The sequence below is a fragment of the Stenotrophomonas forensis genome (genome assembly GCF_028752115.1).
Taxonomy (GTDB): domain Bacteria; phylum Pseudomonadota; class Gammaproteobacteria; order Xanthomonadales; family Xanthomonadaceae; genus Stenotrophomonas; species Stenotrophomonas forensis.
This window is the reverse complement of record NZ_CP082270.1, coordinates 3,232,683-3,289,892: the sequence shown is the minus strand read 5'-3', so window position 1 is coordinate 3,289,892 and position 57,210 is coordinate 3,232,683. Positions and strand designations below refer to the sequence as shown.

General features: G+C 67.2%; 51 protein-coding genes and 2 tRNA genes (2 of these 53 running past the window's edge). 26 read left to right on the top strand and 27 right to left on the bottom strand.

The annotated features are described in order from the left end of the window. The 3 genes in view from K5L94_RS15255 to cysS are tightly spaced (at most 54 nt apart) and all read right to left on the bottom strand, a layout consistent with a single transcriptional unit that may run on beyond the window. Positions 1-953: the 5' portion of an MFS transporter gene (locus K5L94_RS15255; protein WP_006457191.1), read on the bottom strand. It extends 295 nt beyond the left edge of the window; the window shows 953 of its 1,248 coding nt (coding positions 1-953); the start codon lies at positions 951-953; the stop codon falls past the left edge of the window. Beyond that, the gene (locus tag K5L94_RS15250; protein ID WP_049458275.1) at positions 950-1,402 is read right to left on the bottom strand and encodes a SufE family protein; all 453 of its coding nucleotides are present in this window, start codon (positions 1,400-1,402) and stop codon (positions 950-952) included. Before K5L94_RS15250 ends, K5L94_RS15255 begins: the two co-directional genes overlap by 4 nt. 54 nt (positions 1,403-1,456) lie before the next feature. Then, the gene (gene cysS / locus K5L94_RS15245; protein ID WP_274510814.1) at positions 1,457-2,833 is read right to left on the bottom strand and encodes a cysteine--tRNA ligase; all 1,377 of its coding nucleotides are present in this window, start codon (positions 2,831-2,833) and stop codon (positions 1,457-1,459) included. A 186-nt stretch (positions 2,834-3,019) separates the two neighbouring features. Between cysS and K5L94_RS15240 the strand changes: the two genes are divergently transcribed. The 11 genes from K5L94_RS15240 (at position 3,020) to K5L94_RS15190 (ending at position 14,297) form a co-directional block, all read left to right on the top strand. Beyond that, entirely contained in the window at positions 3,020-3,583 is a 564-nt protein-coding gene (locus tag K5L94_RS15240; protein ID WP_164087235.1) for a glycine zipper 2TM domain-containing protein, read from the top strand. A gap of 319 nt (positions 3,584-3,902) precedes the next feature. Continuing rightward, complete coding sequence (locus K5L94_RS15235) at positions 3,903-4,913, top strand: N-acetylornithine carbamoyltransferase (protein ID WP_274510813.1); 1,011 nt, start codon at positions 3,903-3,905, stop codon at positions 4,911-4,913. 84 nt (positions 4,914-4,997) lie between these two features. Next, complete coding sequence (locus tag K5L94_RS15230) at positions 4,998-6,194, top strand: argininosuccinate synthase (protein ID WP_274510812.1); 1,197 nt, start codon at positions 4,998-5,000, stop codon at positions 6,192-6,194. 87 nt (positions 6,195-6,281) lie between these two features. Continuing rightward, the gene (locus tag K5L94_RS15225) at positions 6,282-7,370 is read left to right on the top strand and encodes an acetylornithine deacetylase (protein ID WP_053450317.1); all 1,089 of its coding nucleotides are present in this window, start codon (positions 6,282-6,284) and stop codon (positions 7,368-7,370) included. Between the two features lie 25 nt (positions 7,371-7,395). Further along, entirely contained in the window at positions 7,396-8,724 is a 1,329-nt protein-coding gene (locus tag K5L94_RS15220; RefSeq protein WP_006457088.1) for an acetylglutamate kinase, read from the top strand. A gap of 3 nt (positions 8,725-8,727) precedes the next feature. Beyond that, a complete protein-coding gene (locus K5L94_RS15215) occupies positions 8,728-9,330 on the top strand; it encodes a GNAT family N-acetyltransferase (RefSeq protein ID WP_053450316.1) in 603 nt (200 codons plus the stop codon). Further along, entirely contained in the window at positions 9,327-10,280 is a 954-nt protein-coding gene (argC, locus tag K5L94_RS15210) for an N-acetyl-gamma-glutamyl-phosphate reductase (protein WP_274510811.1), read from the top strand. Before K5L94_RS15215 ends, argC begins: the two co-directional genes overlap by 4 nt. A gap of 21 nt (positions 10,281-10,301) precedes the next feature. After that, the gene (argH, locus tag K5L94_RS15205) at positions 10,302-11,597 is read left to right on the top strand and encodes an argininosuccinate lyase (RefSeq protein WP_274510810.1); all 1,296 of its coding nucleotides are present in this window, start codon (positions 10,302-10,304) and stop codon (positions 11,595-11,597) included. Then, positions 11,597-11,860 carry a YciI family protein gene (locus tag K5L94_RS15200; RefSeq protein ID WP_164087240.1) on the top strand — a complete coding sequence of 88 codons (264 nt, stop codon included), beginning with the start codon at positions 11,597-11,599 and terminating at the stop codon, positions 11,858-11,860. Before argH ends, K5L94_RS15200 begins: the two co-directional genes overlap by 1 nt. A gap of 11 nt (positions 11,861-11,871) precedes the next feature. Beyond that, a complete protein-coding gene (gene proB / locus K5L94_RS15195) occupies positions 11,872-13,029 on the top strand; it encodes a glutamate 5-kinase (protein WP_274510809.1) in 1,158 nt (385 codons plus the stop codon). Then, on the top strand, positions 13,026-14,297 hold the full coding sequence (locus K5L94_RS15190) for a glutamate-5-semialdehyde dehydrogenase (protein ID WP_274510808.1): 1,272 nt from the start codon (positions 13,026-13,028) through the stop codon (positions 14,295-14,297). The genes proB and K5L94_RS15190 overlap by 4 nt, the downstream gene beginning before the upstream one ends. A 107-nt stretch (positions 14,298-14,404) precedes the next feature. Here the strand turns inward: K5L94_RS15190 and pgaD are convergent, their stop codons facing one another. From pgaD to K5L94_RS15140, 10 genes are all read right to left on the bottom strand, one after another. Beyond that, entirely contained in the window at positions 14,405-14,875 is a 471-nt protein-coding gene (pgaD, locus tag K5L94_RS15185; protein ID WP_274510807.1) for a poly-beta-1,6-N-acetyl-D-glucosamine biosynthesis protein PgaD, read from the bottom strand. Beyond that, entirely contained in the window at positions 14,872-16,128 is a 1,257-nt protein-coding gene (pgaC, locus tag K5L94_RS15180) for a poly-beta-1,6-N-acetyl-D-glucosamine synthase (protein WP_274510806.1), read from the bottom strand. The genes pgaD and pgaC overlap by 4 nt, the downstream gene beginning before the upstream one ends. A 1-nt stretch (position 16,129) precedes the next feature. Next, the gene (gene pgaB, locus K5L94_RS15175; RefSeq protein ID WP_274510805.1) at positions 16,130-18,016 is read right to left on the bottom strand and encodes a poly-beta-1,6-N-acetyl-D-glucosamine N-deacetylase PgaB; all 1,887 of its coding nucleotides are present in this window, start codon (positions 18,014-18,016) and stop codon (positions 16,130-16,132) included. 1 nt (position 18,017) lies between these two features. Then, positions 18,018-20,045, bottom strand: coding sequence for a poly-beta-1,6 N-acetyl-D-glucosamine export porin PgaA (gene pgaA / locus K5L94_RS15170; protein ID WP_274510804.1), 2,028 nt, complete (start codon positions 20,043-20,045; stop codon positions 18,018-18,020). A gap of 341 nt (positions 20,046-20,386) precedes the next feature. Then, positions 20,387-21,592, bottom strand: coding sequence for a CynX/NimT family MFS transporter (locus K5L94_RS15165; RefSeq protein WP_274510803.1), 1,206 nt, complete (start codon positions 21,590-21,592; stop codon positions 20,387-20,389). A 222-nt stretch (positions 21,593-21,814) separates the two neighbouring features. Beyond that, positions 21,815-21,891, bottom strand: a tRNA-Pro gene (locus tag K5L94_RS15160). A gap of 140 nt (positions 21,892-22,031) precedes the next feature. Then, positions 22,032-22,108 (bottom strand) — tRNA-Pro (locus K5L94_RS15155). Between the two features lie 55 nt (positions 22,109-22,163). Continuing rightward, the gene (gene cydX / locus K5L94_RS15150) at positions 22,164-22,280 is read right to left on the bottom strand and encodes a cytochrome bd-I oxidase subunit CydX (RefSeq protein WP_006457009.1); all 117 of its coding nucleotides are present in this window, start codon (positions 22,278-22,280) and stop codon (positions 22,164-22,166) included. 58 nt (positions 22,281-22,338) lie between these two features. Next, complete coding sequence (gene cydB, locus K5L94_RS15145; protein WP_006457007.1) at positions 22,339-23,490, bottom strand: cytochrome d ubiquinol oxidase subunit II; 1,152 nt, start codon at positions 23,488-23,490, stop codon at positions 22,339-22,341. A 15-nt stretch (positions 23,491-23,505) separates the two neighbouring features. Beyond that, on the bottom strand, positions 23,506-25,095 hold the full coding sequence (locus tag K5L94_RS15140) for a cytochrome ubiquinol oxidase subunit I (RefSeq protein WP_006457005.1): 1,590 nt from the start codon (positions 25,093-25,095) through the stop codon (positions 23,506-23,508). 228 nt (positions 25,096-25,323) lie between these two features. Here K5L94_RS15140 and cydD point away from each other — a divergent pair, with 228 nt between their 5' ends. Continuing rightward, positions 25,324-27,069, top strand: a complete 1,746-nt coding sequence (gene cydD / locus K5L94_RS15135) for a thiol reductant ABC exporter subunit CydD (RefSeq protein ID WP_053450299.1) — start codon at positions 25,324-25,326, stop codon at positions 27,067-27,069. Beyond that, positions 27,066-28,739, top strand: coding sequence for a thiol reductant ABC exporter subunit CydC (cydC, locus tag K5L94_RS15130; RefSeq protein ID WP_274510802.1), 1,674 nt, complete (start codon positions 27,066-27,068; stop codon positions 28,737-28,739). Before cydD ends, cydC begins: the two co-directional genes overlap by 4 nt. 98 nt (positions 28,740-28,837) lie before the next feature. On the opposite strand, the gene K5L94_RS15125 is transcribed toward cydC, so the two are convergent. The 11 genes from K5L94_RS15125 to ccmA all read right to left on the bottom strand — a co-directional run bounded on the left by K5L94_RS15125 (position 28,838) and on the right by ccmA (position 37,210). Continuing rightward, on the bottom strand, positions 28,838-29,182 hold the full coding sequence (locus K5L94_RS15125; RefSeq protein WP_274510801.1) for a DUF1294 domain-containing protein: 345 nt from the start codon (positions 29,180-29,182) through the stop codon (positions 28,838-28,840). Then, positions 29,183-30,295: a homoserine O-acetyltransferase MetX gene (gene metX / locus K5L94_RS15120; protein WP_274510800.1), complete on the bottom strand. Its 1,113-nt coding sequence runs from the start codon at positions 30,293-30,295 to the stop codon at positions 29,183-29,185. 153 nt (positions 30,296-30,448) lie between these two features. Then, positions 30,449-31,438, bottom strand: coding sequence for a c-type cytochrome biogenesis protein CcmI/CycH (locus tag K5L94_RS15115; protein ID WP_053510473.1), 990 nt, complete (start codon positions 31,436-31,438; stop codon positions 30,449-30,451). Further along, positions 31,432-31,881 carry a cytochrome c-type biogenesis protein gene (locus K5L94_RS15110; protein ID WP_053510474.1) on the bottom strand — a complete coding sequence of 150 codons (450 nt, stop codon included), beginning with the start codon at positions 31,879-31,881 and terminating at the stop codon, positions 31,432-31,434. Before K5L94_RS15110 ends, K5L94_RS15115 begins: the two co-directional genes overlap by 7 nt. Before the next feature lie 4 nt (positions 31,882-31,885). Next, complete coding sequence (locus K5L94_RS15105) at positions 31,886-32,503, bottom strand: DsbE family thiol:disulfide interchange protein (RefSeq protein WP_006456733.1); 618 nt, start codon at positions 32,501-32,503, stop codon at positions 31,886-31,888. An 8-nt stretch (positions 32,504-32,511) separates the two neighbouring features. Continuing rightward, positions 32,512-34,431 carry a heme lyase CcmF/NrfE family subunit gene (locus K5L94_RS15100; RefSeq protein WP_274510799.1) on the bottom strand — a complete coding sequence of 640 codons (1,920 nt, stop codon included), beginning with the start codon at positions 34,429-34,431 and terminating at the stop codon, positions 32,512-32,514. Next, entirely contained in the window at positions 34,432-34,893 is a 462-nt protein-coding gene (gene ccmE, locus K5L94_RS15095; protein WP_053450293.1) for a cytochrome c maturation protein CcmE, read from the bottom strand. It abuts the gene before it with no gap. Further along, the gene (locus K5L94_RS15090) at positions 34,890-35,078 is read right to left on the bottom strand and encodes a heme exporter protein CcmD (protein WP_053510478.1); all 189 of its coding nucleotides are present in this window, start codon (positions 35,076-35,078) and stop codon (positions 34,890-34,892) included. Before K5L94_RS15090 ends, ccmE begins: the two co-directional genes overlap by 4 nt. Further along, positions 35,075-35,845, bottom strand: coding sequence for a heme ABC transporter permease CcmC (ccmC, locus tag K5L94_RS15085; RefSeq protein WP_274510798.1), 771 nt, complete (start codon positions 35,843-35,845; stop codon positions 35,075-35,077). The genes K5L94_RS15090 and ccmC overlap by 4 nt, the downstream gene beginning before the upstream one ends. A gap of 43 nt (positions 35,846-35,888) precedes the next feature. Beyond that, positions 35,889-36,584, bottom strand: a complete 696-nt coding sequence (ccmB, locus tag K5L94_RS15080) for a heme exporter protein CcmB (RefSeq protein WP_006456616.1) — start codon at positions 36,582-36,584, stop codon at positions 35,889-35,891. Further along, positions 36,581-37,210 carry a heme ABC exporter ATP-binding protein CcmA gene (gene ccmA / locus K5L94_RS15075; protein ID WP_049456031.1) on the bottom strand — a complete coding sequence of 210 codons (630 nt, stop codon included), beginning with the start codon at positions 37,208-37,210 and terminating at the stop codon, positions 36,581-36,583. Before ccmA ends, ccmB begins: the two co-directional genes overlap by 4 nt. Before the next feature lie 185 nt (positions 37,211-37,395). Here ccmA and K5L94_RS15070 point away from each other — a divergent pair, with 185 nt between their 5' ends. The 3 genes from K5L94_RS15070 to K5L94_RS15060 are packed head-to-tail and all read left to right on the top strand — an operon-like array spanning position 37,396 to position 39,829. Further along, positions 37,396-38,544, top strand: coding sequence for a pyridoxal phosphate-dependent aminotransferase (locus K5L94_RS15070; RefSeq protein WP_180879746.1), 1,149 nt, complete (start codon positions 37,396-37,398; stop codon positions 38,542-38,544). Positions 38,545-38,558: 14 nt separating this feature from the next. Further along, positions 38,559-39,365 (top strand): amidohydrolase, encoded by an 807-nt coding sequence (locus K5L94_RS15065; RefSeq protein WP_274510797.1) that lies wholly within the window; start codon positions 38,559-38,561, stop codon positions 39,363-39,365. Between the two features lie 26 nt (positions 39,366-39,391). Continuing rightward, positions 39,392-39,829 (top strand): hypothetical protein, encoded by a 438-nt coding sequence (locus K5L94_RS15060; RefSeq protein WP_274510796.1) that lies wholly within the window; start codon positions 39,392-39,394, stop codon positions 39,827-39,829. A gap of 149 nt (positions 39,830-39,978) precedes the next feature. Here the strand turns inward: K5L94_RS15060 and K5L94_RS15055 are convergent, their stop codons facing one another. Genes K5L94_RS15055 through K5L94_RS15045 form a run of 3 tightly spaced genes read right to left on the bottom strand, consistent with a single transcriptional unit; the run spans position 39,979 to position 43,406 of the window. After that, positions 39,979-41,619, bottom strand: a complete 1,641-nt coding sequence (locus K5L94_RS15055; protein WP_008268505.1) for a pseudouridine synthase — start codon at positions 41,617-41,619, stop codon at positions 39,979-39,981. Then, positions 41,612-42,487 carry an SMC-Scp complex subunit ScpB gene (gene scpB / locus K5L94_RS15050; protein WP_180879742.1) on the bottom strand — a complete coding sequence of 292 codons (876 nt, stop codon included), beginning with the start codon at positions 42,485-42,487 and terminating at the stop codon, positions 41,612-41,614. The genes K5L94_RS15055 and scpB overlap by 8 nt, the downstream gene beginning before the upstream one ends. 13 nt (positions 42,488-42,500) lie before the next feature. After that, positions 42,501-43,406, bottom strand: coding sequence for a segregation and condensation protein A (locus K5L94_RS15045; protein WP_006456456.1), 906 nt, complete (start codon positions 43,404-43,406; stop codon positions 42,501-42,503). A gap of 376 nt (positions 43,407-43,782) precedes the next feature. On the opposite strand from K5L94_RS15045, the gene K5L94_RS15040 reads away from it, so the two are divergent. The 10 genes from K5L94_RS15040 to K5L94_RS14995 all read left to right on the top strand — a co-directional run. After that, a complete protein-coding gene (locus K5L94_RS15040; protein WP_049456038.1) occupies positions 43,783-44,082 on the top strand; it encodes a YciI family protein in 300 nt (99 codons plus the stop codon). A gap of 20 nt (positions 44,083-44,102) precedes the next feature. Continuing rightward, positions 44,103-44,354 carry a BolA family protein gene (locus K5L94_RS15035; RefSeq protein ID WP_053450286.1) on the top strand — a complete coding sequence of 84 codons (252 nt, stop codon included), beginning with the start codon at positions 44,103-44,105 and terminating at the stop codon, positions 44,352-44,354. 149 nt (positions 44,355-44,503) lie between these two features. Next, entirely contained in the window at positions 44,504-45,541 is a 1,038-nt protein-coding gene (locus K5L94_RS15030; protein WP_006456453.1) for a LacI family DNA-binding transcriptional regulator, read from the top strand. Positions 45,542-45,617: 76 nt separating this feature from the next. Beyond that, complete coding sequence (locus K5L94_RS15025; protein WP_274510795.1) at positions 45,618-48,674, top strand: TonB-dependent receptor; 3,057 nt, start codon at positions 45,618-45,620, stop codon at positions 48,672-48,674. A gap of 251 nt (positions 48,675-48,925) precedes the next feature. After that, on the top strand, positions 48,926-50,530 hold the full coding sequence (locus tag K5L94_RS15020) for a glucoamylase family protein (RefSeq protein ID WP_053450284.1): 1,605 nt from the start codon (positions 48,926-48,928) through the stop codon (positions 50,528-50,530). A 4-nt stretch (positions 50,531-50,534) separates the two neighbouring features. Continuing rightward, a complete protein-coding gene (locus K5L94_RS15015) occupies positions 50,535-51,875 on the top strand; it encodes a sugar ABC transporter substrate-binding protein (protein ID WP_274510794.1) in 1,341 nt (446 codons plus the stop codon). Then, positions 51,872-52,753: a carbohydrate ABC transporter permease gene (locus tag K5L94_RS15010; protein ID WP_005410323.1), complete on the top strand. Its 882-nt coding sequence runs from the start codon at positions 51,872-51,874 to the stop codon at positions 52,751-52,753. The genes K5L94_RS15015 and K5L94_RS15010 overlap by 4 nt, the downstream gene beginning before the upstream one ends. Next, positions 52,750-53,586, top strand: a complete 837-nt coding sequence (locus K5L94_RS15005) for a carbohydrate ABC transporter permease (RefSeq protein ID WP_006456347.1) — start codon at positions 52,750-52,752, stop codon at positions 53,584-53,586. Before K5L94_RS15010 ends, K5L94_RS15005 begins: the two co-directional genes overlap by 4 nt. Next, a complete protein-coding gene (locus K5L94_RS15000; RefSeq protein WP_274510790.1) occupies positions 53,583-56,750 on the top strand; it encodes a discoidin domain-containing protein in 3,168 nt (1,055 codons plus the stop codon). The genes K5L94_RS15005 and K5L94_RS15000 overlap by 4 nt, the downstream gene beginning before the upstream one ends. A 2-nt stretch (positions 56,751-56,752) precedes the next feature. Next, a protein-coding gene (locus K5L94_RS14995; protein ID WP_053450280.1) for an endonuclease/exonuclease/phosphatase family protein crosses the window boundary here: on the top strand, positions 56,753-57,210 show its 5' portion. Its footprint extends 430 nt past the window's final position; the window shows 458 of its 888 coding nt (coding positions 1-458); it begins with the start codon at positions 56,753-56,755; its stop codon lies off the right edge, out of view.

The window sequence follows — 57,210 nt, the reverse complement described above, 5'->3', positions numbered from 1 at the left end:
AGCCAGAAGTGCTGCGACAGCCCGAAGCCGATCACGCACAGGCCGAAACCGGCCACCGCGAACAGCAGCACGCGGCCGGCATTGCGGTGCAGTGGGTGACGGGCCAGCCACAGCCCCACGCACACCGAACCCAGCGCCGGCATCGCGCGCAGGATGCCCAGCCCTTCCGGGCCGTGGTGCAGGATCTCGTGCAGGAACGCCGGCAGCATCGCCACCACGCCACCCAGCAGCACCGAGAACATGTCCAGCGCCATCGCGCCGACCATGATCCGGTTGCCCACCACGAAGCGCGCGCCTTCGGCGATGCTCCTGAAGATCGGCGCGGCCGGGCCGGTGTGCACCGGTTCTTCCACCTTCAACGTGGCCAGGCACCCCATCGCCACCAGCGCGAAGACGGTGGCCACCGCATAGGACAGGCCCTTGCCCCCGAAGCCGACCAGCACGCCGCCCAGTGCCGGACCGGCCACCATGCCGGCCTGGAACACCACGGCACCGAGGCCGGCGCCACGCGCGAACTGGTCGCGGGCCAGCACGCGGGCGAACAAGGCGTTGTAGATCGGTGACAGGAAGGCGCGCACCATGCCGGTCAGTGCGATGGCCGCATAGATCGGCCACACGCCCTCAAAGGGCAGCCAGCCCTTGGCCACGCTGGTCAGCACCAGCGCGGTGGCGATCAGCCCGGAGCAGGCGACCATGCCCAGCCGGCGCCGCGGCAGATGGTCGACCAGGTAACCGGCGAACGGCGCCACACAGAAGAACGGCAGTACCTCGGCCAGGCCGACCAGGCCCAGCGAGAACGGATTGCGGGTGACTTCGTAGATGTGCCAGCCGACGGTGACCGCGACCACCTGGTAGGACAGCATCGCGAAGATGCGGTATGCCAGCAGCCTGGCGAAACCGGGCCGGGACAGCAGCCCCAGCGCGGTGTCTTCGGCGGTGGCAGGTTCGCTCACGACGGATCGCGCTGCAGCTGGGCCTGCGCGGTCTCACGGATGAAGGCCAGCATCGCCGCCACGCCGTTGCTGCGGGTGGGCGAGAGGTGGCGGGCCAGGCCGATGTCCTGGATGTAGCTCGGTTCGGTGTCCAGGATCTCCTGGGCCGAGCGCCCGGAATACACGCGCAGGGCCAGGAAGATCAGGCCGGAGACGATGGCCGAGTCACTGATGGCATGGAAGCGCAGCGACTGGGCGTTGCCTTCCGGCACGATCCAGACCATCGACTGGCAGCCGAGCAGGCGGTGCTCCTCGGTCTTCCATTCCTCCGGGAAGGCCGGCAGCTTGCGGCCGAGGTCGATCAGGTACTGGTAGCGCTCGGACCAGTCGCCGAAGAAGCCGAATTCCTCGGCGATGGCGGTCTGGGCCTCGGCGGCGGTGGGTTCAAGCGGGAACGGGGAGTCGGTCACAGCAGTCTCTACAGTGGGGGCGTGGCCGGCGGGCCGGCCACGGGGCAGGGCAGGTCAGCCGCGCTTGCGCGACCAGCGCACGCCCTGCGGGGTGTCTTCAAGCACGATGCCTTCAGCGGCCAGCTGGTCGCGGATGGCATCGGAGCGGGCGAAGTCGCGCGCCTGCTTGGCCGCGGCGCGCTCGTCGATCAGACCCTGGATGCGCGCATCGTCGCCGTCATCGCCGGCGGCAGTGCCGAACCACTGCGCCGGATCGGCCTGCAGCAGGCCCAGCGCCAGGCCCGCGCCGAGCAGTTCGCCCTTCAGGCGCGCCTGTTCGGCCGGATCGGTAGCTCGACGTGCATCGGCGGCGATGCGGGCCACTTCGGCCAGCGCCTGCGGGGTGTTCAGGTCGTCGTCCAGGGTCGCCTCTACGGAGGCCGGGATCACCGCGCTGGCCTCGATCGACGCCAGTTCGCGCAGGGTGCCGTACAGGCGGTCCAGGGTGCGCACCGATTGCTCGATCAGGCCATCGGACCAGTCCAGCGGCTGCCGGTAATGGGCCGACAGCAGGGCCAGGCGCAGCGCTTCCGGCGGATGCTGGCGCACCAGGTCGTGCACGCGTTCGATGTTGCCCAGCGATTTGCTCATCTTGGCGCCGCCGAAGTTGAGCATGCCGTTGTGCAGCCAGAAGCGCGCGAAGATCTTGCCGCCGTGGGCGCATTCGCTCTGCGCGATCTCGTTCTCGTGGTGCGGGAACTGCAGGTCGACGCCGCCGGCGTGGATGTCGATGGTCTCGCCCAGGTGCGCGGCGGCCATCGCCGAGCATTCGATGTGCCAGCCCGGGCGGCCACGGCCCCACGGCGATTCCCAGCCGGGCAGGTCGTCGCTGGACGGCTTCCAGAGCACGAAGTCGCCGGGGTCGCGCTTGTACGGCGCCACGTCGACGCGGGCGCCGGCCAGCATCTCTTCCGGGTCGCGGCGCGAGAGCTTGCCGTAGCCGTTGAAGCTGGCCACCGCGAATAGTACGTGGCCTTCGGCGGCGTAGGCATGGCCGCTGGCGATCAGCTGCTCGATCATGGTGACGATCTGCGGCATGTGCGCGGTCACTTCCGGCTCGATGTCCGGCGGCACCACGCCCAGCGCGGCCATGTCTTCACGGTAGGCGGCGGCGAAGCGGTCGGTGATGGTGCTGATCGACACCCCCTGTTCGCGCGCGGCGGTGTTGATCTTGTCGTCGACGTCGGTGATGTTGCGGGCGTAGCGCAGTGCGCCGAAGCGCCGCCGCAGCAGGTCGGCCAGCACCCCGAACACCACCGGGCCACGGGCGTTGCCGATGTGCACGTAGTTGTAGACCGTCGGGCCGCACACATACAGGGTCGGACAGGCCGGATCGAGCGGGGTGAACGGTTCGAGCTGGCGAGTCAGGTTGTTGTGCAGGCGCAGGGTCATGGGGCTGTGGCTGGGGGACAAGCCTGCGATTTTAGAACGTGTCGGCCCCTTTGGGGGCACTGGCTGCCACCGGTGGACGCGGGTTCTCCCAAGGTGGGGTGGGCAGGAGCGGCGTGGACGGGTAATGTTCAGCCCCTTGCGCTCGTCACTGCCTACACTATTGCCGTGTCCTTGCTCCCATCGCCAATGAAATCCACCGCGTTGCTGACCCTGGCCTGCCTGTCGGCGCTGCCCGCCGTGGTGCTGGCGCAGGAGGCCGAGCCCCGCAACCGGGTGGTGATCGTGGAGAACGTGAAGTTCGACTATGCCCAGGTGCTGAACGTCGAGCCGGTGTTCCAGACCCTGCGCGCGACCCGCACCGAGGAGCACTGCGAGCCGGTCTCGACCCGGACCCTGGCCCCGGTCAACGTGACCGGCGAGGAGCCGGTCGAGGACAAGGGCCGGATCAGCCGCTTCTGGGACTCGGTGCGCTCGATGTTCAAGCGCAGCGATGACGAGGCGTCCGAAGAGGTTGCCGCCGAGACGCCGGCCCCGGCGCCGGCCAACAATGGGCCGATGCTGACCCGCGACTGCCGCATCGTGCCGGTGGGGCGTGAATTCCGCCGGCCCATCGCCTACGACGTGGACTACGTCTACAAGGGCACCAAGTACCGCTCGCGGCTGCCGGAAGACCCCGGCAACCGGCTGAAGATCCGGGTGTCGATCACCCCGTGGGTCGGCCCCGAGCAGGGCACCGCCAGCAATCCCTGATTCTGCGACCCCGGCCTCTTGCGCCGGCCCCGGCCGCATGCAAAGATGGATGACCATGAAGCTCACCGACTTCCAGCACGACAGCAGCGCAGCCCGACAGGCGTCGGGCATGACCTCGCGTGCGCGTCGACCGGAACCCCACATCCTCGCTGGGTAACCGGAGCTTTTTGCTGTTCGTCCGAAAAAAACCCAGCCGCCCGGCTGGGTTTTTTCGTTTCTGCGTTCTGAAAGCTGCAACTGCAACCTTTTCGTTCCACCTTTGGTTCCTGCTTTTCCCTTCCACCGCGTCGAACCCGGCGCCGCCACGCAAGGAAAGATGATGTCCCCCAAGCACTTCCTGAACACCCAGGACTGGAGCCGCAGCGAGCTCGACGCGCTGCTGACCCAGGCCGCGCTGTTCAAGCGCAACAAGCTCGGCGACCAGCTCAAGGGCAAGTCGATCGCGCTGGTGTTCTTCAACCCGTCCATGCGCACCCGCACCAGCTTCGAACTGGGCGCGTTCCAGCTCGGCGCGCACGCAGTGGTGCTGCAGCCGGGCAAGGATGCGTGGCCGATCGAGTTCAACCTCGGTACGGTGATGGACGGCGATACGGAAGAGCACATCGCGGAAGTGGCCAAGGTGCTGGGCCGTTACTGCGACATCATCGCCGTGCGTGCGTTCCCGAAGTTCCAGGACTGGGCGTACGACCGCCAGGACATCGTCCTCAACAGCTTCGCCAGGTACTCGCCGGTGCCGGTCATCAACATGGAGACCATCACCCACCCGTGCCAGGAGCTGGCCCACATCATGGCCCTGCAGGAGCACTTCGGCACCCAGGACCTGCGTGGCAAGAAGTACGTGCTGACCTGGACCTACCACCCCAAGCCGCTGAACACCGCCGTGGCCAATTCGGCGCTGACCATCGCCACCCGCATGGGCATGGACGTGACCCTGCTGTGCCCGACCGCAGACTACATCCTCGACGAGCGCTACATGGGCTGGGCCGAGCAGAACGTGGCCGAGAGCGGTGGTTCGCTGAAGATCAGCCATGACGTCGACAGCGCCTACGCCGGTGCCGACGTGGTGTACGCCAAGAGCTGGGGCGCGCTGCCGTTCTTCGGCAACTGGGAACCGGAAAAGCCGATCCGCGATCAGTTCAAGCACTTCATCGTCGACGAGCGGAAGATGGCGCTGACCAACAACGGTGTGTTCAGCCACTGCCTGCCGCTGCGCCGCAACGTGAAGGCCACCGACGCGGTGATGGATTCGCCGCAGTGCATCGCCATCAACGAAGCCGAGAACCGCCTGCACGTGCAGAAGGCGATCATGGCCGCGGTTGCCGGGCGCTAAGAAGCATCAGTCGAGCATGGCTCGACTCTACATAGACGAAGTCGAGCATGGCTCGACGACACACACGAACAGGACATACCCCCCATGAACAACAAAGACGTCGTTCTCGCCTTCTCCGGCGGCCTCGATACCAGCTTCTGCGTGCCGTACCTGCAGGAGCGCGGCTACAACGTACACACCGTGTTCGCCGACACCGGCGGCGTCGATGATGAAGAGCGTGATTTCATCGAGAAGCGCGCCGCCGAACTGGGCGTGAGCAGCCATGTCACCGTCAACGGTGGCCCGGCCATCTGGGAAGGCTTCGTCAAGCCGTTCGTGTGGGCCGGCGAAGGCTACCAGGGCCAGTACCCGCTGCTGGTCTCGGACCGCTACCTGATCGTCGATGCCGCGCTGAAGCGTGCTGCCGAACTGGGCACCAACATCGTCGCCCACGGCTGCACCGGCATGGGCAATGACCAGGTCCGCTTCGACCTGGCGGTGAAGGCGCTGGGTGACTACCAGATCATCGCGCCGATCCGCGAGATCCAGAAGGAACACACCCAGACCCGCGCCTACGAGCAGAAGTACCTGGAAGAGCGTGGCTTCGGCGTGCGCGCCAAGCAGCAGGCCTACACCATCAACGAGAACCTGCTGGGCGTGACCATGTCCGGTGGCGAGATCGACCGTTGGGAAGCCCCGGGTGAAGGCGCGCGTGGCTGGTGCTCGCCGCGCAGCGAGTGGCCGGAACAGGCGCTGGTCGTGACCCTGAAGTTCGTCGAAGGCGAAGCCGTCGAACTGAACGGCAAGGCGCTGCCGGGCGACCAGATCCTGGCCCAGCTCAACAAGCTGTTCGCCCCGTACGGCGTCGGCCGTGGCGTGTATACCGGCGACACCGTGATCGGCCTGAAGGGCCGCATCGTGTTCGAGGCGCCGGGCCTGGTTTCGCTGCTGGCCGCACACCGCGCGCTGGAAGATGCCGTGCTGACCAAGCAGCAGAACCGCTTCAAGCCGGACGTGGCGCGCAAGTGGGTGGAGCTGGTGTACGAAGGCTTCTACCACGACCCGCTGAAGACCGACATCGAAGCCTTCCTGAAGTCGTCGCAGGCCAAGGTCAACGGTGAAGTGGTGCTGGAGACCCGTGGCGGCCGCGTCGACGCGGTGGCGGTGAAGTCGCCGCACCTGCTCAACACCAAGGGTGCCACCTACGCGCAGTCGGCCGACTGGGGCGTGGAAGAGGCTGAAGGCTTCATCAAGCTGTTCGGCATGAGTTCCACTGTCTATGCGCAGGTCAATCGCGGTTGACCTGTGACGGTAGTGCCGGCCGCTGGCCGGCATTCACCACCGACATCGTTGCCGGCCAGCGGCCGGCACTACCAGGATTGTTGATTCATGCTTGAACAGACGCTCGATCACCTGCAGGCCCTGGTGTCCTTCGACACCCGCAACCCGCCGCGTGCGATCACCACCGGTGGCATCTTCGATTACCTGCGCGCGAACCTGCCCGGCTTCAACGTCGAGGTGATCGACCACGGCGCGGGCGCGGTCAGCCTGTACGCCGTGCGCGGGACGCCGAAGTACCTGTTCAACGTGCATCTGGACACTGTGCCCGATTCGCCGCACTGGACTGCCGACCCGCACGTGATGCGGCGCCTGGACGACCGTGTGGTCGGCCTTGGCGTGTGTGACATCAAGGGCGCGGCTGCTGCGCTGGTGGCCGCGGCCAACGCCAGCGAGGGCGATGCGGCGTTCCTGTTCTCCAGCGACGAGGAAGCCAACGACCCGCGCTGCATCGCTGCGTTCCTGGCCCGTGGCCTGCCGTACGAAGCGGTGCTGGTGGCCGAGCCGACCATGAGCGAGGCGGTGCTGGCGCACCGCGGCATCAGCTCGGTGCTGATGCAGTTCGCCGGCCGTGCCGGCCATGCCTCGGGCAAGCAGGATGCGGCCGCAAGTGCATTGCACCAGGCCATGCGCTGGGGCAACCGCGCGTTGGACCATGTGGAATCGCTGGCATCGGCCCGCTTCGGTGGCCTCACCGGCCTGCGCTTCAACATCGGTCGCGTCGAGGGCGGGATCAAGGCCAACATGATCGCGCCGGCCGCCGAAGTGCGGTTCGGTTTCCGTCCGCTGCCGTCGATGGATATCGACGGCCTGCTGGCGACCTTTGCCGGCTTCGCCGAACCGCAAGCCGCACTGTTCACCGAAACCTTCCGTGGCCCCAGCCTGCCGGCCGGTGACATCGCCGAGGCCGAGAACCGCCGCCTGCTGGCACGCGACGTGGCCGATGCGCTGGAACTGCCGATCGGCAACGCGGTGGACTTCTGGACCGAGGCCTCGCTGTTCTCCGCCGCCGGTTACACCACCCTGGTGTTCGGCCCGGGTGACATCGCCCAGGCCCACACCGCCGATGAGTTCGTGACGCTGGACCAGCTGCAGCGCTACACCGACGCCGTGCACCGCATCATCGCCGCCGGCGCCTGATTCTTCCCTTTCCGACGAAACCGAAATGTCTCCTGCCCTCCAGCCTCACCGCCAGACCCGCCAGACCATCGTGCGCCTGCTTTCCAGCATGGCCAGCGCGAAGGAGATCAGCCAGTACCTCAAGCGCTTTTCGCAGCTGGATGCCAAGCGCTTCGCCGTGGTCAAGGTCGGCGGCGCGGTGCTGCGCGATGATCTCGACGCGCTGACCTCCTCGCTGTCGTTCCTGCAGGAAGTCGGGCTGACCCCGATCGTGCTGCACGGCGCTGGCCCGCAGCTGGATGCCGAGCTGTCTGCCGCCGGCATCGAGAAGCAGACCGTCAACGGTCTGCGCGTGACCTCGCCGGAAGCGCTGGCGATCGTGCGCCGGGTGTTCCAGCAGTCCAATCTGCGCCTGGTCGAAGCTCTTCAACAGAACGGCGCGCGCGCCACCTCGATCACCGGTGGCGTGTTCGAGGCCGAATACCTGGACGTGGACACCTACGGCCTGGTCGGCGAGGTGAAGAAGGTCAACCTGGCGCCGATCGAAGCCAGCCTGCGTGCCGGCTCGATTCCGGTCATCACCAGCCTGGGCGAGACCGCCGGTGGCCAGATCCTCAACGTCAATGCCGATTTCGCCGCCAACGAGCTGGTGCAGGAGCTGCAGCCGTACAAGATCATCTTCCTGACCGGTACCGGTGGCCTGCTGGACGAGGCCGGCAACGTGATCGATTCGATCAACCTGTCCACCGAGTACGACCACCTGATCGCGCAGCCGTGGATCCACGGTGGCATGAAGGTGAAGATCGAACAGATCAAGGATCTGCTCGACCGCCTGCCGCTGGAGTCGTCGGTGTCGATCACCCGTCCGGCCGACCTGGCCAAGGAACTGTTCACCCACAAGGGCTCGGGCACGCTGGTGCGCAAGGGCGAGAAGGTGCTGCGCGCCACCGCATGGGAGCAACTGGACCTGCCGCGCCTGAAGCAGCTGATCGAATCCAGCTTCGGCCGCACCCTGGTGCCGGACTATTTCGAGAAGACCCGGCTGCTGCGCGCCTACGTCAGCGAGAACTACCGTACTGCGGTGATCCTCACCGATGAAGCCGAAGGCGTGTACCTGGACAAGTTCGCCGTGCTCGACGATGCGCAGGGCGAAGGCCTGGGCCGCGCGGTCTGGAACGTGATGCTGGAAGAAACGCCGCAGCTGTTCTGGCGCTCGCGCCACGGCAATCCGATCAACCACTTCTACTACGCTGAGTCCGACGGCTGCTACAAGCAGGATCACTGGAAGGTGTTCTGGTTCGGCGCCGATGGCATCGATCGCATCAAGACCTATGTCGATCACTGTGCCCAGCGCACCCCGAGCCTGCAGGGCTGAGCGATGAACAACCCGGACGTCTGGAACACCGTCCCCACACTGCGCGGGCAGCACGTACTGCTGCAGCCGCTGCAGCTTGAGCATGTCCCCGGCCTGCGTGCCGCGCTGGAAGGCAGCGGCCTCGACCAGCTCTGGTACACCCAGGTGCCGTCGCCGGAGCAGGCCGAGGCCTATGTGCAGGCCGCACTGCAGGCGCAGGCCGAAGGCAAGGGGCTGCCGTTCGTGATCCGCGATGCCGCCGGTGACATCATCGGCAGCACCCGTTTCTACGACATGGACGCCAGCGTGCCCAGGCTCAGTCTCGGCTACACCTGGTACGCGCCGCGCGCGCAGCGCACCGGTGCCAATACCGAAGCCAAGCTGTTGCTGCTGCAGCACGCCTTCGAAGTGCTGGGCTGCATCAGCGTGGTGCTGGAAACCAGCTGGTTCAACGCCACCTCGCGCACCGCCATCGCCCGCCTCGGCGCCAAGCAGGATGGCGTGCTGCGCAACCACAAGCGGCATGCCGATGGCACGCCGCGCGATACCGTCATCTTCTCCATCATCGATGCGGAATGGCAGGGCGTGAAGCGCCACCTGCAGTACCGCCTGGACCGTCACGCATGAACGATTCGACTTTCACCCTGGGCATCGTCGGTGCCCGCGGCCATACCGGCGCCGAGCTGATCAAGCTGGTGGCCGCACACCCGCGCCTGGAACTGGCCTTCGTGTCCTCGCGCGAGCGCGCCGGGCAGCGCCTGTCGGACCATCACCCGGAGTTCCAGGGCGATCTGCAGTACGAGAGCCTGGATGCTGACGCGGTGGCCGCCAAGGGCGTGGACGCGGTGATCCTGGCCCTGCCCAATGGCCTGGCCGCACCGTTCGTGGCTGCGCTGGAAGCGGCCAGGCCGGAGACCGTCATCGTCGATCTCTCGGCCGATTACCGCTTCGACAACAGCTGGTACTACGGTCTGCCGGAGCTGACCCGCAACCGCTACAACGGCCAGAAACACATCAGCAACCCGGGTTGCTATGCCACCGCGATGCAGCTGGCGGTGCATCCGCTGCTGGACCTGCTGGCCGGCCCGCCGCAGTGCTTCGGTGTCTCCGGTTACTCCGGTGCTGGTACCACGCCATCGGACAAGAACAACGTCGAGCTGCTGGCCGACAACCTGATGCCGTATGCGCTGACCAATCACGTGCACGAGCGCGAGGTGTCGGTGCAGCTGGGCGTGGCCGTCGAGTTCATGCCGCACGTCGCGCCGCATTTCCGTGGCATCACGCTCACCGCCAACCTGTGGCTGAACCGCGTGCAGACCCGCGAGCAGATCGTCGAGCGCTTCCAGCAGGCCTATGCGGGCGAGCCGCTGATCGAGGTGGTGGATGAAGCGCCGTGGGTCAGCCGTATCGCCGGTCGTCATGGCGCCCAGGTCGGTGGCTTCACCCTGGCCCCGGGCGGCAAGCGGGTGGTCGTGGTTGCGACCCTGGACAACCTGCTGAAGGGCGCGGCCACCCAGGCCATGCAGAACCTCAACCTCGCGCTGGGCATCGACGAACTGACGTCGATCCCGCACTGAACACGCATTCCGGAGCCCCCCATGGCAGACCTTCTTTGGCAGAAGCCCGGCGTCGCCGTCGACGCCCAGATCCAGACCTTCCTCGCCGGCGACGACGTGATCCTCGACCGCGAGTTCTTCCTGCACGACATCGCCGCCAGCGCCGCGCACGCGCAGGGCCTGCAGCACATCGGCATCCTCAGCGCCGACGAGCTGGCCGGCCTGCTGCGCGAGCTGGAGGTGCTGGCGCAGGACTTCCGCGACGGCCGTTTCGTGCTGGACACGCAGTATGAAGACGGTCACTCGGCAATCGAAGCACGGCTGACCGAACGCCTTGGCGACGCCGGCCGCAAGATCCACACCGGCCGCAGCCGCAACGACCAGATCCTGGTCGCCACCCGCCTGTGGCTGAAGGAAAAGCTGCAGCGCGTGGCACGGATCAGCGCCGAAGTAGCCAAGGTCGCGCTGGACCGTGCGCAGGCCGAGAAGGATCTGCCGATCCCCGGCTACACCCACATCCAGCGTGCCGTGGTGTCGTCGGCCGGCATGTGGTGGGCCGGCTGGGCCGAGGCCTTCATCGACAACGCCATCCGCGCCCGCGACACGCATGCGCTGGTGGATGCCAATCCGCTTGGCACCGCTGCCGGCTACGGCGTGAACCTGCCGCTGGACCGTGAACACACCACCGCCGCGCTCGGTTTTGCGCGCATGCAGATCTCACCGATCTACGCGCAGCTGTCGCGCGGCAAGTTCGAACTGGCCGCGCTGGAAGCGCTGGGGGGCGCCACGCTGGACCTGCGCCGCATCGCCTGGGACCTGTCGCTGTTCACCAGCGCCGAGTTCGGCTTCGTCGCATTGCCGGCGCAGTACACCACCGGCAGTTCGATCATGCCCAACAAGCGCAATCCGGACGTGATCGAGCTGATGCGCGCGACCCACGCCAGCGTCGCCGCCGCGCGTACCGAGATCGAGCAGCTGCTGTCGCTGCCGTCGGGCTATCACCGCGACCTGCAGTCGTCCAAGGGCGCCATCTTCCATGGCTTCGGCCGCGGCCTGTCCGCGCTGGAACTGCTGCCGGCGCTGCTGGCCAACCTGGAATGGCGCGACGACAAGGTTCGTGCGGCGATCGACTCGGGCATGTACGCCACCGATGTGGCGGTGGAAGCGGCGGTGGCCGGCGTGCCGTTCCGCGAAGCCTACAAGGCCGCGGCGGCAGGCGCCGACAGTGCAGGGCAGGGCCGTACGCCGGAAGGCAGCCTGGCCGCACGCGTGTCACCGGGCTCGGCCGCTGACCTGCGCCTGGATGAGCTGCGCGCGCGCTGGCAGGCGCTGGCCTGATGGCGGGCACCGTCTACCTGGTGCTGGCCATGCGCCGGGCCGACTTCAACGCCGCCGCCGTGCAGCCGCACCGTGACTTCCTCGATGCGCTGCAGGCGCAGGGCAAGCTGCAGCTGACCGGCGGCTTTGCCGATGGCAGCGGTGGTGCCTATGTGCTGTGCAATGTCGAGAGCCTGGAGGAGGCCCAGGCCATCGTCGCCACCGATCCGCTGGTGACGATGCACGCTTCCGAGCTGACCGTGCACGAATGGACTACCCGCTGAGGCCCTGACCGATGACCCTGCACGCCGCCGCAGTTGCCTCGCCGTTCCCGGAACAGGCGTTGCCGCCCTGGCGGCGCGCGGTGCTGAAAGTCGGCAGCAGCCTGCTGGCCGCCGATGGCGGCGGCCTGTCGCCACGCCACGCGCTGGGCCTGGCCCAGTTCGTCTCGGCCAACGTGCTGGCCGGGCGCGAGGTGGTAATCGTGTCGTCCGGCGCTGTGGCCGCGGGGCGCGCGATCCTGCCGCGGGCCGATGAACCCGGTGCGGCGATGGCAGCCCGGCAGGCCCTGGCCGCGCTTGGCCAGGCCCAGCTGATCGGCCTCTGGCAGCGCTTCTTCGAACGCCCGGTGGCGCAGGTGCTGCTGACCCACGACGACCTGCGCAACCGCCGCCGCTACCTCAATGCACGCGCCACGCTCAGCGAACTGCTGCGGCTGGGTGCGCTGCCAGTGGTCAACGAGAACGACACCGTATCGGTGGACGAACTCAAGCTCGGGGACAACGACAACCTGGCTGCCACGGTCGCCGCGCTGGTCGATGCCGATGCACTGTTCATCGCCACCGACATCGATGGCCTGTACAGCGCCGACCCGCGCACGGCCGCCGACGCACGGCCGCTGCACGACGTGCCCGAACTGGATGAGGCGGTGCTGGCCATGGCCGGTGGCGCCGGTTCGCGTGCCGGCACCGGTGGCATGCGCACCAAGCTGGAGGCAGCGGCGAAAGCCGGCCGACTCGGCATCGAGACTTACCTGTTCAATGGCCGCAGCGGTGACGTGGTGCGTGCACTGGCGCAGGATCGCCTGCATGGCACCCGCATCCACGCCGCGCGCAGCCGCGAGGCGGCCCGCAAGCACTGGTTGAGGCATGCGCCGCTGGCCGAGGGCGCGATCATCATCGATGCCGGTGCGGCACAGGCGATGCGCGAGAAGGGCGCTTCGCTGCTGCCCGGTGGCATCACCGGTGCAGAGGGCGCGTTCCGTCGTGGCGACATGGTGCAGGTGTGCTGGAACGCCCCGCAGGGCCGCGTCTGCGTCGCCCGCGGCGTCAGCCAGTACGCGGCCGACGATGTGCGCAGGATCGCCGGCCGCCATTCTCGCGACATCCAGGCCCTGCTCGGCTACAACTACGGCGGCAGCGTTGTTCACCGCGACGACCTGGTGCTGCCATGACCGGATTGAAGGACACCCCGATGAGCGGAATCGAAACGCAGGCGCGCGCCTGCCGTGATGCAGCCCTGGTTGTTGCCGGCCTCGATAGTGCGGCGCGCCGTTCGCTGCTGCTGGCGATGGCCCAGGCACTGGAAGTGAATGCAGGGCCGATCCTGGCCGGCAACGCGCGCGACCTTGCCGCTGCGCGCGAGAAGGGCGTGGGCGCTGCCATGCTCGATCGCCTGGCATTGGATCCGCCGCGCCTGTTCGCGATGGCCGAAGCCGTGCGCGAAGTGGCCGGGTTGCCAGACCCGGTCGGCCAGGTGACCCGTAACGACGTGCGCCCGAACGGCATCCGCGTGCAGAAGGTGCGGGTGCCGCTGGGCGTGATCGCGATGATCTACGAGGCACGCCCGAACGTGACCGCCGAAGCCGCCGCCCTGTGCCTGAAGGCTGGCAATGGCGTGATCCTGCGCGGCGGTTCCGAGGCGATCCATTCCAACACCGCCATCGCCCACGCGCTGGCCGGTGCCTTGCAGGCCAACGGCGTACCGCCGGCGGCGGTGACCGTGCTGACCGATCTGCGCCGTGAAGCGATGCTGGAGCTGCTGCAGCTGCATGAGCTGATCGACCTGGCCATTCCGCGTGGCGGCGAAGGCCTGATCCGTTTCGTCGCCGAGCATGCGCGGGTGCCGGTGATCAAGCACTACAAGGGCGTCTGCCATCTGTTCGTGGACGCCAGTGCAGACCTGGACAAGGCCATCGATCTGCTGGTGGATGGCAAGTGCAGCCGCCCGGCCGCCTGCAATTCACTGGAGACGCTGCTGGTGCACGGCGACGTGGCCGATGCATTCCTGCCACGCGTGGCACGGGCGCTGGGCGAGCGCGGTGTGCAACTGCGTGCGGACGAGCGTGCCCAGCCGCAGTTGCCGGGCAGCCGCGCCGCCACCGACGAGGATTACGCCGCCGAGTTCCTCGACCTGGTGCTGGCGGTACGCGTGGTCGACGATCTGGATGCGGCGATCGCCCACATCCGCCGCTACACCTCCGACCATACCGAAGTGATTGCCACCGAGGACAGCGGCAACGCCGAGCGCTTCGTCAATGCGCTGCGCTCGGCGGTGGTGATGGTCAATGCCTCCTCGCGCTTTTCCGACGGCGGCCAGCTCGGCCTGGGCAGCGAAATCGGCATTTCCACCACGCGACTGCATGCCTATGGTCCGATGGGCCTGGAAGCGCTCACCGTCGAACGTTTCGTCGTGCGCGGCGAAGGGCAGACGCGCAAGTAGATCCACGCCATGCGTGGACGCTCCTCGTGGCGGACATCGGTGCCGACCAAGGTCGGCATCTACCAAGGCAGGTGCCGACCAGGGCCGGCACCTGATGGGCAGCGGGGCTACACCACCTCGCGGCGGATGCCGATCGGCCGTGCATGCTCATCCATGTGCAGCGTGGCGGCCTTGCATCCCATCAGGCGTTCGGCCAGGCCGGAGCTGGCGCCCAGATCGGCCGCGACCTCGTTGAGGCTGGCCAGCGGGCGTGGCAGGCGCCGGTCGTGGCCGCGGAAGCGTGCACGGTTGTACTCGGCCCAGCCGATCAGCAGCACGCTGGCGCACAGCAGCATCAGCGGCAACGCCACCAGCACGTACGGATCGAGCTGGTTCTGCCGCTCATACAGCTGCTGCCACGCCAGCTGGCCGCCAATCAGCCACGACAGCAGGGTTACCAGCGGCGCCCACAGGTAGAAGTAGAAGCCCCAGAATGCCAGGGTGACGAAGCCCCAGGCCGTGCGCTGGAAGCGCGGCTGGCGGTGCGGCTTGCGGATCGTCCGCGAGTCGAAGCGGTTGGATGGGCGTTGTGCGTTCATCGGATTCCCCGGTCAGGGCTGGTCCAGGTGGCGCGCTTGCGGCGACGGCGCAGCAGCGTCTTCGGCAGCGCCACCAGGGTGGTGGAAAGGCTGATCAGCCAGTACGCCATCGGGTACCAGATGACCCAGAAATAGTTGCGTCCAATCTGTGTTTCGTAGCGCCGGTCGATGATCAGGCTGCTGGCGAACTGCAACAGGCAGACCAGCGCCAGGATCACGCCATGCCATTCCGGCAACAGGCTGACGATGTGCAGCTGCGGGGGCAGCTCGATGAACTTTCCCAATGCCCACAGCAGCACGATGAACAGCATGGTGTAGGCCCACACCACGCTCAGCACATACTCCAGCAGCACCCCCCACATGCGCCGTTCCTTCCAGTGCAGCAGCGACCGCGCATGCCGCAGCATCACTTCCACGCCGCCCTGCGCCCAGCGCAGCCGCTGCCGCCACAGGCCCTTCAATGTTTCCGGCATCAGGATGAAGCACAGCGCGTTGGGCTCGTAGCGGATGTCCCAGTGCGCGCGTTGCAGGCGCCAGCTGATGTCGATGTCCTCGGTGACCATGTCATCCGACCACCAGCCCACCTGGTGCAGGGCGGTACGACGGAAGCCGGCGATCACCCCGGAGATGGTGAAGATGCGCCCGTACACGCGTTGCGCGCGCTTGATCATGCCGATGATCGATGAGAACTCGGCCACCTGCAGGCGACCGAGCAGGGTCGAACGGTTGCGGATGCGAGGATTGCCGGTCACTGCACCGACCCGGCTGCCACTGACAAGGTGCCAGACCATCCAGTGCAACGCGTGCTCTTCCAGCATCGCGTCGCCGTCGATGCACACCAGGTATTCCGAGCCCGCCGCCAGCGCCCCCATGCGCAGCGCGTTGGCCTTGCCCAGATTGCGGTCCAGGTGCAGCACGCGCAGCCGTGGATGCCGTGCGGCCAGAGCATCCAGCCGTGCGCCGGTGTCGTCGCTGCTGCCGTCGTCGATGGCGATCACCTCATAGTCGGCCGGATAACGCTGTGCAAGCGCCGCGCCGAGCGTGTCGTCCAGGTTCTCCGATTCGTTGTGGCAGGGGATCAGCAGGGTCGCGAACGGAGGGTCGACCATCAGGGGTGGATCGTTGCGCGGGCGTGAGTGGCGCTCGCGCCGGAAGTAGTAGTAGAGCCCGCCGGACATCCAGAAGAACGCCATCACCATCGGGTAGTAGAAGGCGAACTGGAACAGGATCAGCAGCATGGGATGCATGTCCATGTCACTTCTCCGGGTACGGGAAGTTGCCGGCGGACATCGCCGCACGGGCATCGTGGGTGGAGGGCTGGTCGGCGATGAAGTCGTCCGGGTACCAGGCGAAGTGGTGCACGCCCTGCGCCTGCAGCTGGCGGATCTGCGCGCGCAGGCGCTCGGCGGGAATCGGCTGGCCGCTGTTCCAGTCGACGGTCTGCAGCTCGAACAGGGTGTGCTGCAGCTGGGGGTCGTGGCTGCGTACGGCGGCCAGCAGCTGGTCCAGCCAGCGCTCCGGGTGCTTGCTGCCTTCCATCCACGGCATCGCCATCAGCGCAGTCTGGTCGTAGGCCTTGTTGAACAGGTCCAGGCGTTGCGCGAACCAGGCTTCGCTCTGCGGGCGCAGTACGGGCTCGGCATACAGGTTGCGTACCGTTGCCAGCTTAGGTCGCCAGCGCTGGGCGCTGTCACGCAGGGCCAGGGTGAAGTCGATCAGCGCCTGGGTGCGCGCGCTGCCGCCGTCGCCGGAGGACAGTGCGGGCAGTTCGGTGTCGCGCAGGTAGCCATCGTCGTGGAACAGCAGGCCTTCAAAGTACGAGTTGACCGCCAGGTCCTCGTAGATGTCGAGCATGATCTGGCGCGCTTTTGGATTGGTGAAATCCAACCGGTACATGCCGTCGGCATCGCCGTTGCGGATTGCCAGTGCCTTGCGCAGCACCGGATCGGGTAGCTCGAAGCCGAGCACCGGCAGCCACGCGTAGACCTTCACCCCGGCGCGCGATTTCAGCTGCCACGCGACGCGGCTGAACAGGTCCGCGCGCATCGGCATGTGGCGGTTGGGGAAGTACAGCGCATCGGCGGTGTTGTTGCCGTCCGGGTCGGCGAACGCCTGCAGGTAGACGTGGGTCGGCGCGATGCGCTTGACCCGCTCGATCAGTGCATCGAGATTGCGCGCCTGCTGTGCAGGATCGGGGTCATATACATCGTCCAGGTCGATCTGCAGCGCGCGGATGCCATCCAGCGCGACGTCACGGCGCAGTTCGTAGGCCAGGCCCTCCACGGTCGGATTGTCACTGACCAGGAAGCGTGCCAGCCCGTGCAGGTCGCTGGCCACCGGGGTGCTGCGGCCTTCCAGATCGAATGAAACCGGCATGCCCAGCTGCTCGGCGATGTTGTTGCTCAGCTGGTTGTAGGCGGCATACGGCCAGACAATGGCCCGTGGGCGTACGCCCAGGTGCTGCTCGATACGCTGCACGCTGCGCGAGAGGTCGGCACGCAGGCGTTGTTCATACTGGGCTTCGCTTTCGTAGCTGTGGGTGGCCGGGCTATAGACGCGGGTCACCACCGCTGGAGTGGAGTTGCCCTGCGGATTGGCGAGCACGCCGTGATGCAGGTCATCGGTGTGGCTGGCCACTTCGATCAGGCCACTGTCATGCATCTGTTTCAGCTGTGCCCAGGTGACGAAGTCGTCACGCCCGAACGGGCGGTAGCCATAGTCGATGGTGCGCCCCGGCGCCATGTCCACGTAGTCGGTGATCACCGCCACCAGCGCCGGATAGCGGTAGGCCTGGAGCAGGGGGAAGGCCTTGTCATAGACACTGCGCAGGCCGTCGTCGAAGGTCAGCAGCACCGGCTTGGGTGGCAGCGTGGCGCGGCCCTGCGAGGCCTCGATCACCTGCGACAGCGAGACCGGGTGGTAACCGTGCGCGCCCAGCCAGTCCAGGTGCGCGGCGAAGTTCTGCGTACTCACCACATAGGTATCGGCATCGCCCTTGGCGGCCACCTGGTCGCGGATGTCGTGGTAGCTGAGGATCAGCAGGCCGTTGTCGATCGCATCAAGATGCAGGGCCTGCTGGGCGAAGGCTGGCGATGCAATGGCCAGCAACAGCAGCACGATCAGTCGCAGGATGCGGGCCATGTCAGTCTCCCCAGCGCAGTGCAGCTTCGAAGCCGATATGACGCTCGCGATGGCCGTCGTAGACCGGCCGCGACCAGCGCACGCCGTACTCGAACACGCGTCCGGGCCCCAGCTGCCATTCGTGCATGTAGGACACCGACGGCACCAGCGCACTGCCGAAGCCATCCTGCCAATAGTCGCCCAGCGAGACCGTCAGGCGGTGCCGGAAGTGGCGTTCGTAGTGCCGCCACAGCTGCTGGTCGATACGCAGGCCGATCTCGACCATGCGGTCGCGCTTCGGGTTGAAATAAGGCGCGTCGTCGCGGCTGCCGCGACTGGCGTACGCGCTTGCCAGGCCATCGACCAGCCAGCGCGGACGCGTCAGCAGCCGTTGTTCGAGGCCGGTACTGACCAGTTCGCGATGGTTGCCATCGTCGTAGCGGAAGCGGCTGGCGCCGAACATCCAGTGGGTCAGCTCGCTTCGACGGTAGTCCACCTGTGCGCTCACGCTGTCGGCAGTGATACCGGCCACGCGGGCCTGCATCGAGGCTTCCGGATCATTGCGAGCGGCTACCAGCCCGGCGTGCCAGTAATCATTGAACTGCCAGCCGACGCCTACGCGCAGGCCGGTGTCGCCGATGTGGTCATTGGCGCGCAGCGCCGCGGCTTCCGCATCCAGCCGGCCGAAGCGGTAGCGCACGCCAGCCCCGAGCCAGAGCGGGTCGATGCGCTGGTCCTGGAAGTCGATCGAGCGGCGGTCGGCGAAGGCGAACAACCGCCAGCGGTCATCCAGCATCGGCGATTCGACTTCAACGCCGTAATGGCGATCGTTGTTGCCCAGTGGCGACGTGCCGCCGCCGCCCGAGCTGCGGCCGATGTCGGTCCATGCCTTCAGCTGCCAGCCGCGATGCGCGCGCCATGCCTGGTCCATGCGCTCGACCGCGGGTTGGGTGGGATAGCGCGCGATCAGATCGTCGTGCAGCGGCCGTGCCAGGTCATCACGCTGCAGGGCGACGTAGGCTTCTTCCATGCCCAGGCGGGCTTCGATGTCACGCGGGTCCAGCGCATGTGCCATCTGCTGCCGCTGCAGCGCCCGGCGTGGCCAGCCGCGCATCATATACACGCTGCCCAGCGCACTCTGCAGGCCGCCGTTGCCGGGTGCGATGTCGACCATCGTTTCCAGATCGTGCTGTGCGGTGCGCAGATCGCCACTGTAGGCGCGCACCATCGCCAGGTTGAGGTCGGCCTCGTAGCGTGACCAGTTCGGGTACGGTGATTTGCCATTGCTCCAGCGCCACGCCGGCTCCTTGTCGCGCCAGGCCTGCAGCAGGTCGATGGCCTTTTCCTGTTGTTCGCTTTCCAGGTAGGCATAGGCCAACTCCGAATGCGAGGCGTCGCGGGTCGGGTCGCCGGCCACTGCGGCCTGCAGCACCGGAATGGCTTCCTGCGGGTGCAGGGTACCCATCAGCGAATCACCCACGGCGGGCAGCACGTAGTCGGGCAGGGTGTGGCCTTCGGCCTGCAGCGCGCGTGCTTCCTCGCGCACCTGCGCATGTCGGCCCAGGCGGTTGAGCAGGATCAGCCGGTCCATGCGGATGCGCAGCGGTGCCTGCGCCGGCGGCGTGCCTTCGCCCCCGAGATAGCGCTGCATGCGGGCCAGGGTCGACTCGGCCTCTTCCAGGCGGCTGTCTTCGCTGCTGCTGTAAGCCAGGCTCCAGACCACCAGTTTGGCCAGGTAATCCCCTTCCAGGCGCTGCTTCTGGGCAGCGTCGAACAGCTGCGGGCGCTGCTGGTAGAGCGCCCAGGCCCGCCACGCGTTGCCGATGTCGCCCAGGGTCAGTACGCGCAGCTTGAACAGCAGATCGTCGTTGGGCTGCTGCTGGCTGGCGCGTTCGATCGCACCCAGCGCATCCAGCCAGCGGGCCTGGTCGCGGTAGCGGCCGATCTCGGCCAGCGCCGCTTCGCGGTCGGGCGGGGCAGCGCTGCTGGCCCAGGCCAGCGCGGTGCAGGCAAGGCCGACGCAGAGCGCCAGCCGGCGGTGGACAACCATTGGGGACCCCCTTGGCTTCCGAACCAGACAACCATGAAAACTGTGACGCACATCACATGCCAGCTTTTGGCGTGGCCGTGGCCCGCGTCACTCCCTTCGTGCATGCCGCCCAGCAAGGACGGGTACAACCCGGACAGCGACCTGCAATGTCTTGTCTGAAACGAAAGTCCCCCGCACACCGAGTGGTGTTCCGGGCGGCGGTGCCGCCCCCATGCCCGATGCCGGCATGCGGCAAGGATGGGCATTCGTGGGCACTATCCGCCGGGAATTGTCAGTCCGGCGTCAAAATGCGCGTGAAGGCCGAGCGCCCACGGCCGGGGCCGGCACGCGGCCCCGCAGCATCACCAGAGGTCTTCCAGTTTGCGCGGCTTGCAGGCCACCCAGGAAGCACACAGCATCAGGGTGGCGCAGCCGAACAGGAAGCTGAACGGGAGGGTCCATCCATCGCTGACGGTGTGCAGCCAGCCGACCAGGAAGGGCCCCAGGCAGCTGAAGCTGTAGCCCACGCCCTGCATGAAGCCGGAAAGCGCCGCCGAACCGGTCGGGGTGCGTGTGCGCAGATTGATCAGGGTCAGCGCCAGCGGGAAGGTGGATGGGCCAACGCCCAGCAGGCAGGCCCACAGCAGCGGTGCCTTCATCGGCGCCAGCAGCAGGCCGGTGAAGGCGATCACGAACGAGAAGAAGCCGATCAGCACCAGCGGGAACGGGTTCTGCAGGCGCACCGCCATCGAGGGAATCACCAGCGAGGGCAACAGGCCCAGGGCCGAGAACACGGCCACCATCACGCCACCGAAGGCAGGCGTGCCACCGGCCTCGACCACGATGCGCGGCAGCCAGGTGAACATCGAATAGGTCATCAGCGAGGTCATGCCGAACATCAGCGTCATGCTCCAGCCCAGCGAGGTACGCCAGACCCTGCCATGCGGCTGCGCGGTCGGATCGGTGGCATCGGCCTGCGGCTTCGGCGCGCGCGTGGCCAGCACCAGCCAGGGCAGCGCAGCGGCCAGCGCCAGAAGTGCCCACATGCCCAGCGACACCCGCCAGCCCGCGGCGTTGGCCACCGGCACCGCCAGCAGCGCCGGCAGCATCGTGCCCAGCTGCAGCACGCTGATGTAGAGCGTGCTCATGGTGCCGACCTTGTTGGCGAAGTAGCGCTTCACCAGCGGCGGCACCACCACGTTGCCGATGCCCATGCCGGCCAGTGCCAGCACCGAGCCGAACAACAGCGTGCCGACATTGCCGGCGCTGGAGCGCAGCAGCAGGCCGGCCATCGCCATCACCATCGCCAGCAGCGTGGTGCGCTCCAGGCCCAGGCGTCGCGCCAGGGCCGGCGTGGCTACGCCGAACAGCGCGAACGAGGCGGTCGGCAGCATGCCCAGCACGCCGGTCATGGTGGTGCCGAAGCCGAACTGCTGGCCGAGCACGTCCAGCAGCGGCGTGATCGAGGTGACGGCGGTGCGCAGGTTGATCGCGGCCAGCAGGATCGCGGCGAACGCGAGGACGCGACCGTGCAGCAGCGACGGCGAATCGGAAGGGGAGGAACTCATCGGTGGTCCTTGCAGGTGTCGCATGCCGGAGCAATGGCATGCAGCGCCGGCATCGGTCTACGCCGAAGCGGCAGGTGGGGGAGAGGGCTGCGGTCAGACCGGCAGCGCGGCCATTGTACGTGCGCGGCCCGGCAAGGTCCCGTCATGCGGGTGGCCTGGCGCTGGATACAAAAAAACCCGGAGGACAGTGATGTCTTCCAGGCTTCTTGGTGACCACCGAAGTGGTCGGGGAGACAGGATTCGAACCTGCGACCTCTACGTCCCGAACGTAGCGCTCTACCAGACTGAGCTACACCCCGAAGGGAGCCGCCTATTCTAGCGATTCACCCCGATGGCGGCAAGGGGTAAATGCTGTTTTCTTCACACTGCCGAAGCAGTGCCACTTCAGGGAACAAAAAAGCCTGGATGACTTCACCAGGCTTCAATGCGACCACAAGAGTGGTCGGGGAGACAGGATTCGAACCTGCGACCTCTACGTCCCGAACGTAGCGCTCTACCAGACTGAGCTACACCCCGAAGGAGCCGCCTAAGATACCGTGTGAAGGCCAAGGCGGCAAGGTTTTTTTACGGCTCAGTGACGATTTTCCTTGTCGATGCGGTTCTGCTCGCGGGCTTCGAACCACATGCCGTTGAGGATGGCCACCGTCGAGGCGAGGCCGGCACCGAGAATCCAGGCGAAATACCACATGTTCAATCTCCTTCATTCCGGGTAGGTGCCGACCGTTGGTCGGCACACGTGCAAGCGATCAATACGCGTTCGGGTTGTTGCCCATCTCTTCACTGGTGGTCTTGCCCTTCAGCACGCGGTACACCCAGGTGGTGTAGGCGAGGATGATCGGCAGGAACACCGCCGTAGCCAGCAGCATGATCCACAGGGTCAGGTGGCTGGACGAGGCATCCCACACGGTGAGGCTGGAGGTGGGCTGGCTCGAGGACGGCAGCAGGAACGGGAAGATCGCAAAGCCGACGGTCAGGATGATGCCGGCGATCGCCGCACCCGAGGCGATGAAAGCCAGGCCGCCACGACGGGCACGCAGCAGGACCGCGCTGGCCAGCAGGCCGGCCAGGCCGAGCAGCGGGGCCAGGATCGTGGCCGGCATCGCGCTGTAGTTGCGCATCCAGCCACCAGCGGCGCCGAGTTCGGCGGTCTTCAGCAGCGGATTGGTGGCGCCATCGGTGACCACCTGCGAGGTGATCTGGTAACCCGGCAGGCCGAAGGCCACCCAGGCACCACCGACCGCGAACAGCACGAAGGCGATGATTGCCGCGATGCTGCCGAAGCGGGCGGCACGTTCGGCCACCGGGCCGTCGGTCTTGATCACCAGCATGGCGGCACCGTGCGCGACCAGCATCGACACGCTGAGCAGGCCGGCCAGCAGTGCGAAGGGCATCAGCAGGCCGAAGAACGAGCCGGTGTAGAAGATGCGCATGCTGTCATCGAAGTGGAACGGCACGCCCAGCACCACGTTGCCCACCGCCACGCCCATGATCAGCGCCGGGATGAAGCCGCCGATGAACAGCGCCCAGTCCCAGGTGTTGCGCCAGCGTTCGCTGGGCATCTTGCTGCGGAACTTGAAACCGACCGGACGCAGGATCAGCGCGAACAGGATCACGAACATCGCCAGGTAGAACCCGGAGAAACTGACCGCGTACAGCGGCGGCCAGGCGGCGAAGATCGCACCGCCACCGAGCACCAGCCACACCTGGTTGCCTTCCCAGACCGGGCCGATGGTGTTGATCACCAGCCGGCGCTCGGCGTCGTTGCGGGCAACGAAGGGCAGCAGCGTGCCCACGCCCAGGTCGAAACCATCCATCACGGCAAAGCCGATCAGCAGGATGCCGAGCAGCAGCCACCAGATCACGCGCAGCGTGGTGTAGTCCAGAAGAATGAAATCCATCGTGGTTCTCCTGCCTCAGGCCTGGCCGGCGGCGGGCGCCGAGGCATTGTGGGAAGCATGCGGCTGGGGCGACTGCAGCGACGGCAGCACCTCGTCCGGACCCTTGCGGATCGCCTTGAGCATCAGCTTGATCTCGACCACGATCAGCGCGGTGTAGATCGCGGTGAAGCCGGCCAGGGTCAGCACGATTTCGTGCAGGGCCAGGCCCGATGCCGCATAGAAGGTCGGCAGCACGCCATCAACCGCCCACGGCTGGCGACCGTACTCGGCCACGAACCAGCCACACTCGATGGCGATCCACGGTGCCGGCAGCGTCCACAGGGCCACCTTCAGGAACCAGCGCTTGTCCTGGAAGTTGTTGCGGCAGGAGTAGTAGAAGGCCAGTGCGAAGAAGGCGATCAGGTAGAAGCCGAGCCCGGCCATCACGCGGAAGGTCCAGAACAGCGGCATCACGCGCGGCACGGTATCCATCGCCGCCTGCGAGATTTCCTGCGGGGTGGCGTTGAGGATGTCATCGCGGTAGCGCTTGAGCAGCAGGCCGTGGCCCAGGTCCTGCCAGTGGCGATCGAACATCTCGCGCGCTTCCACGTCGTTCTTGTTGGCGCGCAGGCGTTCCAGTGCGCCGTAGGCCAGCTGGCCGCCGCGCACGCGGTGTTCGGCACGCTCGACCAGTTCCAGAATGCCCGGAATCGGCTGGTTCAACGAGCGGGTGGCGATCAGGCCCATCAGGTACGGGATCTTCACCGCGTAGTCGTTCTGGTGGGTCTGCTGGTTGGGGATGCCGAAGGCGGTGAAGTCGGCCGGCGCACGCTCGGTCTCCCACATCGCTTCGATCGCAGCCAGCTTCATCTTCTGGTGTTCGCTGGCGGCGTAACCGCTCTCGTCACCCAGCACCACCACCGACAGCGAGGACAGCAGGCCGAACGCTGCGGCCACCGCGAACGAACGACGGGCCAGGTCCTTGTGCTTGTTGCGCAGCAGGAACAGGGCGCTGATCGCCATCACGAACACCGCACCGGTCACGTAACCGGCGCTGACGGTGTGCACGAACTTGGCCTGTGCCACCGGGTTGAACACCACCGCCATGAAGTCGACGACTTCCATGCGCATGGTTTCCGGGTTGAACACCGCACCGGTCGGGTTCTGCATCCAGCCGTTGGCGATCAGGATCCAGATCGCCGACAGGTTGGTGCCCAGCGCCATCAGCCAGGTCACCATCAGGTGCTTGACCTTGCTCAGGCGGTTCCAGCCAAAGAAGAACAGGCCGACGAAGGTGGCTTCCAGGAAGAACGCCATCAGGCCTTCGATGGCCAGCGGCGCACCGAAGATGTCACCCACGTAGTGGCTGTAGTAGGACCAGTTCATGCCGAACTGGAATTCCATCACGATGCCGGTGGCGACGCCCATGGCGAAGTTGATGCCGAACAGGACGCCCCAGAACAGGGTCATCCTGCGCCAGATCTCCTTGCCGGTCATCACGTACACGCTCTCCATGATGGCCACCATGAAGGACAGGCCGAGGGTGAGCGGTACGAATAGGAAGTGGTACATCGCGGTCAGCGCGAATTGCAGCCGCGACAGTTCTACGACTGTCTGATCAATCATGGCCTGGCTACCTCGTTGGATAGTGCCGTTGCAGGTGGCGGGAAGGGTGGTCTACGACGTGAATGATGTGACCGACTACTTCAAACAGCCTTGATCCAGATCAATGTATGAACAGGTGACCCGGTTGATCGTATGCCAACCTGATGAAGACTGCGACCGCCGGCCGCAGGGGCCGGCTATTGCCTGCGCCTACAATGCCGTGTCTCCCCCGCTGCCCGTGAAGACCTCTTGAGCGCTGCCGAAACAACCCCCGACGGCCTTTCCCAGGAAGCCGAAACGACCCGCCAGCGGCGCGCCCGCACTGCATGGCTGGCCGATCTGGCGCGGCCAGCCCGCGGCCGCCAGCGCCTGGCGGCGCTGTGCATCAGCCTGTCCGGGGCGCTGTTGATCGGCCAGGCCGCCGCCATTGCCTGGCTGGTGCAGCAGGTGCTGGTGGAACGCGCGCCGCTGGCATCGGGCCTGCCGGTGCTGGGCGGACTGGCGCTGATCCTGGTGCTGCGCACGCTGTTGGGCAGCGCCACCCAGGCCGCGGCCGGCGATGTGGCCGATGCTGCGCGGCTGGCACTGCGCGAACGTGTGTTCGCGCGCCTGCTGGGCCATGGCCCGCTGTGGCTGCGCCAGCGTCGCACCGGCGAGCTGGGCGAACTGGTGCTGCATCACGGTGATGCGATCGAGAATTATTACAGTGGCTTCCTGCCGGTACGCACCGAGGTGGTGGTGGTGCCGCTGCTGATCCTGGCCGCCGTGGCCTGGGTCGACTGGGTGGTGGCGCTGATCCTGTTGTTCACCGCGCCGCTGGTGCCGTTCTTCATGATGCTGGTGGGGTGGGGCGCTGAAGCGGCCGGTCGTGCCCAGCTGGGGGAACTGGCGCGGATGAGCGGCCACTTCGCCGATCGCATCAAGGGCCTGGGCGTGCTGCGCCTGTACGGCCGTGGCGAAGCCGAACTGGCTGGCGTGGAGGCCGCCGCCGAAGGCGTGCGCCTGCGTACCCTGAAGGTGCTGCGGATCGCGTTCCTGTCATCCACGGTGCTGGAATTCTTCGCCTCGGTGAGCGTGGCGATGGTTGCGCTGTACCTGGGCCTGAGCTACCTCGGCATGATGTCGTTGCATGCAGCGGTGCCGACGCTGGGCGCCGGCCTGTTCTGCCTGCTGCTGGCCCCGGAGTTCTACGCCCCGCTGCGACGGTTGGCCGCGCACTACCACGACCGTGCCAACGCCCTGGCGGCGGCCGCCGAAGTGGAGCGCCTGCTGCAGTCGCTGCCCGACGAACAGGGCCTGCTCGACAACGAGGGCGCCGCGCTGGTGGTGGAGCCGGCCGAGGCCGCCTTGCCGCCGCTGCGCGCGCAAGGACTGGTGCTGCGTCCGCTGGGCGCACCGCACGATGTGCTGCAGGATCTGGATGTACTGCTGGAGCCGGGCCAGCGGCTGGCCCTGGTGGGCCCCAGCGGGTCTGGCAAGAGCACGTTGCTGGAAGCGCTGGCCGGCTGGTTGCCGCCACGCGCCGGCAAGTTGCAGCTGCGCCCCGGCGTGCAGGTGGCCTATGCCAGCCAGCGTCCCTACCTGTTCCACGGCAGCATTGCCGACAACCTGCGGTTGGCCGACCCCGGTGCCAGCGATGCACGGCTGCGTGCGGTGGCCGAGGCGGCGCAGGTGCTGCAGTTCGCGCAACGACTGCCGCAGGGGCTGGACACGGTGATCGGCGAGCGCGGCTTCGGCCTGTCCGGCGGTGAAGCGCGCCGCATCGGCCTGGCGCGCCTGCTGCTGCGCGACCCGCAGGTGCTGCTGCTGGATGAGCCGACCGCCTTCCTCGATGCCGATACCGAAGCCGCGCTGCTGCGCAGCCTGGCCGCGTATGCGCGGGGCCGCAGCGTGGTGGTCGCCACCCACAGCCCAGCCGTGATCGCCTGGGCTGATCGTTGCCTGCTGTTGCCGGAAGGCCGCCTGGTCGAGCCGGCACAGGCGGTGCGCGCATGAGCCGGTCGCCCGATTCACTGCGTGCAGTGTTCCTGCGTCATCGGCCGCGCCTGCTGCTGACGATGCTGCTGCTGTGGACCACGATGCTGGCTGGTACCGCGCTGCTGGGCCTGTCCGGTGGCTTCCTCACCGCGGCCGCGCTGGCCGGTGCGGCCGGGTTGGGCCAGGGTTTCAATTTCTTCTCGCCCTCGGCCGGCATCCGTGGCCTGACCATGGCACGCATCGTGTCGCGCTATTTCGAGAAACTGGTCGGCCACGACGCCACCCTGCGCATTGCCCGCGACCTGCGCGTGTGGTTCTTCCGCCGTGCGCTGCCACTGGCGCCGGCACGGTTGGGGGCCACGCGTACCGGCGACCTGCTGGCACGCCTGCTCGGTGACATCGGTGAGGTGGATGGCCTGCTGGTGCGTGCCATAGGGCCCTTGGTGGCGCTGGGTGCGTTGTCGCTGGTCGCGGTGGTTTCAGCGGCGCTGATCCTGCCGTCGGCGGCCGTGCTGCTGGCAGTGCTGGCGTTGCTGATCGCCGTCGGTGTGCCGTGGCTGGGCGTGCGGGGCCGCGACGACGAAGAGGCCGATCGTGCCGCGCATCGCGCCGCGTTGCGCACCGCTGCATTCGAAGGACTGGAAGGGGCCGGGGATCTGGCCGCGCTGCATGCCGATGCGGCGTGGCAGTTGAAGGTGCGGGTAGCGGCCAAGCAGCTGGCCTCGCGCGACCGTCGCCGGCGCTGGCGCCTGATTGCAGCCTCGACCCTGCATGGCCTGGTGGCTGGGCTCGGCCTGGTGGCGATGCTGGCATTGGCCCTGCATGCGGCCGAACAGCAGCGCATCGCGCCGGAAATGGCCGCCGGCCTGGTGTTCCTCACCGTGGCGTTGATCGAGTTGTGGGCGGGCATGGGCCTGGCCTGGCAGTCGCTGCAGTCCGGGCGCATCGCCGCCGATCGCTTGCAGGCCATCGTCGAGCAATCGCCAACGGTGGAGGATCCGTCGACGCCGCACGCTGTACCACAGGCGGCGCGCGTGCATTGGGATGATGTCCATTTCCAGTGGCCGGGCGCGGCGCGGTCGGTGCTGTCCGGCCTGCAGCTGACCCTGGCACCGGGCGAGCGCATCGCGATCCGCGGCGACAGCGGCAGTGGCAAGACCACGTTGTCCAGCCTGCTGCTGCGGCTGTGGGATCCGCAGCAGGGGCAAATCACCTATGGCGGCCGCGACCTGCGCGATTTCGCCCAGGCCGAGTGGCATCGGCAGCTGGCGTGGCTGCCGCAGAACGCGCCGGTGTTTGCCGGCACGGTGGCCGAGAACCTGCGATTGGGTGATCCCGACGCCAGCGACGTCGAGCTGTGGGCAGTACTACGTCGGGTACGCCTGGCCGAATGGGCCGAGCGCAATGGCGGCCTGCAGGCCTGGGTCGGTGAGAACGGTGCGACGATGTCGGCCGGGCAGGCGCGGCGACTGGCGCTGGCGCGCGCGCTGTTGCGAAATGCGCCGATCCTGTTGCTGGACGAACCGACCGAAGGGCTGGACGTGGATACCGCACGCGCGCTGCTGCAGGACCTGTCCGGGCTGCTGGACGGTCGCAGCCTGCTGATGATCACCCACGATGATCTGCCCGACGGCGTGGTCGATGCGCAGTACCGGTTGCGTGACGGGGTGTTGGAGCGCGAAGCATGAAAACATCCCGGTAGTGCCGGCCGCTGGCCGGCAACCTCTTGGCGTTTCACACGGATACATGATTGCCGGCCAGCGGCCGGCACTACCGATTGCGAGCGCTACCGCGAGAATTCGCGCAGCATCACCGCGACCGAGGCCACGTTGGCCAGCACGCACAGCCAGAACACCCACTGGAACGCCGCCTTGCGGTGCTTGTGACGGAACAGGGCCTGGCCCAGCAGCGCGCCTGGCCAGCCTCCGGCGAAGGCCAGCAGCTGCAGGGTGCGCTCGGGAATGCGCCATTGCTTTCGCTGCGCCGCACGCTTGTCATGGCCATACAGCCCGAACGACACCACGCTCGCCAGCAGGCACCAGCCGCCCAGCCACAGTGGCAGCACGCCGCTGACCATCAGCGCGATCAGCGCACCGAAGGCGGCGAGCCCGAGATTGCGCCGCCACGCCACTTACAGCGCGTCGAGGAAGCCGCGCACGGCCGGGCCGAAACGCTCGAAATCAACAAGGAACGCATCGTGGCCCTGCGGCGACTCCAGGCCGACGAAGCGCGCATCGGCACCGCCGGCACGCAGGCCGTCGGCGACCTGTTGCTGCTGCTGCACCGGGAACAGGATGTCGGTGTTGGCGCCGATCGCCAGCGCCTTTTCCACCCGGATCTTCGCCAGGCCGGCCAGCACATCGCCATCGGCGTACTCGGCCAGATCGAACCAGTCCATCGAACGGCTCAGGTACAGGTAGCAGTTCGGATCGAAGAAGCGCACGAAGCGCCGCGCGTGGCCTTCCAGGTAACTTTCCACCTGGAATTCAAGGCCGAACGGATCATCGTCGGCCTGGTCCGAATCCAGCCGCACGCGGCCGAAGCGACCATCCCATTCCAGCGCCGAGCGATAGGTGATGACGCCCAGCTTGCGCGCCATGCGCATGCCCGACTCGGGATACTCGGCATCGTCGTAGTGGCCGCCGTTCCAGCGCGGGTCGAGGCGGATCGCCTCGCGCTGCAGCGAGCGGATCGCGATCGAGAACGGCAATGCCTGCGCGCTGCCGGAAATGTTGATATGGCTGCGCGCGATGCCCGGGTGCAGCATCAGCACCGCCAGTGCGGTCATGCCGCCCATCGAGTTGCCGACCACGCAGGCCAGCTGCGCGATGCCCAGCGCGCGCACCACCTCGATCGCGGCGCGCGCGCCGTCCTCGATCGACAGCTCGGGGAAATCGAGGCGGTAGGGTTCACCGGTAGCGGGGTTGAGCGAGGCCGGACCGGTCGAACCCTTGCAGCTGCCCAGCGAGTTCACGCACACCACGAACCAGCGATCGGTATCGATCGGCTTGCCGGGCCCGATCATCGCCTCCCACCAGCCCGGTGCCGGGTTGGCATCGTTGGCTGCGGCATGCGCGTCCGGTGACAGGCCGGTCACGATCAGGATCGCATTGCTGGCATCGGCGGCCAGCGTTCCCCAGGTTTCGTAGGCCACGCGTGCGCCATGCAGTGCGCCACCGCGCTTGAACGGGAATGGCGAGGGCAGGGCGTGGAAGCGGGTGCCGGGCGGGATGAATTCGGTCATGCAGTCATTCTAGCGGGGCCGCATGTGGAGCTGGCGACACGCTGGTTTCCATCGACGATGCACCCGGTAGTGCCGGCCGCTGGCCGGCAACCCCATGAACGCTGATGCACCTGCGTGGTTGCCGGCCAGCGGCCGGCACTACCCTGGGGTGTGTTACGGAAACCGCAGTTCCACCACGCCCTCATGCGGCAGGCTCACCTTCACCGGTGTGCTCTGCAGGTCGTCCTCGCTGCGGTTGGCGCTGCCGCTGCGCGAAATGCGTGCCAGCACTTCCACTTCGCGATGCGCCGACAGCGGCGCGGTCGGCATCGGGCTGTCGCCGTCGCCGAGCCCGACCGTGGCCGGGAAGTCCGCCAACGGGAGTTTGCGCGCGGCCACCGGCATCGGCGGCCCACCCACGGCGCGGGCCAGCACGAACACCTGGGTGCTGGCCGGCCACTCCGAGCCCTGCAACGCAGGCAGCTGTACGCGCACCTGCAGCAGTGCCGGTGGCGGTGCAGCGGTTGCATCGGGCGCCTGGCCGGCGGCGTCGCGGGCGATGGCGATCTGTGCCTGCAGCGCCTGCGCGGCGCCGGGCTCCAGCCGCGGCAGCAGGCCGCTCCAGATATCGGCGGCCTCGGCATTCCGGCCGCGCTGGCGCAGCGCGATGCCCAGCAGCCAGCTGGCGCGCTCGGCGTCCGGGGCCAGCGTGCGCGCCTGCTGCAACCAGCCGATTGCGGTGTCATCGAACTGTTTTCCGGGGTCGGCCTGGGCACGTGCCTGTGCGGCTTCCACCAGCACGCCGGGGTCGTCCGGAGCCAGTGCGGCAGCACGTGCGAAGGCCTCTGCGGCGGCGACGGCATTGCCCAGCTCGGCCTGCGAACGGCCCAGCAGCGCCCAGCCATCGGCCCGCTGCGGGTCGCGCTTGAGTGCATCCTGCAACGCCTGTACACCATCGCGCAGCGTCGCGACCGACGGCGCCGGCTGTACCTGCGCGGCGCGCGGGTCACCCACCAGCAGGTACAGGCAGGCGCCGGCCACACCGAGTGCCAGCACGCCCACGGCGAAACCTCTGCGGCCGCGGTGGCGCAGGGGCCACAACACCAGCGCCGCCATCAATGCGGCAACCAGACCGGCCAGCACCGGCAGCCAATGACTCACCATCCCTCTCCTTCGTCGGCCTGGCTGGCCGGCGTGGCGGCAACCGTGCGGCCACGCCGCCGGACGATGCCGAACACCACCAGCGCACCGGCCCCCAGCACCAGCAGCGGGCCGCCCCACAGCAGCCAGGTACCCGGCTGCAGCGGTGGCTGGTACAGCACGAACTCACCATAGCGAGTCACCAGGAACTGCTTGATCTGCGCGTCGTCGTGGCCCTGCTGCATCAGCTGCAGTACCTCGCGGCGCAGGTCCTGCGCGATCTGCGCGTTGGAATCGGCCAGTGACTGGTTCTGGCACTGCACGCAGCGCAGCTGTGCGGCCAGGTCATGGAAGCGACGCTCCTCGGCGTCATCGCGGAACTGCAGGGGCTGCGGATCGTGCAGTGGCTGCTGGGCCAGCACGGCCAGCGGCAGCAGTAAAAGCAGCATCGTCAGCAGCCAGCGCATCGGCTCAGGGCGCCGTGTGCAGCGTGCTGCCGGCACTGCCCTGGGCCTTCTCGATCTTCTCCAGCGCCGGAATCAGTTTCTCGTCCACCACGCGCTGGGTCATCGCGCCGCTGTACTTCCAGCGCACGATGCCGCTGCCATCGACCAGGAAGGTTTCCGGTGCTGCGGTCACGCCCCAGTCGATCGCGGTGCGGCCTTCAACATCGCTGAGCACCACCATGAAGGGATTGCCCAGCTGTTCCAGCCAGTGCAGCGCGTCGGTCGGATCGTCCTTCCAGTTGTAGCCGATCACGCGCACGCGCTTGCTCTCGGCGAAGCGGGTCAGCACCGGGTGTTCCTCGCGGCAGGCCGCGCACCAGCTGCCCCACACGTTCAGCAGGTAGGGCGCGCCGCGCAGGTCGTCGCTGTGCACGATCATTTCCGGGTCATGCAGCACCGGCAGCGCAAACGCCGGCGCCGGCTTGTCGATCAGGGCCGAGGGCAGTACGTCGCGCTGCGGATCGCCCGATTTCATCACCCCGTAGATCATCAGTCCGAGCAGGCCGAAGAAGAACAGCACGCCGATCACGATGGCTACCGGCGGCAGCGGGCGGGAGGGGCGCGGGGCGGGGGACTCGGACATGGGAACTCCTACGGACGACGGAAACGGCGGTCGGCGGCGGTGATGAATCCGCCCAGGGCCATCAGCAGCGCGCCCAGCCAGATCCAGCGCACGAACGGCTTGATGTGTACCCGTACCGCCCATGCATTGTTGCCCAGCGGCTCGCCCAATGCCACGTAGACATCACCGTCGAAGCGTGCATCGATGCCGGCCTCGGTCATCACCTGGCCACCGCTGGCGTACTGGCGCTTCTCCGGATGCAGCAGCGCCAGCTCGCGGCCGTTGCGGAACACCCGCAGATGGCCGCGGTCGGCGATGAAATTGGGGCCTTCGCGATGGTCCACGCCTTCGAAGCGCACTTCATGGCGGCCGACCACCAGCTGCTGGCCCGGTGCCAGCGCCACTTCACGCTGCACATTCAGCGCTTCCACCAGCAAGGCGCCAGCCAGGAACAACGCGATGCCGGCGTGGGCGACGATCATGCCGAGCATCTCGGCGGTGAAGCGGCCGTTGCCGCGCAGCCGCTGCCAGACAAAACGCGCGGTACCGAACCCGACCCAGGCCGCTGCGGCCACGCCGAGGCCGGCCTTCCAGCCATTCTGCGGCGCCTGCCACCAGGCCAGCGCGCCGAGCACGATGGCCAGTGCCAGCCACGGTGCCAGCAGCGCGAAGGCACGCGAGGGCTGGTCGCGCTGCCACTTCACCAGTGGGCCGAACGGCAGCAGCAGGATCATCGGTGCCATCAGCAGCAGGAACAGGCTGCCGAAGTAGGGCGGGCCGACCGAGATCTTGCCCAGCGACAGTGCATCGGCCAGCAGCGGGTACAGCGTGCCCAGCAGCACCATCGCGCAGGCGGTGGCCAGCAGCAGGTTGTTGGCCAGCAGCAGGGTTTCGCGCGAGGTGGCGGTGAAGCCGCGACGCGGATCGTCGGCGTCCACGCTCAGCTGGCTGGCGCGCAGCGCATACAGCAGCAGGCTGCCACCGACCAGCACCGACAGGAACACCAGGATGAACAGGCCGCGCGAGGGATCGGCGGCGAACGAATGCACGCTGGTCAGCACGCCGGAGCGCACCAGGAACGTACCCAGCAGCGACAGCGCGAAGGCGGCGATCGCCAGCAGCAGGGTCCAGCTGCCGAAGGTACCGCGCTTTTCGGTGACCGCCTGCGAGTGGATCAGTGCCGCACCGACCAGCCACGGCATGAAGCTGGCGTTCTCCACTGGGTCCCAGAACCACCAGCCGCCCCAGCCCAGCTCGTAGTAGGCCCACCAGCTGCCGAGCGCGATGCCCAGGGTCAGGAAGCCCCAGGCGACGTTGGTCCAGGGCCGCGTCCAGCGCAGCCAGCGCGCGTCGACGCGGCCTTCCAGCAGCGCCGCCACCGCGAACGCGAACGGCACCGCGAAGCCAACGTAGCCCAGGTACAGCATCGGCGGGTGGATGATCAGCCCCGGGTCCTGCAGCAGTGGATTGAGGTCGCGGCCTTCCAGTGGCGCCGGATTCAGGCGCAGGAACGGGTTGGAGGTGAAGATCAGGAAGGCGAGGAAGCCGACGCTGACCACACCCATCACCGCCAGTACGCGCGCCTGCACCGGTGCCGGCAGGTGCCGCGAGAACAGCGCTACCGCGCCGGTCCACAGCGCCAGTACCAGCGCCCACATCAGCAGCGAGCCTTCGTGCGCACCCCACACCGCCGAATAGCGGTAGATCATCGGCAGCAGCGAATTGGAGTTCTCGGCCACGTAGCGCACCGAGAAATCCTGCTGCACGAATGCGGCGGTGAGCACGGCGAACGCGCCGGCGACCAGCAGCAGCTGGGCAAAGGCGGCCGGTCGCGCCACCGCCATCCAGGCCGGGTTGTTGCGATGCGCGCCCGCCAGCGGCAGGCCAGCCTGCAGCAGCGAGGCCAGCAACGCGCACAACAGCAGGATCTGACCCAGTTCGGGCAGCACTCAGCGCACCTCGGGTGCCGTCACCGGCACATCGTGCTTGCGATGGGCATCGCCCATCTTGTCGGCCACTTCCTTCGGCACATACTTCTCATCGTGCTTGGCCAGCACTTCGTCGGCGACGAAGACGCCGTCCTGCAGCCGGCCGCTGGCGACCACGGCGGTGCCTTCGGCAAACATGTCCGGCAGGATCCGCGAGGTGGTCACCGGCAGCTGTGCATCGCCGTCGGTCACTTCGAAGCGCGCCTCCAGCGAGCCGACCGGGCGGTTGAAGGAGCCCTTCACCACCATCCCGCCGAGGCGGAAGCGCGACTGCGCATCGACATCGCCGCGCAGTACTTCGGCGGGCGTGTACAGGTAGGCGATGTTGCGCTCCAGCGCCATCGCCACCAGTGCGGTGGCCAGGCCGGAGGCGAGCAGGGCCAACAGCACCCAGGCCAGGCGGCGACGCTGAACCGGGGTCATCGTTCCAGCTCCGTCGACAGCGGCGCGGCCGCGTCCTGCCGGCCGGCACGGGTCTGCTGGCGCTGCTGCCGGGCCAGGGCCAAGCGGCGCGCCACGCGCAGGCGCAGCCACGAGCCGATGGCGTCGGCGCCAAGTACCAGCACGAACACGGCGTAGGCGCCGATCACATATTGCAGGTGGGTCATGGCTGGGCCTCCCGGGCCGGGCGCGTGGCATCGACGCGACCGCCGACCCAGGCCTTGCCGGCCTCGCGGTCGAGGTTGTCGGCGCGCGCCTTGGCCAGTACCGAACCGGCGAACCAGAACTTGGTGCCGATCACCATCCACCACAGCGGCGCGATCATCGCGCTGCTGATCGCCGATTCACCGAACACGTTGATCGACTGGCGCTGGTGCAGGCCACCCCACCAGTCCACTGAATAGCGGATCACCGGCAGCAGGCTGACGCCGACGATGGCCAGCAGGCCGGCCGCGCGCGCGGCGCTGCGGCGATCCTCGATGGCGTGGTACAGGCCGATCACGCCCAGGTACAGGAACAGCAGCACCAGCTCACTGGTCATGCGCGGGTCCCAGTCCCACCAGGTGCCCCAGGTGCCCTTGCCCCAGATGCTGCCGGTCAGCAGGGTGATCAGGGTGAAGCCGGCACCCATCGGTGCGCAGGCCATGGCCAGGATCTCGCAGACCTTGATCCGCCAGATCAGGGCAATAGCGGCATACAGCGCCATCAGCGCGAACACGAACAGGCTCATCCAGGCACTGGGCACATGGATGTAGAGGATGCGGAAGCTGTCCAGCTGCTTGGCTTCCGGTGGCACCACCAGCAGCGCCTGCCACATGCCGACCAGCAGCACCGGCACCGCGGCGAAATAGAACACCCGCGACCAGCGGGCAGCGAATCGGTCGAACGTGGGGGGCGAACCGAGTTGGTGGAACCAGCGGACAATCGGATTCATGCGTGGCGGCTATCCAGCAGGGGTGGATTGGCTCTCAGCTCGGTCAACTCAGAGAAATACGTATTGCAGCAGCAGTGGCCAGCGGTGCCAGCACCAGCGCGACCAGCAGGCCGGCGCCCAGCATCAGCAGCGCACCGACCGGATCCTGTCCGCGTCCGGCTGCCGCCAGGCTGCCCGCGCCGAACACCAGCACCGGTACGTACAGCGGCAACGACAGCAACGCCACGAGAATACCAGAGCGTCGGATGCCTACGGTCAGCGCGGCGACCACGCCACCGATCAGGCTCAGCAACGGCGTTCCCAGCAGCAACGATGCCAGCAACATCGGCAGCTGGTCATGCGGCAGATGCAGCATTTCCGCCAGCAACGGGCTGACCACGATCAACGGCAGCGCGGTGGTCGCCCAGTGCAGCAGCACGCGCACCAGCACCAGCCACGCCAACGGTACCGGCGCCAGCAGCCATTGCTCCAGCGAGCCGTCTTCGGCATCGGAACGGAACAGCGAATCCAGCGACAGCTGGCCGGCCAGCAGCACCGCCAGCCACAGCACCGCACCGGCGGTGGCGGCCAGCAGCTGCGGCTCGCGGCCCTGGGCCAATGCGAACAACACCACCACCAGCACGGCAAACAGCAGCGGCTGCAGTGCATCGCCGCGACGGCGCCAGAGCAGGCGCAGGTCGCGCTTGAGCAGGGCGCCCGCGGTCTGCCACAGGCCCGGTTCGGTGCCCGGCGCGATCATGCGGCACCGCCGAGGTCGAGCTGGCGGGTGCGTACCGGCGGGGCGGCATAGGCGCCATGGGTGGTGACCAGCGCCGCGCCCCCGGCGCGCAGATGCGCCGAGATCATCCGGTTGACCAGGGTGATGCCCTCCAGGTCGAGGTTGGCGTAGGGTTCGTCGAGCAGCCACAGCGGTGCGGGCGACAGCCAGATGCGCGCCAGCGCCAACCGCCGCTTCTGCCCGGCGGACAGGTGACGGACCAGGGTGTCCTCGTAGCCGGCCAGGCCGACGATGGCCAGCGCGTTGCCGGGCATCTGCCGTGCACGGCGGCCGTGCAGGCCACACAGGAAGTGCAGGTTCTCCAGCGTATCCAGATCCGGCTTCAAGGCCGGCAGATGGCTGAGGTAGGCGACGTAGCGCGCGCGCTCGGCAGTGCTGGCCGGCTTGCCGTCGATCCGCACCTGGCCCGCGCCGGGCCGGGCCAGGCCGGCCAGCACGCGCAGCAGGGTGGTCTTGCCGGCGCCATTGCCGCCTTGCACCAGCAGGGCTTCGCCGGCGTCCACGTGGAAGTCCAGCGGGCCGAACACGGGCTCGTCATTGCGGGAGAAGCTCAGGCCGCTGGCGGCCAGCAATGCAGGGGTGTTCAAGGGGCAGGGATCTTCATGCCGGAGTGCGGCGGCAATTGTAGCGGCGAATGCCCGTGGTAGTGCCGGCCGCTGGCCGGCAGTTCGCCCGGCGCCGGTTGTCTGGCCGCTGTTGCCGGCCAGCGGCCGGCACTACGGAAGCACGGATTGCGTAAACTCGCAGGTCTGTTCCCCCACAGCCCAGGCCGATGCAACCGAACACCAAGCTGCCCAAGGTCGGTACCACGATCTTCACCGTGATGTCCCAGCTCGCTGCCGAACATGGCGCGGTCAACCTCGGCCAGGGCTTCCCGGACTTTTCCGCGCCGCAGCGCCTGATCGATGAAACCGCCAGGGCGATGGCCGCCGGGCTGAACCAGTACCCGCCGATGACCGGCGTGGCGCCGCTGCGCCAGGCCATCGCGCAGAAGGCGCTGGACTGCTACGGTGCGCAGGTGGATGCCGACAGCGAGATCACCGTCACCAGCGGCGGCACCGAGGCCATCTTCAACGCCATCCACGCCGTGGTGCGTGCCGGCGAGGAAGTGATCGTGCTCGACCCGGCCTACGACTGCTACGAGCCGGCGATCGACCTGGCCGGCGCCAAGGCCGTGCATGTGTCGCTGGACCCGCAGACCTTCGCCGTCGACTGGGATCGCGTGCGTGCGGCGATCACCCCGCGCACCCGCATGCTGATCGTCAACACCCCGCACAACCCGTCCGGCGCGATGCTGTCGGCGCAGGACATGCAGGCGCTGGCCGAGCTGCTGCGCGGCACGCAGATCTACCTGATCTCCGATGAGGTGTACGAGCACATCATCTATGACGGACGCCGCCACGAATCGGCGCTGCGCTACCCGGAGCTGCGCGAGCGTGCGTTCGTGATCTCCAGCTTCGGCAAGACCTACCACTGCACCGGCTGGAAGATCGGTTATGCGATCGCGCCGCCGGCGCTGACCGCCGAGTTCCGCAAGGTGCACCAGTACAACACCTTCACCAGCTTCGGCCCGGCACAGTACGGTTTCGCCGCGATGATCCGTGACGAGCCCGAGCATCACCTGGAGCTGGGCGCGTTCTACCAGGCCAAGCGCGATCGCTTCCGCGAGCAGCTGGCCGGCACCCGCCTGAAGGCGCTGCCGGTGCCGGGCGGCTATTTCCAGCTGGTCGACTACTCGGCCATCAGCAACCTGCCGGACCATGAGTTCGTGAAGTGGCTGACCATCGAGAAGGGCGTCACCGCCATTCCGCTGTCGCCGTTCTACGAGAACCCGCCGGCCGGCCAGCGCCTGGTGCGGCTGTGCTTCGCCAAGAACGAAGCGACCATGGACGCGGCGATCGAACGCCTGCGCCTGCTGTGAGTGGAGAGCTGAACATGCAGGACCTGCGCATTTCTCTCGTCCAGGGCGATACCCGCTGGCACGACCCGGCCGGCAACCGTGCCTATTACGGTGCGTTGCTGGCGCCGCTGGCTGGCAGCACGGACCTGGTGATCCTGCCGGAGACCTTCACCAGCGGCTTCTCCAACGACGCCATTGCCCAGGCCGAAGGCATGGACGGCCCGACCGTGGCCTGGGTGCGTGAGCAGGCCAAGGCGTTGAACGCGGCGGTGATCGGCAGCGTGCAGCTGCGTGAGGGCGAGGGCGTCTACAACCGCCTGCTGTTTGCCACGCCGGACGGCGAACTGCAGTACTACGACAAGCGCCACCTGTTCCGTTACGGCGGCGAACATGAGCGCTATGCCGCCGGCCGCGAGCGCCTGAGCGTGGAATGGAAGGGCTGGCGGATCAATCCGCAGGTCTGCTACGACCTGCGCTTCCCGGTGTTCTGCCGCAACCGCTACGACGTCGAACGCCCCGGGCAGCTGGACTTCGACCTGCAGATCTTCGTCGCCAACTGGCCGTCGGCGCGTGCCTACGCGTGGAAGACGCTGCTGCGTGCGCGGGCCATCGAGAACCTGTGCTTCGTGGCGGCGGTCAACCGCATCGGCGTGGACGGCAACCAGCTGCATTACGCTGGCGACAGTGCCGTGATTGATTTCCTTGGCCAGCCGCAGGTGGAGATCCGCGAGCGCGAGCAGGTGGTGACCACCACGATCTCTGCCGAGGCGCTGGCCGCGCACCGCGCACGCTTCCCTGCGATGCTCGATGCCGATGCCTTCCACCTGGACGAGCGCGCCTGAGTGCTGCCTTCCCACCGGATGACACCATGAAATTCTCCCTGCTGCTGGCCCTGGGCCTGCTCGCCACCGCGCTGACCGCTCCTGCGGCGCAGGCGGCCGGCAACATCGACTGCGACCTGCGCTACAACCTGTCCGGCTGGTCGCTGTTCTACAAGACCGCCTCGGGTACCGGCACCATCCAGTGCACCAACGGCGCGCGCATTCCGGTGCGCATCAAGGTCACCGGCGGTGGCCTGACCGTTGGCAAATCGAAGATCGTCGACGGCAAGGGCCGCTTCACCGGCGCCTATTCGCTGGACGACCTGCTCGGCAAGTACGTGGCGCTGGGGGCGCACGCCGGCGCGATCCGCTCCGGTGGTGCCGTGGCGATGACCAAGGGCGACGTGTCGCTGGCGCTGGCCGGTAGCGGCAGTGGCTGGGACCTGGGTGTGGACGGCTCCTCGTTCGTGATCCGGCGCCGCTGAACCCGCGAAAAGGGGACGGAGGGAATTAAGTCGTTTTTGCCGTTCGGCGCGCACTGTGGCAAAAACGACTTAATTCCCTCCGTCCCCTTTTCTGCACAACGAAAAACCCCGGCCGGAGCCGGGGTTTCTCATTTCAAGCGTATCGGCGATCAGCCGCCGCGCGGGCCGCTGCGGCGCGGGCCGCCCGGACCGCGGTTGCCGCCGGGGCCACCCGGGCCACGGTTACCACCCGGACCACCGGGACCACGATTGCCACCCGGACCACGGTTGTTGCCGCCGCCCGGACCACGGCCGCCCGGACGGGCGCCGTGTGCCGGCTTCGGGCTGCCGTACGGGTTGAAGCCCGGGGTCGCGTGGTCGGACGGGAAGCTGGGGGCATTGCCCGGATGGCCGTACGGGTGCTTGTTGCCCTGGCCCTGCGAGCGGTTGCCCGCGCCGGCCGGACGACCCTGGCCGCCACCGGCGCCACCACGGCCTTCACCACCGAAACCGCCACGGCCCTGGCCGCCACCGGCGCCTGCGCCCGGACCCTTCGGCTTGCCGTACGGACGGCCCTGGCCGCCTGCACCCGGACCACGGGCACCCGGGCCACGCGCGCCCGGACCGGCGTTGCGATGGCCGCTCGGGCCGGTGCTCACGCCATCCGGCACGTACCAGGTGCGGAACGCGGCCGGATTGCCTTCCGGCAGCGAACGGTCGTTCTTCTGCGCGCGCTGCTTGAACGGCTTCTGCGACTGCTTGGCCGCGGCTTCACCGCTGACCGTCAGGCCGCCCTTGAAACCGCCGCCCTTGCCACCGCGACCACGGCCGCGATCTTCGCGGACGTTGTCGAAGCGACGCAGCTCGCGGCCTTCATCAGCGGTGTTGTGGCCGTTGACGTAGGCATTGCCACGGCCACCCTCGCGCACGCGCACGGTGGTCTTGGCGGCGCGGCGCTGGCCGATCACCGGCTGCAGCGTCAGTGCCGACGGCGCGCCTTCTTCCAGCTTCAGCTGCGCGCGCAGGGCTTCCACCTGGGCGGTACCCAGTTCCACCGAATGGCCGCGGGCCAGTTCGCGCGGCAGGCTGACCTTGCCATAGCGGGTACGCTTCAGGCGGCTGACCTGGCAGCCCTGCGATTCCCAAAGGCGGCGCACTTCGCGGTTGCGGCCTTCCTTCACCACGACGCGGAACCAGTCGTGCGAATCCGTGCCGCCGATGCGCTCGATCTCGTCGAACTTGGCCGGGCCGTCTTCCAGTGCCACGCCGCGGGAGAGGCGGTCGACGATGGCGTCGGAGACCTTTTCCTCGCCTTCCGGGGCGCGCACGCGCACCACGTACTCGCGCTCGACCTCGAACGACGGGTGCATCATGGCGTTGGCCAGCTCACCGTCGGTGGTGGCCAGCAGCAGGCCGGTGGTGTTGATGTCGAGGCGGCCGATCGCGATCCAGCGCGCGCCCTTCAGCGGCGGCAGCGATTCGAATACGGTCGGGCGGCCTTCGGGGTCTTCGCGGGTGGTCACTTCGCCTTCCGGCTTGTTGTAGACCAGCACGCGCGAGGGTTCGGCCAGGGCGGTGGCGACGAAGCCGCGACCGTCCAGCTCGATCTTGTCGCCGCTCTTGACCGACATGCCGGTCTGCGCGACTTCACCGTTGACCTTGACCAGGCCTTCGGCGATGCGCTGTTCCAGCGCGCGGCGCGAGCCGAGGCCGGCCTGGGCCAGCACCTTGTGCAGGCGCTCTTCCAGCTTGAACTGTTCGGAGGTGGCTTCGCGCTTCAGCGAGAGCTTGTTACGGGGGGTGTCACTCATCAGTTTTGCTCCGGCCGACGGTTTCGAGGTCGGCCTCTGGTTCGGAATCGGCTTGGTCAACAGCCACGGTCGTCATCGCGACGGCGTTGTCTTCGCGTTCGTTCACTGGCACCGCGCGCTCGCCCGGCGCGGAATCGGGATGCCCATCATCGAAGGGCGAAGGTGCTTGCTCATCGGAGGCCGAGGCAGGGGCTGCATCGGCGGAATCGGGGGTGTCACTGCCGGCACTGCCGGCATCATCGTTCGCGGCAGCGCCATCGGCGCCGGCCGAGATGTCCGGACCGTCAGCACCGGCGGCGGCCGGTACGTCGCGGTCCAGGGCCAGCTGGGGGTCCAGCTCGCCCAGGTCCTTCAGTTCCGACAACGGCGGCAGTTCGTCCAGGCGCTTCAGGCCGAAGTAGTCCAGGAAGCCCTTGGTGGTGCCGAACAGGGCCGGCTTGCCGGGTACGTCGCGGTGGCCGACCACGCGGATCCACTCGCGCTCCTCCAGCGCCTGGATGATGTTGCTGCTGACCGCCACGCCACGCACCTGTTCGATCTCGCCGCGGGTGATCGGCTGCCGGTAGGCGATCAGCGCCAGGGTTTCCAGGGTGGCGCGGGTGTAGCGGGTCTTGCGTTCGGTCCACAGCCGGCTGATCCAGCCATGCACTTCTCCGGTCACCTGGTAGCGGAAGCCGGAGGCGACCTCGACCAGTTCCACGCCGCGGCCTGCGCAGGCTTCCCGCAGGCGTTCCAGCGCACGTTCGATGCTGCCCGGCGGTGCCGGTTCCTCTTCCGGGAACAGGTCCTTCAGCTGGGCCAGGGTGAGCGGCTGGCTGGAGGCCAGCAGGGCACCCTCGACAATGCGGTCGATCAGCGATTGATCCATCGGCAGTCAGCGCTCACTCGTCCGCATTGGCGGCGTCGTTGTCGTCGAACTCGCTGCTGAACTGCAGCGGGGCATTGGTGTTGCCGGCCGCCAGCGACTTCACGTAGATCGGCGCCAGCGGTTCTTCCTGGACGATGTCCAGCAGCTGTTCCTTGGCCAGTTCCAGCACTGCCAGGAACGTGACCAGCACGCCCAGCTTGCCTTCTTCAGCAGTGAACAGCCCTTCAAAACGATAGAACTTGCCATCTTCAAGCCGGCCGAGCACTTCGCCCATGCGTTGCCGCACGCTCAGCGCCTCGCGCTTGATGGCGTGGCCGCTGAACAGCTCGGCGCGCTTGAGCACGTCGTGCAGCGCCAGCAGCATTTCCTTCAGGTCCACCGGCGGCGGCAGCTTCACCGTAGCGCGTTCGGGCATGAAGGCGTGTGCCAGGCTGGTGTCGCGGTCCTGGCGGGGCAGGGCGTCGATGTCCTCGGCGGCCTGCTTGAAACGTTCGTACTCCTGCAGGCGGCGCACCAGTTCGGCGCGCGGGTCGGCTTCGTCGCCTTCCTCGCTGACCGGGCGCGGCAGCAGCATGCGCGACTTCACCTCGGCCAGGATCGCGGCCATCACCAGGTACTCGGCAGCAAGCTCGAAGCGCAGCTCGCGCATCACGGTGATGTATTCCACGTACTGCCGGGTGATCTCGGCCACGGGGATGTCCAGCACGTCCAGGTTCTGCCGGCGGATCAGGTACAGCAGCAGGTCCAGCGGGCCTTCGAAGGCATCCAGGATGACTTCCAGCGCGTCCGGCGGAATGTACAGGTCCTGCGGAATCTGCAGGACCGGTTGCCCATGCACCACGGCCAGCGGCATTTCCTGCTGCTGGGGGGCGGGCGGCCGGGTTGGCGGGTTCGCGTCGAGCGCGAGTTCGGAAGTCATCTAATGGACATCAGGATTGCAACGGACCAGTCGCGGCACCGGGATCGCCGGGCCTGCGCCACGGAGCCCCAGGGCACCAGACACGCCGGGATCGGCGCGATTCCACACATATCAAACAGCAGGACGCGCCGCAGGGAACGGCAGCGACAGAACTACGGGGAGGTCGTCTACGTGGCCCGGCCGGATGGTCCGGTTTTGAAGCAGCGGGACGGTCGTCGGGGGCTGCGTTGGCCGCAAAAACCGACGGGCTGCTGCATCCAGCCACGTGCAATGGAGTCTAGGGTAAGCCTTTGTCGCGCCAGTGTCCAGCCGGGCCGGGGCAGCGGCCGCATTGGCTAGAATCTGCGCACCCGACAACGCAAGCGAGGAAATGCCGGTGTGGTATGTGATCGAAGGGTATGACGGCCAGGACGTGCTGGCGCAACGGCTGCAGGCGCGGCCGGAACACCTGGCGCGGCTGCACGCGCTGCGTGACGAGGGGCGCCTGCTGCTGGCCGGGCCGTGCCCGGCGGTGGACAGCGAAGACCCCGGCCCGGCCGGTTTCAGTGGTTCGGTGGTGATCGCGCAGTTCGAATCGCTGGTACAGGCCCAGGCCTGGGCCGATGCCGACCCGTACGTGGCCGCAGGCGTCTACACCCGCGTGCAGGTGCGTCCGTTCCGCAAGGTCCTGCCGTGAACGCGGAACGGATCGAACGGATGCGTGCTGCGCTGCAACAGGCACTGGCGCCGAGCGTGCTCGAGATCGAGGACGACAGTCATCGCCATGCCGGGCATGCCGGCGCGCGCGACGGGCGCGGCCATTTCAACGTGCATGTGGTTAGTGAACGCTTCGCCGGACTGGGCCCGCTGGCCCGGCATCGCGCGGTCTACGCCGCGCTGGGGTCGATGATGGACACCGATATCCACGCCTTGTCCATCCGCGCACAGACCCCGTCAGAACAGGGCTGAGCCCTTGTCCCGCACTGTCCTGGCCGGTCCCTGCGGGGCCCCGCCATGGACAGATTTCCATGTCCATTTCAGGACATTCGCCTAACGGACTGTTTACAAGCCCAGATGGAAACGCTTACATTCCGCGCCAATGCTGGTAGGTCCAAGCCGTGGAGGGCGGCTTCGTGAACAAGGCAGCTATCACAATCAAAGACGTCGCTCGCGAAGCCCGGGTCTCCGTGGCCACGGTTTCCCGCGCGCTCAACGGGCATGAAAATGTCGCCGAACCGGTCCGCCAGCTTGTGCTGGAGGTGGCCGCGCGGCTGCGTTACACCCCGCACGCCGCCGCCCGCAGCCTGAGCAGCCGCCGCACCAATACGGTGGGCGTGGTGCTTCCGGACCTGTACGGCGAATTCTTCTCCGAGCTGATGCGCGGCATCGACAACGTTGCCCGCAACCGCCGCCAGCACCTGCTGGTGTCCAGCTACCACGGTGACCAGGAGCAGCAGGGCGCGGCCCTGCGTGCCATGCGCGGCCGCGTCGACGGCCTGCTGGTGCTGTCGCCCTATGCCGAGAGCCCGGGCTTCCTGACCGACAACCTGCCGCAGTCGCTGCCGACGGTGTTGATCAACACCTATCTGCCCGGGCAGGACCACCCGGTGCTGAGCATCGACGATCATGCTGGCGCGATGGCGATGACCCGCCACCTGCTGGATGCCGGCCACCGCCGCATTGCGTTCATTTCTGGCCCGGACCTCAACTTCGACGCGCGCGAGCGCCTGCGCGGCTTCCGTGACGCGCTGGCCGCATTCGGCAGTGGCGCCGAGGGCATCGAGCTGCCCGGTGATTTCGACGAAGCTTCCGGCCATCGTGCCGGTCAGGAGTTGCTGGCAGCCGGAGCGCTGCCCGATGCCGTGTTCGCCGCCAACGACATGATGGCCCTGGGTTGCCTGTATGCGTTCACCCAGGCAGGGGTCCATGTGCCGTCCGATGTCGCCCTGGCGGGTTTCGATGACATTCCACTGGCGCGTTTCGTCCACCCGTCGCTGACCACCATGCAGGTCAGCATCGCCGAGCTTGGCGATCGGGCCATGACGCGCCTGATGCAGTTGATGGACGGCACCTCCACGGACGGGACAGGGGACAAGCAGACCCTGGTTCCCCGCTTGATAGTTCGCGATTCCACCACTCCGCCATCCGGCCGTTGAAGCCAGAGGCGTTCCTTCTTTTTTGATTGATCGCAGGGACCGCGCAAGCGGTCACCGCCACCCGGAGATTGAGTTGATGATGCACACCACCTTCCGCACGCCGGCACGCCGGCTGCTGAGCACCGCACTGGTCAGCTGCTTGATGCTGGCCGCCGCTCCGAACGTCATGGCGCAGTCGGCCAATGCCAGCCTTCGTGGCCAGGTGGCCGGCGCCCAGGCAGGCACCGAAGTCACCGCCACCAACGTGGCCACCGGCACCGTCCGCCGCGGCACCATCCGTGCCGATGGCAGCTACTCGCTGATGGGCCTGGATCCGGGTACCTATGACGTGGTCGCCAATGGCCAGTCGCAGAAGGTCACCGTCACCGTGGCCTCGACCGCTACCCTGAACTTCGCCGGTGCGGCCAGCAGCACCCCGGGTTCGACCGCAGCGACCAACCTCGACACCGTCAATGTCGTCGCGCCGACCCTGCTGCAGGAAGTGCGCACCTCCGAAGTCGGCAAGACCGTCAGTCTGCAGCAGATCCAGACCACCCCGCAGGTCTCGCGCAACTTCCTGGAGTTCGCCGACGCGGTTCCGGGCATGATCTTCACCCGTGATGCCAAGGGCAACACCTCGCTGCGCGGCGGTGCCACCAATGCCGATGGCACCAATGTCTACATCGATGGCGTGGGCCAGAAGAGTTACGTGAAGGGCGGCGGCGTCGCCGGCCAGTCCGGCAGCGCGGGCAACCCGTTCCCGCAGCTGGCCATCGGCGAGTACAAGGTCATCACCGGCAACTACAAGGCCGAGTATGGCCAGGTCTCCAGTGCCGCCGTCACCGCGGCGACCAAGTCGGGCACCAACGAGTTCAAGGGTGAGGCGTTCTACCGCTACACCGATGAAGACATGCGTGCGATGACCCCGGCCGAGCGCCAGCCGAACAAGTCGAAGATGGTCTCGGCCGAGAAGGAATACGGCTTCGCCCTGGGCGGCCCGATCATCCAGGACAAGGCCCACTTCTTCGTCACCTATGAAGCCAAGCGCTTCGACCTGCCGGTGACCATCGCGCCGCACGGCGCGGTGACCAGCAAGGCCGACCGCGTGCCGGCCGACGCACAGGCGGGCCTGGGCCCGGCCAGCCAGCCGTTCCAGCAGGACCTGATCTTCGGCAAGATCGACTTCGAGCCGACCGACAACGACCGCCTGGAACTGACCTTCCAGGACCGTGACGAAACCCAGCAGCAGTTCTCGGACCAGACCGCGCCGATGCACGGCAAGGAAACCAAGAACACCGACCGTCGTTACGCGTTGCGCTGGAACCACAGCGGTGAGCGTTACTACAACGAGCTGATGGTCACCCACGAGGATTCGTTCAACAATCCCAAGCCGCTGAGCATGGGCAACGGCTTCAACTACACCGCTCCGGACGGCGCCAACGAAGAGCGCCCGATCGTCTCGATCGGCGGCTCGTCGGCGATGTCGTCGCAGGTGAAGGGCCAGAAGGGCTGGTCGATCGAAGACAACCTGACCCTGGATGGCATCCAGTGGGCCGGTGACCACACCATCAAGATGGGTGCCAAGTACAAGCAGATCGACCTGTACGCCTCCGACGCGGCGCAGATCAATCCGCAGTTCTACTACACCATCGACAACCCGACCTTCCCGGACAGCATTCCGTACAAGGCGCAGTTCGTGAAGCCGGTGACCGGCGTGTCCGGCGTGTCCGGCGAAGTGCGCTCGAAGGTCAAGCAGATCGGCCTGTTCATCCAGGACGACTGGCAGGTCAACGACCACCTGCAGCTGAACCTCGGCCTGCGCTGGGACTACGAGAAGAACCCGTCCTACCTGGACTTCGTGACCCCGCCGGAAGTGGTCAATGCGCTGTTCGCGCAGGACCCGCGTGCTGCGGCTGGCCAGAGCTACGCCGATACGCTGGCGCTGAGCGGCCTGAACATCAACGATTACATCAGCAACGGCCACAACCGCAAGGCGTTCAAGGATGCCTGGCAGCCGCGCCTGGGCTTCTCGTATGACATCAATGCCGACGAGCAGCACGTGATCCACGGTGGTGCGGGCCGTTCCTACGACCGCGACCTGTTCGACTACCTGCAGCTGGAAACCACCAAGCTGGCGCTGCCGCAGCCGACCATCTACTTCCGCAACCCGGCCACCGGCCAGTGCTTCCAGGGCAACGCCGCCTGCTATGACTGGAATCCGAACCTGCTCAACGGCATCGGCAACCTGCAGAGCCTGGTCGGTTCGACCAGCAATGCCGGCCTGGAAGTGGACCTGCTGAACAACAACCTGAAGGTGCCTTACGCCGACCAGTTCAGCCTGGGCATGAGCAACCAGATCGGCGAGTGGCTGACCGACGCCACCATCTCGCGCACGCTGACCTACGATGGCTTCGCCTTCACCCTGGGCAACCGCTATCCGACCGGCAACTTCTTCGATGACCCGCGCCTGTGCGGCGGTACCCAGGCCGGCCTGGGCCAGGCCTGGAGCTGCAACGTGCCGGGCTTCGGCAGCCTGATCATCGGCCAGCAGGGCATCAAGACCCGCGCCACCCAGATCCTGCTGTCGGCGCAGAAGCCGTTCACCCAGGAAAGCGGTTGGGGCACCTCGATCGCCTACACCTGGACCACCGCCCGCCACAACCGTGACATCAGCGAGCACTACGCGTTCGACCGCGGCGTGATCGGTGACTACCCGACCATCCGCTCCAACGGTGCGCCGCGCCACCGCCTGGTGGTGACCGGATCGTACGCGGGCTTCTGGGGCATCACCTTCGGTGGCAAGCTGACCCTGGCCACCCCGACCGCGATCAACGACTGGTACGGCGTGCCGCAGGCCAACGGCTTCGACCTGCCGACGCCGATGGCGGCGGTTCCGGGTGGCAATGGCCGGTTCCTGCTGGGTGGCAAGATCTTCGGCTACCGCTCGGTCGACCTGCAGGCCACCAAGACGTTCAAGATGCCGGGCGATACCGAGCTGTATGCGCGTATCGACATCATCAACGTGTTCAACTTCGACAACTTCTCGAACTACAACTACTACAAGAACGGCAAGCTGACCGCGAGCTACAACGAGACCGGCGACATCGTCGGTACGCCGCGCCAGGTGAAGGCTGAAGTGGGCTTCCGCTTCTAAGCGGTCCAGCCTGCAGCAGTACTCCGATGCCGCCGGTCCGCCGGCGGCATCGGCAGGATGAACAACGGCAATGGCCGGCCGCGTGCCGGTCCATTGCCCACGCCGCTGCCGGCCAGGGGGCAGCGGCGTGGGCAATGATCGCGGTGTCAAACCACGTTTTTCGTGGTTTTTTCAGCCTGCACCTTGTAAACGATTTCAGATCATTGGACGTTATGCTTTCCCATCGATCAGACCACCGGAGGAACCGCGCCATGCAGGCACGCCATCTGTTGTCCGCCGCAGCGTTGAGCCTGGCCGTGGCCGCCTGCCAGCCGGCCCAGCAGGAGCCTGCCAAGCCGCGGCCGCCGGTGATCCTGATCGAGGCCGATGCACCGCCGCGGCCGATGAAGCCGGAGCTGCCGCCGCTGTTCGACGACATCGAGCGCCGCACCTTCCAGTTCTTCTGGGACACCACCAACGAGATCAACGGCCTGACCCCGGACCGCTATCCGTCGCGGCCGTTCGCCAGCATCGCCTCGGTCGGCTTCGCGCTGACCGCCTATCCGATCGGCATCGAGAACGGCTGGGTCAGCCGCAACCAGGCGATCGACCGCACCCTGACCACGCTGAAGTTCTTCCGCGACGTGCCGATGGGCCCGCAGCGCACCGGCAAGGCCGGCTACAAGGGCTTCTACTACCACTTCCTGGACATGCAGGAAGGCCGGCGCTACGACAGCTGGGTCGAGCTTTCGTCGGTGGATACCGCGTTGCTGATGATGGGCGTGCTGTTCGCGCAGTCGTACTACGATGGCGACGATCCGCGCGAGAAGGAAATCCGCCAGATCGCCGATACGCTGTACAGGAAGATCGACTGGCCGTGGCTGCAGCAGCGTGCACCGCTGATCTCGATGGGTTGGTTCCCCGAGAGCGGCTTCATCGACCACGACTGGATGGGCTACAACGAGGCGATGATGGTCTACATCCTCGCTCTGGGCTCGCCGACGCACCCGGTCAGCCCGGATGCCTGGACGGTATGGACGCGGACCTACGACAACGACTGGGGTGTCTACCAGGGCCAGGAGTACCTGTCCTTCGGCCCGCTGTTCGGCCACCAGTACAGCCACGTCTGGATCGACTTCCGCGACATCCAGGACGCGTACATGCGCGAGCGCGGCAGCACCTATTTCCTCAACAGCCGTTCGGCCGCGCTGGCCCAGCGCGAGTACGCCATCGCCAATCCGATGCAGTGGAAGGACTACGGCGAGAACGTGTGGGGCCTGACCGCCAGCGACGGCCCGCAGAACACCACCCAGGAATACCGCGGCGAGCAGCGCCAGTTCCGCCATTACTCTTCGCGCGGCGCCGGCCTGCGCGAGAACTTCGACGACGGCACCATCGCCCCGACCGCCGCGATCGCGTCGGTGGTGTTCGCGCCCGAGCAGGTGATCCCGGCCACGCTGGAGATGCACAAGCGCTATGGCGACTACATCTATTCCAGCTACGGTTTCCTGGATTCGTTCAATCCCAGCTTCAACTACGACATTCCGATCAAGACCGGCCGCCTGGTGCCGGATCGTGGCTGGGTCGCCAGCGACTACATCGCCATCGACCAGGGCCCGATCCTGACCATGATCGCCAACTACCGGAATGATTTCGTGTGGGAAGTGATGAAGAAGAACCCGTACATCCGCAAGGGGCTGGAACGGGCCGGGTTCAGTGGTGGCTGGCTGGCGCCGGAAGGCTCGTTCCAGCCGCTGGAACTGCAGAAGGACGAAAAGGCCGCGGCGGCACGCGCGGTGGGTATCGCCGAATCACGCGCGGCTGCCGCGCAGGAACAGAAGAACAATGCCAACCGCACCACAGGCCAGGGCAAGTAACCCGATGCCGAACTGGATCGACCGCCTGCGCCGCTGGGCGCTGCCTGCCTTGGCCGCACTGGCCGTGGCCGGCTGCGCCCGCACCGAGCCGGGCACCACCACCGTGCGTTTCTGGGCGATGGGCCGCGAGGCCGAAGTAGTCAGCGAGCTGATCCACGAGTTCGAGGCCGAGAACCCCGGCATCAAGGTGGATGTGCAGAACATTCCCTGGACCGCCGCGCACGAGAAACTGTTGACGGCGTTCGCCGCCGACGGCCTGCCGGATGTATGCCAGCTCGGCAACACCTGGGTGCCCGAGTTCGCCGAACTCGACGCGCTGACGCCGCTGCAGCCGTTCGTGCAGCGCTCGTCCGTGGTGGACCCGAAGGACTACTTCCAGGGCATCTGGGATACCAACGTGATCCATGGCGAGCTGGTCGGCGTGCCGTGGTATGTCGATACCCGCCTGATCTACTACCGCAAGGACCTGCTGGCCAAGGCCGGCTACGACCATCCGCCGCGCACCTGGCAGGAGTGGGACGAGCAGATGGCTGCGATCAAGAAGATGCAGGGGCCGAACCGCTACGCGGTGCTGATGCCGATCAACGAGTTCGAGCAGCAGCTGTCGCTGGCGCTGCAGCAGCCCGATCCGCTGCTGCGCGACGATGACACCCGCGGCAATTTCGCCAGCCCGGGGTTCCGCCGCACGCTGGCCTTCTACGCCAACATGTTCGAGCAGGGCTGGGCGCCGAAGATGTCCGAGACGCAGATTTCCAACGTCTGGGACGAGTTCTTCCGGGGCTTCAACGTGTTCTACATCTCCGGGCCCTGGAACATCCGCGAGTTCAAGAAGCTGCAGCCGAAGGAGCTGGAAGGGCAGTGGGGTACCGCGCCATTGCCGGGTCCGGATGGCCCGGGGGCCGGCATCGCCGGTGGCACCAGCCTGGTGATCTTCCGCAAGTCGCAGCAGAAGGAGGCCTCGTGGAAGCTGATCGAGTTCCTGTCGCGGCCGGAAATCCAGGCGCGTTTCCATTCGATCATCGGCGACCTGCCGCCGCGCCGCAGTACCTGGAATGCGCCATCGCTGGCCAATGATCCGCTGGCGGTTGCGTTCCGTGACCAGCTGGAGCGGGTCAAACCGACGCCGAAGGTGCTCGAATGGGAGCGCATCGTGCAGGAAATGCGCATCGTCACCGAAAAGGTGGTGCGTGGTGGCCTGCCGCAGGACAAGGCGGTGGAAGAGCTGGACCAGCGCGTGGACAAGGTGCTGGCCAAGCGCCGCTGGATGCATGAACAACAACGCCTGCAGCAGCGCGCGCCGTCGCCGCAATCGAGCAGTGCCGTGGCCGCCGGGAGCGCGCAATGAAACGTACTTCACTTGCCGGCTGGATCTTCGCCGGCCCTTCGCTGATCGTGCTGGGCGTGTTCTTCGGCCTGCCGGTGGCCTCGGCGCTGGCGCTGAGCGTGACCGACTTCGACCTCTACGCGCTGGCTGACAGCAGCAACCTGCGCTTCGTCGGCCTGGGCAACTACATCGATCTGCTGCAGACACCGATGTTCTGGAAGTCGTTGTGGAACACCACCTACTTCGTGCTGATCGGCGTGCCGTTGTCGATCGGCGTGTCGCTGGGCGCGGCGATGCTGCTCAATGCACCGGCAGCGCGCTTCAAGGCGCTGTTCCGCACCGCGCTGTTCGCCCCGGTGGTGACCACCCTGGTGGCGGTGGCAGTGATCTGGCGCTACCTGTTCCATACCAGCTACGGGCTGGTGAACTACGGACTGGGCCATCTGGGCATCAGCCCGATCGACTGGCTGGGCGATCCCAACTGGGCGATGCCGACCATCATGCTGTTCGCGGTGTGGAAGAACTTCGGCTACAACATGGTGATCTTCCTGGCCGGCCTGCAGGCGATCCCGCATGACCTTTACGAGGCCGCGCGCATTGACGGCGCCTCGCGCTGGAAGCAGTTCCTGCACATCACCCTGCCGATGCTCGGCCCGGTGCTGCTGGTGGTCGGGGTGATTACCGTGTCCGGCTACTTCCAGCTGTTCGCAGAGCCTTACGTGATGACCCGTGGCGACCCGCTGCAGAGCACCGTCAGCGTGCTGTATTTCATGTTCGAGGAAGGCTTCAAGTGGTGGAACCTGGGACGCGCCTCCGCGGTGGCGTTCCTGCTGTTCCTGATCATCCTGGCGGTGACCACCGTGATGCTGCGTTTCGGCCGCAAGAGGCAGTTGGTATGAGTCGTGAAATCGGCCAGTCGCGCTGGTACCCGTGGATGATCAATGGTGCGTTGCTGGTGCTGGCCCTGGTCAGCCTGGCGCCGCTGCTGTGGATGGTGTCGGTGTCGTTCATGCCGCAGGGCGAGGCCAGCCATTTCCCGCCGCCGCTGCTGCCTTCGAGCATCACCACGCACAACTACCATGAGCTGTTCGCGCGCACCGGCATGGGCGGCAACTTCGCCAACAGCCTGCTGGTGTCGCTGGGCATCACCATCGGTTCGCTGCTGCTCAACACCATGGCCGGCTATGCCTTCGCCAAGCTGAACTTCGTCGGCCGCGAGCGCCTGTTCCAGGTGCTGATGGCCGCGCTGGTGATCCCGGCGCAGGTGGCGATGCTGCCGCTGTTCCTGCTGATGAAGCAGCTGGGCCTGGTCAACAGTTTCGGCGGCGTGATCGTGCCGGCGCTGGCCAGCGTGTTCGGCATTTTCCTGGTGCGGCAGTACGCGCGTTCGATCCCGGACGAGCTGCTGGAAGCGGCGCGCATCGACGGGGCAGGGGAGCTGCGCATCTTCTTCCAGATCGTTCTGCCGATGCTCAAGCCGGTGCTGGTGACCCTGGCGATCTTCACTTTCATGGGTGCGTGGAACGATTTCATGTGGCCGTTGATCGTGTTGACCGACCAGGAGCACTACACTTTGCCGGTGGCACTGGCCACCCTCTCGCGCGAACACATCATGGACGTGGAAATGATGATGGCCGGCGCGGTGGTCACCGTGGTCCCGGTGCTGGCGCTGTTCCTGGTGCTGCAGCGGTACTACATCCAAGGTCTGTTGCTGGGGAGCGTCAAAGGATGAAGCGAGCGATCGCCGTTGGACTGGGCCTGTTGTGGGCCTCCCTGGCGATCGCCGCGCCGCCGGCGCTGCCGGCACCGAAAGTGCTGGACGATTTCGACGATATCGGCGCCTGGAAACTGGTCCTGTCCGACCAGGTCAGTGGTTCGTTGCGCCCGGTCAGTGGTGCCGGTGGTGGCCGCGCGCTGTGCCTCGACTACGATTTCCACAAGGTCTCCGGCTACGTCGGCATCCGTCGCGCGCTCAACATCGAGTACCCAGTCAACTATCGCTTCGGCTTCCAGCTGCGCGGTGATTCGCCGGGCAATGACCTGCAGTTCAAGCTGATCGACGCCAGCGGTGACAACGTGTGGTGGGTCAACCGCCCCGGCTACAGCTTCCCCAAGGCGTGGACGCCGGTCGAGTACCGCCGCCGGCAGATCGACAAGGCGTGGGGGCCGTCGCCCGAGAAGGAGATGGCGCGCAGTGCCGCGGTCGAGTTCACGATCTACAGCAAGGTCGGCGGCCGGGGCACGGTGTGTTTCGACAGGCTGACCCTGCAGGGCCTGCCGCCGCAGGATGATTCAGCGCTGGTGCCATCGGTGATCGCCGATACCGCCACCGCGCTGCAGGACCGCATGATCGACGGCAAGAGCGATACGTTCTGGATCAGCGGGGGCGTCAAGCAGCAGACCATCAGCCTGGACCTGCACAAGAGCCGCGAGATCGGCGGTGCGGTGATCGACTGGCTGCCGGACCTGGAAGCGCGCCGCTATACCGTGCGCACCTCGGAGGACGGCCGCGACTGGCGCACCGTACGCGAAGTGACCAGTGGTGCCGGTGGCCGCGACTGGCTGGCGTTGCCGGATACTGACGCACGCTACGTGCGCTTCGACCTGCAGGACGGCCCGAACTGGCGCTACGGCATCCGCGATATCGCGCTCAAGCCGCTGGCCTTCGCTGCCACTCCGAATGCGTTCCTGTCGTCGGTGGCTGCCGACCTGCCGCGCGGTGCGTTGCCGCGCGCCTATGTCGGTGAACAGCCGTACTGGACCCTGCTGGGCCTCGATGGCGGCCAGGAGCAGGCGCTGATCAGCGAAGACGGCGCACTGGAGCCGGCCAAGGGCAGCTTCAGCATCGAACCGTTCATCCGGCTCGATGGCAAGCTGCTGGACTGGTCGAAAGTGGCCATCACCCAGTCGCTGCAGGACCACTATCTGCCGATCGCCAACGTCGACTGGGTACACGAGAAGGTCGGCCTGGCCGTGACCAGCTTCGTGCAGGGCACGCCGGAGCGCGCGCAGCTGATCGGCCGCTACCGGCTGAGCAATCCGGACAAGGTCGCGCACGAGTACACCCTGGCACTGGCGATCCGCCCTTGGCAGGTCAACCCGCCGACCCAGTTCCTCAACACCGTCGGCGGCTTCAGCCGCATCGATGAGCTGGATGTCGGCGAACAGCTGGTGCGCGTCAACGGCGAGCCGCGCATCTACCCGCTGCAGGTGCCGGACGCGCGCTTCGCCAGCACGTTCGACGGCAAGCTCGATGCGATGCATCTGGCCAGCGGCAAGTACCCGGCCACCACGGCGGTGAAGGACAGCACCGGCATGGCGTCGGGCGCGCTGATGTATACGATCAAGCTGGAGCCCGGCCAGAGCCGCGAAGTGGCGGTGGTGTTGCCGCAGACCGGTGGCTGGGCGCCCAGAGCGCTGGATGTGGCCAAGGCCCAGGCACAGGTGGCCGAGCAGTGGCGACAGAAGCTGGGCGTGGTCTCGCTGCAGGTGCCGGCAGCCGGCCAGGCGCTGGTCGACACCCTGCGTACCGCGGTGGCGCACATGCTGATCTCGCGCGTTGGGCCGCGCCTGCAGCCGGGTACGCGTTCCTACGCGCGCAGCTGGATCCGCGATGGCGCGATGATTTCCGAAGGCCTGCTGCGCATGGGCCGCAGCGACGCCGTGCGCGACTACATCAACTGGTATGCGCCGTACCAGTTCGAGAACGGCAAGGTGCCGTGCTGCGTCGACGCGCGCGGCAGCGACCCGGTGCCGGAGAACGACAGCCATGGTGAGCTGATCTACAGCATTGCCGAATATGGGCGCTATACCGGCGACAGCACCTTCGTCGAACTGATGTGGCCGCACGTGCAGGGCGCCTATACCTACATGGAACAACTGCGCGCCAGCGAGCGCACCGAGGAAAACCGGGCGCGCAACCCGGCCTTCTACGGCATGATGCCGGCCTCGATCAGCCACGAAGGCTATTCGGCCAAGCCGATGCATTCGTACTGGGACAACTTCTGGGCACTGCGCGGTTACAAGGACGCTGCGCTGCTGGCGACCCAGCTGGGCAAGCTCGAGGCGATGCAGATCGCCGAATCGCGCGACCAGTTCCGCGATGACCTGCAGGCGTCGTTGCTGTCTGCGATGCAGCAGCACAACATCGATTACCTGCCGGGCTCGGCCGAGCTGGGCGATTTCGATGCGACCTCGACCACCATCGCGCTGGCCCCTGGCGGTGAGCAGGGCAGCCTGCCGCAGCAGGCGCTGGAAGCAACCTTCGAGCGCTACTGGAAGGAATTCGTGGCCCGCCGCGATGGCAAGCGCGAGTGGAAGGATTACACCCCGTACGAGTGGCGCAACGTGGCCGCGTTCGTGCGCCTGGGCTGGCGCGACCGTGCCTGGCAGGCCACCGGGTTCTTCTTCAATGACCGTGCGCCGCAGGCCTGGAACCAATGGGCGGAAGTGGTGTCACGCACGCCGCGCAAGCCGTTCTTCGTCGGTGACCTGCCGCACGCCTGGGTCGCCTCGGACTTCGTGCGCTCGGCGCTGGACATGTTCGCCTACAACCGCGACATGGACGACGCACTGGTGCTGGCCGCCGGCGTGCCCGCCGCGTGGCTGCAGGGCGAGGGCATCGCCGTGCAGGGCCTGCGCACGCCGCAGGGCCAGCTGAACTACCGCCTGCAGCGCAGTGACAAGCAGCTGGTGCTGGAGCTGCAGCCGGGCCTGGTACCGCCGGTGGGCGGCGTGGTGCTGCCCTGGCCGTACAGCGGTGATCCGGGCGATGCCACCGTCAACGGTGAAGCGGTTGAGTGGATCAACAAGGAACTGCACGTGCACCAGTTGCCGGCGCGGGTCGAGATCGACGTGCCGAGCGCGGTGCGCCGCGCCGAACGCAAGGGACAGTAACGATGAAGCTGCAGCGGGCGAAGGTACGCACGTCGGTGCGTGCCCTGGGGCTGGCGATTGCAATGGCACTGCCGGGCATGGTGATGGCGGTCGAGCCTGCAGCCACCGCCGCGTCGGCTGAGGTGGCCAATGCGCCCGGCATGAGCATGGTCACCTTCAACCTGCATCACGACCGCGAAGACTGGCCGAGTCGTCGCCGCACCATCCTGGCCGAGCTCAAGCGCCTGCAGCCGGATGCGGTTGCCCTGCAGGAGGTGATCCAGCGCCGCAACGTGCGGAACCAGGCGCAGTGGCTGGCCAGCCAACTCGGCTACACGTACGTGTTCGTGTCCACCGATCCGGTCGGGGCACCCAAGCGCTACGGCAATGCGCTGCTGACCCGCCGTCCGATCCTGGCTCGCGGCGATCACCTGCTGCAGCCGCTGGATGACTACCGTACCGTCGCCCATCTGCGCATCGA

Bases quoted from the DNA above. Each gene is read 5' to 3' on its own strand.
- K5L94_RS15025 (WP_274510795.1), top strand. From the start codon at position 45,618: ATGATGCACACCACCTTCCGCACGCCGGCACGCCGGCTGCTGAGCACC.
- pgaC (WP_274510806.1), bottom strand. From the start codon at position 16,128: ATGGACATGCATCCCATGCTGCTGATCCTGTTCCAGTTCGCCTTCTAC.
- K5L94_RS15070 (WP_180879746.1), top strand. From the start codon at position 37,396: ATGCAACCGAACACCAAGCTGCCCAAGGTCGGTACCACGATCTTCACC.
- pgaD (WP_274510807.1), bottom strand. From the start codon at position 14,875: ATGAACGCACAACGCCCATCCAACCGCTTCGACTCGCGGACGATCCGC.
- K5L94_RS15020 (WP_053450284.1), top strand. From the start codon at position 48,926: ATGCAGGCACGCCATCTGTTGTCCGCCGCAGCGTTGAGCCTGGCCGTG.
- pgaA (WP_274510804.1), bottom strand. From the start codon at position 20,045: ATGGTTGTCCACCGCCGGCTGGCGCTCTGCGTCGGCCTTGCCTGCACC.
- K5L94_RS15115 (WP_053510473.1), bottom strand. From the start codon at position 31,438: ATGGTGAGTCATTGGCTGCCGGTGCTGGCCGGTCTGGTTGCCGCATTG.
- ccmB (WP_006456616.1), bottom strand. From the start codon at position 36,584: ATGATCGCGCCGGGCACCGAACCGGGCCTGTGGCAGACCGCGGGCGCC.
- K5L94_RS15005 (WP_006456347.1), top strand. From the start codon at position 52,750: ATGAGTCGTGAAATCGGCCAGTCGCGCTGGTACCCGTGGATGATCAAT.
- ccmC (WP_274510798.1), bottom strand. From the start codon at position 35,845: ATGAATCCGATTGTCCGCTGGTTCCACCAACTCGGTTCGCCCCCCACG.
- cydX (WP_006457009.1), bottom strand. From the start codon at position 22,280: ATGTGGTATTTCGCCTGGATTCTCGGTGCCGGCCTCGCCTCGACGGTG.
- K5L94_RS15045 (WP_006456456.1), bottom strand. From the start codon at position 43,406: ATGACTTCCGAACTCGCGCTCGACGCGAACCCGCCAACCCGGCCGCCC.
- K5L94_RS15240 (WP_164087235.1), top strand. From the start codon at position 3,020: ATGAAATCCACCGCGTTGCTGACCCTGGCCTGCCTGTCGGCGCTGCCC.
- cysS (WP_274510814.1), bottom strand. From the start codon at position 2,833: ATGACCCTGCGCCTGCACAACAACCTGACTCGCCAGCTCGAACCGTTC.
- K5L94_RS15230 (WP_274510812.1), top strand. From the start codon at position 4,998: ATGAACAACAAAGACGTCGTTCTCGCCTTCTCCGGCGGCCTCGATACC.
- ccmE (WP_053450293.1), bottom strand. From the start codon at position 34,893: ATGACCCCGGTTCAGCGTCGCCGCCTGGCCTGGGTGCTGTTGGCCCTG.
- proB (WP_274510809.1), top strand. From the start codon at position 11,872: ATGACCCTGCACGCCGCCGCAGTTGCCTCGCCGTTCCCGGAACAGGCG.
- cydB (WP_006457007.1), bottom strand. From the start codon at position 23,490: ATGGATTTCATTCTTCTGGACTACACCACGCTGCGCGTGATCTGGTGG.
- K5L94_RS15110 (WP_053510474.1), bottom strand. From the start codon at position 31,881: ATGCGCTGGCTGCTGACGATGCTGCTTTTACTGCTGCCGCTGGCCGTG.
- K5L94_RS15190 (WP_274510808.1), top strand. From the start codon at position 13,026: ATGACCGGATTGAAGGACACCCCGATGAGCGGAATCGAAACGCAGGCG.
- K5L94_RS15055 (WP_008268505.1), bottom strand. From the start codon at position 41,619: ATGAGTGACACCCCCCGTAACAAGCTCTCGCTGAAGCGCGAAGCCACC.
- K5L94_RS15035 (WP_053450286.1), top strand. From the start codon at position 44,103: ATGCGTGCTGCGCTGCAACAGGCACTGGCGCCGAGCGTGCTCGAGATC.
- K5L94_RS15200 (WP_164087240.1), top strand. From the start codon at position 11,597: ATGGCGGGCACCGTCTACCTGGTGCTGGCCATGCGCCGGGCCGACTTC.
- metX (WP_274510800.1), bottom strand. From the start codon at position 30,295: ATGACCGAATTCATCCCGCCCGGCACCCGCTTCCACGCCCTGCCCTCG.
- argH (WP_274510810.1), top strand. From the start codon at position 10,302: ATGGCAGACCTTCTTTGGCAGAAGCCCGGCGTCGCCGTCGACGCCCAG.
- K5L94_RS15225 (WP_053450317.1), top strand. From the start codon at position 6,282: ATGCTTGAACAGACGCTCGATCACCTGCAGGCCCTGGTGTCCTTCGAC.
- K5L94_RS15235 (WP_274510813.1), top strand. From the start codon at position 3,903: ATGTCCCCCAAGCACTTCCTGAACACCCAGGACTGGAGCCGCAGCGAG.
- K5L94_RS15065 (WP_274510797.1), top strand. From the start codon at position 38,559: ATGCAGGACCTGCGCATTTCTCTCGTCCAGGGCGATACCCGCTGGCAC.
- pgaB (WP_274510805.1), bottom strand. From the start codon at position 18,016: ATGGCCCGCATCCTGCGACTGATCGTGCTGCTGTTGCTGGCCATTGCA.
- cydC (WP_274510802.1), top strand. From the start codon at position 27,066: ATGAGCCGGTCGCCCGATTCACTGCGTGCAGTGTTCCTGCGTCATCGG.
- argC (WP_274510811.1), top strand. From the start codon at position 9,327: ATGAACGATTCGACTTTCACCCTGGGCATCGTCGGTGCCCGCGGCCAT.
- K5L94_RS15015 (WP_274510794.1), top strand. From the start codon at position 50,535: ATGCCGAACTGGATCGACCGCCTGCGCCGCTGGGCGCTGCCTGCCTTG.
- K5L94_RS15060 (WP_274510796.1), top strand. From the start codon at position 39,392: ATGAAATTCTCCCTGCTGCTGGCCCTGGGCCTGCTCGCCACCGCGCTG.
- scpB (WP_180879742.1), bottom strand. From the start codon at position 42,487: ATGGATCAATCGCTGATCGACCGCATTGTCGAGGGTGCCCTGCTGGCC.
- K5L94_RS15215 (WP_053450316.1), top strand. From the start codon at position 8,728: ATGAACAACCCGGACGTCTGGAACACCGTCCCCACACTGCGCGGGCAG.
- K5L94_RS15165 (WP_274510803.1), bottom strand. From the start codon at position 21,592: ATGAGTTCCTCCCCTTCCGATTCGCCGTCGCTGCTGCACGGTCGCGTC.
- K5L94_RS15105 (WP_006456733.1), bottom strand. From the start codon at position 32,503: ATGTCCGAGTCCCCCGCCCCGCGCCCCTCCCGCCCGCTGCCGCCGGTA.
- K5L94_RS15220 (WP_006457088.1), top strand. From the start codon at position 7,396: ATGTCTCCTGCCCTCCAGCCTCACCGCCAGACCCGCCAGACCATCGTG.
- K5L94_RS15090 (WP_053510478.1), bottom strand. From the start codon at position 35,078: ATGACCCACCTGCAATATGTGATCGGCGCCTACGCCGTGTTCGTGCTG.
- K5L94_RS15010 (WP_005410323.1), top strand. From the start codon at position 51,872: ATGAAACGTACTTCACTTGCCGGCTGGATCTTCGCCGGCCCTTCGCTG.
- K5L94_RS15140 (WP_006457005.1), bottom strand. From the start codon at position 25,095: ATGATTGATCAGACAGTCGTAGAACTGTCGCGGCTGCAATTCGCGCTG.
- K5L94_RS15000 (WP_274510790.1), top strand. From the start codon at position 53,583: ATGAAGCGAGCGATCGCCGTTGGACTGGGCCTGTTGTGGGCCTCCCTG.